Genomic DNA, 54,793 nt, shown 5'->3' on the forward strand with positions numbered 1-54,793 from the left:
GCCGCTTTTAAGCGGCCGCGACGAGGCTGGGGAGGCGTGAGGTGCGGTTGCTGTGGGGGGCGGGGTGGGACGCAAAGGGGCAGTTGGGAGGCGGACGCAGGCGACGTAAGTAGCGTGGCGCTACGCGCCACGGAAAGCCGGCGGCGGAGCCGCCGGCGACACCGCAGCGAGGGAGCGATAGCGACCGAGTGAGGCGCGTGGTTCGAAACGCCAGCGCCGTTTCGTCATCACGAGACGCCGAAGGCGTCTCGAACGACAGCGAGCGTGCGCCCGCCTCGCGACTGGGGCTTTGGCGGTGTTCTCCGCGATCCGTTAGCGACGACGTAGTGCCGAGCGATTGGAGCGTTGGAGGGATTCGCTGCCGATCCGTGGTCAATTATAAACGAGCGCCGGGGGATCTGAGAATATCACCGCGACCTCGGTGACATCGATCCGTCCCGGTTAACAGCAGAACATGAAGGGGTAGACGAGGGCGACGCGGTCGCCCTCCTCCAGTTCCGTGTCGAAGCCGTTCTCGTTCTCGTTGAAGTGGCCGTTCACGAGGATCCGAGCGTAGGCGATGGTCTGCTCGCCGACCGGGTTCTTCGACCACGTTCCGGGCAGTTCCTCCGGCGTCGGCGCCCAGCCGCTGTGGGTCGCGTCGGACTCCGACTCCGCGATCAGCATGTCCTGGAGCTGCGGGTAGTCCTCGAACAGCTCGTCGAGGAACGCCCGGAGCGTGTCGCCCTCGAAGGTGTACTCGAACTCGTACACGCCGAGCTCCGTGCGCACGTGACCGGTACACCGCACGGTGACGGTCGTCTCCGCCTCGGTCGCGGTCGCTTCCGGCCCCTCCGCTCGGCTCGCGTCCGCGTCGGTCGGGGGCGACTCCGCCATCTCGGTGGTCTGAGCCATACGCGTACGTACGCTGCCGCTCCGGGTAAGCCGGGTCACGAACATGTTCACGGGAGGACGGACCGAGACCGAGCGGGGTCGACCGGTCGCGGTCATCGACCGGTCGCGGTCGCTCCCGCGCGGCGCGCGTCGGGGCGCCCGCCACAGGAGCAGTGAGATCGCTCGAAACGGCCCGGCGACGACGGTTTCGGACGCCGGGAATCCGACCGAACATGTTGCCGCCAAACTCATAGGCCGTGTCGGCGGTACGCCCGCCCATGCGACTCACGCGCAAGACGATAGCGAAGGTCATCGTCGCGGCGTTCCTGTTGAACCTGGCCGTGATGGGCGCCGGGGCGTGGTTGGCGTACCAAGAGGCGCCGCCGATACCGGACGAGGTCGTCGGTCCCGACGGCGAGACGATCGTCACGGGGGCCGAGGTCCAAGACGGGAAGGAGGCGTTCCAGCAGTACGGGCTGATGAACCACGGGTCGATCCTCGGGAACGGCGCGTACTACGGCGAGGACTACACCGCCGACGCGCTCGAACTGAAGGTCGAACACATGCGCGAGTACTACGCCGACGCCGAGTACGGCGCGGCGTACGACGACCTCGCTTCCGGGGAGCAGTCGCGCGTCGACGCGCTCGTCCGCGACGAACTCGACGCGGCGCACGACGGGGGCGACGTCGTGGAGTACTCCGCCGCGGAGGTGTACGCCCACCGGCAGGTGCGCGAGACGTACGTCGAACGGTACCACGAGGGCGACCACGACCGCGGCGTCCCCGCGGGGATGATCGGCTCGGCGGAGGAGGCCCGGAACTTCGCGGACTTCGCGCTGTGGACCGCGTGGTTCTCGCACACCGACCGCCCGAACGCCGACCACTCGTACACCAACGAGTGGCCGTACGCGCCCGGCGTCGGTAACGACGCCACCGGCTCGGCGATGACGTGGAGCGTGATCGCCATGGTGCTGCTCGTCGGCGCCGCGGGCGCGGCGATCCTCCTCTACAAGTCGGTGAAGCTCCCCGAGCCGTCCTCGGAGGGCATCTCGGTTCCGAAGCCGGGCGACGTGAGCGTCTTCCCGAGCCAGCGCGCCGCGCTCCGCTTCATCCCCATCGCGGCGGGGCTGTTCCTGGCGCAGGTGCTCTTGGGCGGGCTGCTCGCCCACTTCTACATCGAGCGGGCCGGGTTCTTCGGGATCGAGCGGGTGTTCGGGATACACGTCCTCCAACTGCTCCCCTTCGCCATCGCGAAGACGTGGCACATCGACCTCGGAATCTTATGGATCGCGTCGACGTGGCTCGGCGCCGGCCTGTTCCTCCCGCCGCTGCTCACCGGCCACGAGCCGAAGCGACAGGGGACGTACGTGAGCGTCCTGCTCGGCGCGCTCGTCGTCGTCGTGGTCGGCGGGATGAGCGGCATCTGGCTCGGTGCGAACGGCTACCTCCCCGGCGAGCTCTGGTGGCTGCTCGGCAACGAGGGGCTCGAATACCTCGAGGTCGGGAAGGTGTGGCAGGCCGGCCTGCTCGGCGGGTTCATCCTCTGGGCGGTCCTCGCGATCCGCGGGCTCAAGCCCCTGCTCGACCGCGAGCCGGTGTACGGGCTCGCGCACATGATCCTCTACGCCGGCGGCTCGATCACCCTGCTGTTCGTCGCCGGCTTCATGTTCACGCCGTCGACGAACATCGCCGTCACGGAGTTCTGGCGCTGGTGGGTCGTCCACATGTGGGTCGAGGGCGCCTTCGAGTTCTTCATCGTCGCCATCATCGGGCTCACCCTGGTGTCGATGAACCTGCTCTCGCGGCGCAGCGCCGAGAAGGCGGTGATGCTCCAGGCGCTGCTCGTGATGGGAACCGGCGTCGTCGGCGTCTCGCACCACTACTGGTGGATCGGAATGCCGGACTACTGGGTGCCGATCGGCAGCGTCTTCTCGACGCTGGAGCTGCTCCCGCTGATCTTCATCCTCTACGAGGCCATCGGCCAGTACCGCGCGATGGCCGAGACCGGATTCCCATACAAGCTCCCGTTCATGTTCATCGTCGCCAGCGGCGTGTGGAACTTCGTCGGTGCCGGCGTCCTCGGCTTCTTCATCAATCTCCCGCTGATCAACTACTACGAGCACGGCACGTACCTCACCGTCGGCCACGCGCACGCGGCGATGTTCGGCGCGTTCGGCTTCCTCGCGCTCGGCATGGTGACGTACATGCTCCAGCTGTCGATCGACCCCGAGCGCTGGGACGGCTCGTGGCTCCGCGCGTCGTTCTGGTGTTGGAACGTCGGACTGGCGCTGATGGTGTTCGTCTCCGTCCTCCCGGTCGGCTTCCTCCAGCTCGACGTCGCGTTCACCGAGAGCTACGCCGCGGCCCGCAGCCTCGCGTTCTACGAGCGGGACATCGTCCAGACGCTGTTCTGGGCGCGGCTCCCCGGCGACACGCTGATCATCGCCGGGACCGCGATCTACGTCGCGGACCTGATCCGCAAGCGGTTCGTCCTCCGCGCGTCGGAGGACGACGCCACCGTCGACGACATGGCGGTCGCCGAGGGGATCGTCGGGGACGACGACTGACGGTCGTTCCCGGCCGCTCGCTGACCGGGGAGATCAGTAGTGCCAGGGGTACTCGCGGAACTGCGGCTCCCGGCCCTCCAGGAACGCGTCGCGGCCCTCCTGGGCCTCCTCGGTCATGTACGCGAGCCGGGTGGCCTCGCCGGCGAACACCTGCTGGCCGACCATCCCGTCGTCGGCCATGTTGAACGCGTACTTCAGCATGCGCATCGCGGTCGGCGACTTCCGGGTCATCTCGTCGGCCCACTCCAGCGCCACGTCCTCCAGCTCCTCGTGCGGGACGACCTCGTTGACCATCCCCATGTCCGCGGCCTCCTCGGCGGAGTAGGTCTTCCCGCGGAAGAACACCTCGCGGGCCTTCTTCTGGCCGATCTGTTTCGCGAGATACGCGGAGCCGAACCCGCCGTCGAACGAGCCCACGTCGGGGTCGGTCTGGAGGAACTTCCCGTGTTCCTCGCTGGCGAGCGTCATGTCGCAGACGACGTGCAGCGAGTGGCCGCCGCCGACCGCCCAGCCGGGGACGACCGCGACGACGGGCTTCGGCATGAACCGGATCAGCCGCTGGACTTCGAGGATGTGGAGCCGGCCCGCCCGCGCCGAGCGGACCAGGTCGTCGTCGTCGTCGCCCGCCTCGTCGTCGTCGCGGTACTCGTAGCCGGAGCCGCCGCGGACCGACTGGTCGCCGCCGGAACAGAACGCCCAGCCGCCGTCCTTCTCGGAGGGGCCGTTGCCGGTGAGGAGGACGCAGCCGACGTCGGCCTGCTTGCGCGCGTGGTCGAGCGCGGCGTACAGTTCGTCGACCGTGCCGGGCCGGAAGGCGTTGCGGACCGCGGGGCGGTCGAAGGCGATCCGGACCGCGGGGACGTCGACGGCGCGGTGGTAGGTGATGTCGTCGAACTCGTCGGTGACGCGATCCCACGCGTCGGGATCGAAGATGTCCGAGACCATGCGGGACCGTAGGCCCGGGGCGCGTATAAACGACGCCGGATCGAGCGACCGGGAGGACCCCGGCTCACGAGGAGCGGTCCTCGCCGCGCTGCGCGACGAGGACGGGGATCCGGGCCCAGCGCCGGGGACGGACGCCGGAGCGACGATTCGTCCGTCGGGGCCCGTCAGTCGTTCTGCGCGTGCGCACCCTTGGGGTGCCCCTTGTGCTGGAGGTTGCGGTTGTCACGTTTCCGCGTCGCGGTCGCGGGGATGACCTCGCGGGCGGGCCCGATCTCCGACCGCGGCATCCCGGTGTAGCCGTGGTCCGGATGCTCGGAGCAGTGCGCCATCGCGTCGTGCGAGCCCTCCCAGGGACCTTCGTCACAGCCGTCCGCCGTACAGACGAACACTATCTCCTCTGACATGCTAACCGGGGGTTTCCGGCCGGTGTATAAAAATCTCGCACCGAAATTATCAGAACTGATTCGATACGGGTAACCGTCGAGATCGACGGACTGCGCGGCCGGATCGTCAGTCGCTGACGGCGGGCGCGCCGAACAGCTCGACGCTCGTCCCGTCGTGGCGGCAGTCTTCGAGGGCGTGTTTGGCCGCGAAGCCGGCCTCGTGGGCGGAGGCACCGCGACCGACGCCGACCTGGAGTTCGATGTCGACGTCGTCCTCGACGTGCGCGACCGCCGACGAGAACGCCGTCTCGGGGAGGTCGGGACAGACCGCCACGATGTTGTCGCCGCCGACGAAAAAGGAGAGGGCGCCGTGCGCCTCGCGGAGGTGGCGCATCAGCGAGCCGTACGCCCGCTCGATGTTGATGAACGTGTCGAACTCGTTGAGTCGGTCGGTGTACTTGCCGGTCGCGTTGACCACGTCGAAGTGCGCGACCTGGAGGTCCGACCGGTCCGTCTCCGAGAGGTACTCGCCGGCGAGCACCTCGGTCCGGCTCTCGTCCTGCGCGCTACCCGCGGTCTGGAGCCGTCTGTTCGCCGCCTCGAGCGCGTCGACGGGGCGTTCGGCGACCGCGGTGCCGAGGCTCACGCTGACGGGGTAGCGGTTGCCGATCGACTCCTGAAGGGTCGCGTGGGCCGCGCCGTCGACGCCGTTCGTCACCGCAATCATGTTGTCGAACCTGGTGAAGAAGACGTAGGCGTCGCGGTGGCCCAGGAACTGGGCGACATCGGCGAAGAGCCGCGACTGGAGCGTCTGGAGGTCCATCTCGCGGCGCGGCTCCGGCGTCGTCGTCCACGGCCCATAGTTGTCGATCTGGACGAGGGTCACCTGAGTCGTCGTCACAGTGAACACCGATACGGAACGCTGCCGCTTTACCCTTCCGTTATCCCGAAGGTGGAACCGGTACCGAGTTCGTGATCCGAGGCGGTCCGTCGGCGTCGGCGGTCAGTTACCGTCCCCGTCCCGGGCGCAACCCCTACGGCCGTGGCGTCCCCACTCCGGGCATGGAGTTCAGCGGCGCCGTCCTCGACGTCGACGGCACGGTCGTGCGCGGCGACGATCCGATCCCGGGCGCCCCGGCGGGGTACCGGCGGCTCCGCGAGGCCGGGATCGAGACCCTGTTCGTCTCGAACAATCCGACGAAGGCGCCGCCGGCGTACGTCGACCGCCTCGGCGCGGCGGGGTACGACGTCGACGCCGAGAGGGTGTTCACCGCGGGCAGCGTGACGACGCGGTACCTCCGGGAACACCACGCGGACGACGACCTGCTCTGTATCGCCGACCCCGGACTGCGCGACCAGTTCGCGGCGGCCGGCCTCTCGACGACCGACGACGTCGCCGCCGCCGACGCCCTGGTCGCCTCCATCGACCGCGAGTTCGACTACGACGACCTCTGTACCGCGCTGTGGGCCCTCGAACGCGATATCCCCTTCATCGGCACCGACCCCGACGTGGTGATCCCGGCCCCCGAGCGCGACGTCCCCGGATCGGGCGCCGTGATCAACGCGATAGCGGGCGTCGCCGAGCGCGACCCCGACGCCGTCCTCGGCAAGCCCTCGGACACCGCGATCGAGATGGTCCGCGAGCGACTCTCCGCCCCCGCCGAGGAGTGTCTCGTCGTCGGCGACCGCCTCGACACGGACATCGCGCTCGGCGAGCGCGCCGGAATGACGACCGTCCTCGTCCGCTCGGGCGTCACCGACGACGACACCCTCGCGGCGTCGGAAACTGTCCCCGATCACGTGATCGATCACCTCGGCGAGATCGACCGCGTCATCGGCTGACGATCGGCTCTCCGCGAACTGTCACCGCCGCCACGTGGAGAACAGTTATATGGGCGGACGTGTACGGCTCTCTCATGGGAGTGGTTGACTCGCACGAGGATCGGATCGGTGACGACGAGGAGGACCCGGAAGAGTCCGTCCGCGTGCTGGAGGGACACGCGGTCCAGTTCAACGAGTACCGATACTGACATCGGCGTCGCGGTGACGGCGGTCAGCGGTCGACCGCCCGACGGCTGTCGGGACCGTTAAGTGGTCGTCGCGGGTAGCCGAGGACGTGCTACGGAGGGTCCGACGCGCGAGTGTGTTCGCCGCGGTGGCCGCCCTCGCGGTCCTCGCGCCGGCGCTCGACACCGCCGCCGCCGTCCCCTTCTTCGCCGTCGCCGGGGGCGCCTTCTTCGGCGTCCGCGACGGCGAGTGGTTCGAGACGCTCGCGTTACCCGGCGACCGGGAGGCCGAGCGCCTTTACGGACTCGTCTCCTTCGCGCTCGCCGGCGCCGGCCTCGCGCTGTTCGCGTCGCTGCCGCGCGCCCCGCTACCGTACGAGGCGTTCGCGGCGGCGACGCTCGCGGTCGGGGCCGGCCGCCTCGGTCGGACGCTCGTCTCCCGCCGGACGACCGACGAGTTCCCGCTGGTCGCCGGCTACGTCGTCGTCGGGACGGCCGCGGCCCTCGTCGGACAGATCGCGGTGCGACTCCAGACCGGCGCTCCCGTCGACGCCGAGACGGTCTCCCTGCTCGTCTTCCTCGCCGCGGCGGCCGCGCTGACGGCCGCGCTGATCCGCTCGCTCGTGTTCTCGCGGGACGCGCACATCACGACGGCCCTCGTCGCGTTCGTGACGTGGGGGTTCATCGCGCTGGAGCCGACCGTGGAGGCCCCCCTGATCGCCGCCGGCCTCGCGGTGACCGGCGCGCTCGGCTACGTCTCCTTCGCCATCGGCACCGCCTCGGTGGCCGGGATGCTCACCGGCGTCGTCTCGGCGCTGCTCGCGGTCGTGCTCGGCGGCGTCGGCTGGTTCCTCACGCTGATGTCCTTCTACGCGGTCGGCGGCCTCGCCTCGAAGTACCGGTTCGACGAGAAGGCGGACAGGGGAGTGGCCCAGGAGAACGAGGGCGCCCGCGGCACCGGCAACGTGTTAGCGAACTCCGCGATCGCGCTCGCCGCGGTGGTCGGCTACGCGGCCGCGCCGCACCTCGCCGTCCCGGCGGCGCCGTTCGGGTTCGTCTTCGCGGGCGCGACGGCGACCGCGATGGCAGACACGCTCTCCTCGGAGATCGGCGGCCTCTACGACGGCCCGCGGCTGGTGACGACGCTCCGACGCGTCGACCCCGGGACCGACGGCGCGGTCACCTGGCAGGGCGAACTCGCGGGCTTCTCCGGCGCGGTGCTCGTCGGCGCGCTCGCCGCCGGCGGGAGCCCGATCCTCGATCCGGTCGTCCCCGGCGGCGTCGCCGCGGGCGGAGCCGTCGCCGCCGCCGGCGTCGCCGGGATGACCGTCGACAGCCTCCTCGGCGCCCTGATCGAGGGCGACCGGGTCGGCAACCAGACCGTGAACTTCCTCGCGACGCTCGGCGGCGCGGTCGCCGCCGTCGCGCTCTGGACGGCGGTGTGAGATGGCTGACGAGGACCGAAACCCCCGCGTTCGCCCCGGACGACCCGCCGACGCCGCCCGGATCCGGGAACTCCAGTCGCACCTCCGACAGCCGAGCCCGGACCTGTTGGAGTACGGGCTCGCGGTGGGCGCCGCCCGCGTGAGCGTCGCCGACGGTCGGGTCGTCGGCTACCTGCTCCCGGTGGACGCGCCGAACCGCTCGGGCGTCCACGTCGCGGAGCTCGTCGTCGCGCCCGCGTTCCGGCGCGAGGGGCGCGCCCGAGCGCTGCTCGCCGCGACCATCGCCGACGCCGACGGACCGGTGACGCTTCAGGCCCACCCCGATAACGACGCCGCGCTCGCGCTGTACGAGTCGCTCGGCTTCGAGGTCGTCGAGCGGCGGCCGGGCGCGTACGCCGACGGCGACGCGCTCGCCCTGCGGCTCGCTCCGGACGGGTAGCGGGTCGGCCGTCTGGGAGCCGCCGTCTCCCGGCGTACCGGGGCTTCCGAGCGCCGCAGACACAAGGACTATTCGGGCGCCACGTCTCCGGACAGCCATGAGTGACGCCGACGCGGAGACCGGGGCGATCGACGTCGACTTCGGCGATGACGGGCTGGTGCCGGCGGTCGCCCAGGACGCCGACTCCGGCGAGGTATTGATGCTCGCGTACGTCTCGCCCGAGGCGCTGGCGCGCACCCGCGAGACCGGCGAGGCCCACTACTACTCCCGGTCCCGCGAGGAGATCTGGCACAAGGGCGCCACCTCCGGCCATACCCAGTCGGTCCGGGAGGTCCGGGTCGACTGCGACGCCGACACCCTGCTGTACCTCGTCGACCAGGCGGGCGGGGCCTGCCACACCGGCCACCGGTCGTGTTTCCACCGGACGATAGACGGCGAACACGTCGGGGAGCGCGTCTTCGACCCCGACGAGGTGTACTGACCGATGGCCGAGGGTGCCGGCGGGACGGCGCGGCGAGGCGACGAGGAGGGCGGAGCGGGCGACGACGACCCCGTCTCCGAGGCGGGGGAAGCGGCCGCCCGGCTCCGTGAGCGCTACGACGAGCTCCGGCGTATCGAGGAGCGGATCGACGGCTACGGGCGCGACCGCGTCGAGGCGGCCGCGGACGCCTACCGCCGCGCCCACCGGATCCTCGACCGGTACGAGGAGGACGCGGTCGGCTCCGGCGACTTCGAGTCGTACGTCCGGTTCCGCGGGGAGTTCGACGACGCGACCGACGTCGACGACGACCTCCCGGCCGCCGACGCCTTCGAGGCGGCCGACGAGGCGGTCGACAAGCGCCGGCTCTCGGAGTCGGACTTCGCGGCCGCCCGCGAGGCGCTGGAGCCGGCCGGGGAGTTCGTCGACCTCCTGGAGGCGTACGACGACGCGGTCGACGACTACCGGGGAGCCAGGAAGGCGGCCCGCGAGGCCCGCAAGCGTCTCGACGCGCGACTCGACGAGCTCCGCGAGGTCGCCGCCATGGCCGACGCCGACCTCGACGCCGACCTCGACCGCCTCCGCGACCCGATCGAGGCGTACGACGAGGGGATTCGGGCGGCGTTCCGGGAGTTCTTCGAGTCGGCGTCCGCCCGCGAGGTGTTCGACTTCCTCGACCGCGCGGACGCGACCCCGTTCGTCGACGTCGACGTGCCCCCGACGGACCTGGCGGAGTACGTCGAGACGCACGCGGCCGGCGAGGAGCCGCCCGCGACGCTGCTGGAGTACGCCGACTACACGAACTCCAAGCTGGAGCACTACGTCGACGACCCGGGGGCGCTGCGCACCGCGGTCGCGGTCCACCGGACGTACCTCGAACGCCTCGACGGCGAGCCGCTGACGGTGGACTGGCCGCCGAAGCCGGGCGACGAACTCGCCTACGAGATCGACGAGCTGGTGCCGCTGGTCGGCCGGATCGCGGACGACGAGGTCGTCGCGACGCTGCGCTCGGTCCGCGAACTCGCGCGGAGCGACGAGTACGAGCGACTCCGCCGCGCGGCCGAGGTAAGGCACGAACTCGACGACGACGCCCTGGCCCTGATCGACCGGGGGGAGGCGGACGAGCGCGTCGCCGAGGCGGAGCGGACCCTCTCGCTCGTCGACGACGTGCTGGCGGAGACGGAGCGGGAGTGAGGGGGGCGGGGGCCGAGAGGTCGGTCCGGGAGAGACCGGACGCCCGGCCGCCGCGGAGTGCGGATTTTAAGCCCCGTCGCGGCCGAGCGACCGTATGACCAGATTCGACGCCGCGACGGAGGACGAGCGGCTGAAGCTGTTCGCCGACGCCGCGGCCGCGCACCGCGCGCGCTCCGGCGACGTGATGACCGTCGACGTCGATCCCGACAGCGACGACACCGACGGCGGCGAGATCCCCCCGTGGATCCAGCTCGCGGGCACCGAGCTGATCATGGACTGCACCGACGACGAGCTGGACCGCCTGAAGGAACTGCTCTCCGAGTTCCCCGAGTTCCGGATCGACGAGCTCGTCAGCCCGGAGGAGGCGGAGGGGACGAACGCCGTCGTCACCGCCCGCTCGGACGCGAACCGAGTGGCGGGCTTCGTCGAGCGCGCCTTCCGCGAGGTGTACGAGCTCGACGAGGAGTACCGGGCGTGGGTGACGGCGATCTGACGCCGACCGCTCCGGTTCCCCCTCGCCGCTCGGCCGTCACTTCGCGAAGTAGCTCGTGAAGAAGCCCGAGAGGAAGGAGCTGATCGCGACCGCGACGAGGAGGTCCGCCGTGCTGTGGTCGCCGTCGGAGGCCGTGAGCCAGGTGACTGCGACGCCGATGCCGAGCGATATCAGGCCGTTCGCGGTGTCCGCTTTGAGTCCCATGTCCCGGTATTGCCGTCGGAGCGACAAAACCGATGCGCCGGATGTCTCCGCGGCCCGACCGCGGCGCTCCGGGGGAGTCGCGGCGGGCGTCAGTGGAAGCCGCGGTCGACGTCGTCGTCCTCGATCAGGTCGTCGAGCTCGCTGGTGAGCAGCTCCTCGGCCGCCTCGAAGGTGTCGGAGAGCTCGTCGAGCTCGTCCGGGCGCCCGTCGAACTCGTACTCCATCGGGCCGAACGCGGGCGACTCGACCGCCTCCATCATGTCCTCGAAGAGGTGGTCGGGCTCGGTCGGCGCCTCGGCGTGGACCCGCAGCGCCTCCGTGAGCCGCGTCGCCATCTCCTCGGCGTGCTCCTCGTCTTCGGGCGCCGACTGCACCGCGAACCGGCCGTCGCTGTCGGCGTCCGGGAGGAGCGGATCGAGCTCGTCGTCGACGCTGCGGGCGACTCGGGTCCCGACCCCGCGGAGGTCTCGGGGGTTCTTCGCGTACGTCTTCAGGTGGTAGAGCCCGACGCTCGGGTGACCGAAGTAGAGGTCCTCGCCGAGGCCGCCCTCGCGGGAGCCGGCGACCGCCCGCCAGCCCTCGGGGTCGGTCGAGTCGCTCGCGACGTCCGCGAGGATGTCGTCCCAGTCTCGTACGCGCATGTCGGTCGAGAGTTCGGGACGGCGAGCTCAAGAGCGTGTCGGTGCCGGCGGAGCGGTCGGGCGCGATCGATCCGACGGTCACGGCGACCGCCGACCACGACCACCGACAGCGTTTTTCGGTGCCGCCGCCGAGCGGGGACGTGAACGTTCGCGGGCCGATCGTCTCCGTCGGGGAGGCGCGGACGGTGTCGACGTCGTACGGCGAGCGCGACCTCCGGGAGGTGCGGATCCGGCCCGACCGCGGCGCGGGCGACCCGGTCGACGTGACGCTGTGGGGGAAGTGGACGGAGACCGCCGAGCACGCGGAGCCGGGGATGGAACTGCTCGTCACCGACCCCGAGGAGGACGAGTATCGCGGCGAGACGGGGTACGCGACGACCGACGAGTCGTGGGTCGTCCTCGAACCCGACTTCCTCGTCGACGTGACGGGGATCCGGTCGTGGGTCCAGTGCCCGCGGATGTACTACCTGAACAAGCTCTCCGGGATCCCGCTCAACTACCCGGTCGTCAAGGGGACCATCGTCCACGAGGTGTTCGGCGACCTGCTCCGCGGGATGGATCTGGAGGCGTCGGTCGAGGACCGCGTCGCGGAGGCCGGCCTCGAGCTCGGACTCCTCGGCTACGAGACCGCGGAGGTCGAAGACGAGGTGCGCCGCAACGCCGCCGCCGTCGAGGGGTGGCTGGCGCAGGGGACCCTGAGCGACGAGGACACGTGGCGCTCGGAGTTCACCCTCATCTCGCCCACGTTCGGGCTGAAGGGACGGGCCGACGCGCTCCGGCGCGGCACCCCGGTCGAGCTGAAGACCGGGAAGAACACGAAGCGCGAACCGCGGTTCCACGACAAGGTCCAGGCCGCCTGCTACGCGCTGATGCTCGACGAGCGCGGCGTCGACCCCGACATCGGGACGCTGCTGTACACCAAGAACACCGCCCTCGACCGCAACGAGGAGTCGGGCGACCTCGCGCCCGCCAAGGAGTTCACCGTCGGGCGGGGCTTCCTGGAGTTCGTCGTGCGCGAGCGCAACGCCCTCGCGGCGATGGAGTGGCGCGCGCTCAACGACCGCGGCGAGCGCCCCACCGTCCCGACGGGGTACGAGGCGGACGCGACCTGTAGCTACTGCTTCGAGCAGGACGCCTGTATGGTCGTCTCCGGCCGTCTCGACCAGGAGTCGAAGGCGGGCCAGATCGGCGAACCGATTCCGGACGAGGAGCGCGACTACTTCGACCGCTTCTACGTCGCCTTAGAGGAGGAGCGCCGCGAGACCCACGCCGAGTACCGGAAGCTGTGGGAGCAGACGCCGGCGGAGCGCGCCGCGGACGACCGCGCGCTGATCGGCCTCGAACCGACCGGCCGGACCGAGATCGACGACGCCCGGTGGGAGCTCCGCGCCCGGAAGCCGGGCGACGCCGTCTCGAAGCTCCGCGAGGGCGACGTGGCGCTCGCGAGCGACGGCGACCCCGTTTCCGGGCACGCGGAGCTCGGGCGCATCACCCGCCTCGGGAAAGACGAGGTCGTCGTCGAGGCGGACGAGCCGGTCGAGCTGCGCCGGCTCGACGTCTACCCCTCCGAGATCTCCGTCGACCGCTCGCTGACCGCGCTCCACGACGCGGTGCTGAAGGGCGACACGGACCGCAAGGACGTGCTGTTCGGTCGCCGGGAGCCGGAGTTCCGGGACGTAGCTGACCGCCCCGCAGAGACCCCCGACGCCTACATCGACAACAACGACGCGCAGAACGAGGCGGTCGAGCTCGCGGTGGACGCCGAGGACCTGGCGCTGATCCACGGCCCCCCGGGCACCGGGAAGACGTACACCATCGCCCGGGCGATCCGCGCGCTGGTCGAGGAGGGCAATCGCGTGCTGCTGTCGGCGTTCACCAACCGCGCGGTCGACAACGCGCTCGAGGCGCTTCGGGATCAGGGGTTCGACGACGTGTTGCGCGTCGGGACGGAAACGGGCGTCCGCGACGACATGCGGGACGTGCGGCTCGTCCAGCGCGGCGAGCCGAACGCGAAGGCGGCGGAGCTGCGGGACGCGCCGGTCGTCGCCGCCACCACCGCGGCCTGCGGCTCCCGCGTCATGCGCGAGTGCGAGTTCGACGTGGCCCTCGTCGACGAGGCCTCCCAGCTCACGGAGCCGGGGACCCACGCCGCGATCAACCTCGCGGACCGGTTCGTCCTCGTCGGCGACCACGAGCAGCTCCCCCCGGTCGTGCGCGCGGAGAACGACCTCCGGACCTCCCTCTTCGAGCGACTCATCGAGGCGTATCCGGACGCGAGCGTCATGCTCGACCGCCAGTACCGGATGAGCCAGCGGATCCAGGCGTTCGCCTCCGCGGAGTTCTACGACGGCGCGCTCCGCCCCGCGACTCCCGAGGTGGCCGGGCAGACGCTCGCGGACCTCGGCGTCGACGCCGGCGCGCTCGCGCCCGAACTGACCGGCGGCGTGGGGTTCGTCGACCCCGACGGCGAGCGCGACGGAAACCGGAACGTCCGCGAGGCCGAGCGCGTCGCCGGGGTCGTCGACGCCTACGTCGCGGCCGGCGTCGACCCGGGCGACATCGGCGTGATCGCCCCGTTCCGCGCGCAGGTCGCGGAGATCGGCCGCCGGACCGACGTGACCGTCGACACCGTCGACCGCTTTCAGGGCTCCTCGAAGGAGGTCGTCCTCGTCTCGTTCGTCGCGACCGGCGACCTCGACGGCCCCATCTTCGAGGACCACCGCCGCGTGAACGTCGCGCTCACCCGGGCGAAAAAGCAGCTGACGATCGTGGGCGACGCCGAGGCGCTCGGCTCCGACCCGTTCTACGCGCGGATGCTCGACTGGGCGCGTCGGTGAGGGGTGACGCCTCCCGCTACTCGTCGTCAGCGTCGGTGACGATCCCCGGCTCGCTGCTCGCGATCACGACGATCCGGTCGGTGAGGTCCTCGATCGTGTTGGCGAGCTCGTCCAGCAGGATCGCGAGTTCGCGGTAGACGAGCGGCTGATCGATCGCGCCGTCGCCGAAGGCGGTCTCGACGGCGTCGTTGCGGAGCTCGTCGCACTCGCTTTCGAGGGCGCGGATCGATTCGATCCCGCCGGCGAGCGTCTCCGTGGCGTCGGCGCGGGCGAGCCCCCTGACGAACCCCTCGACGACGTCGCCGAGGACCGCGACCATCTCGGCGATCCGCTCGGCCATCTCGCGCATGTCACCGAACGGTTCGGCGCCCGCGTCGGGACGCATCATCGCCACCTCCTGGACTATCCGCTCGGTGTGGTTCGCGACCACGTCGAGCTCGTTGTAGAAGTCGAGCAGCGCGGACTCGTTGAAGTTGATCCGCGTGTTCAGCAGTCCGATGTCGTCCGGACCGGCGTCGGTGATGAGCGCCGTGAGCCCGCGGACGAGGTCGTCGCATTCGCTTTCGATGGCGACTATCTCGTCGACCGTCTCGCCGTACGCGCCGTCAGCCGCGTACTCGTCGAGCGCTCGCGGGAGGAGCGCGGCGCAGTCGTCGATCCGGTCGAGATACGCGACGGTCCGAGTCTCGAGCCGTTCCCCGAAGTCGGCGTCGGTTGGCATGCGCCGATCCACGCGGGTCGGCGGTAAAGAGGTTCCCTCGCGTTTCGTCGATCGTGAGGGTTTGACGCTCGCTCCAGCGGATCCTCGACCGCGCCTCACGGCGCGTCGACCGCGTCGAGCGCGGACTCGATCCCCGGAACGTCGAACCACTCGCGGTCGGTGTACGCGTTCGTCCCGGCCGCGTACAGCTCCGAGACCGCGTCGACGACCGCCGGCGGGAGGGGGTCCGGATCGGGATCGCAGAGCTCGCGCCAGTCGTCCGTCTCGCGGCCCGCGACCGACTCCTTCGCCGCCTTCACGGCCGCGACCCAGTCGGGGTCGTTCGCCTTGTACCACTGCCGGACGACCTCCTTCGAGATCCCGCGTCCGTCGTAGGAGAACCGGTTCTCGTCGAAGGTGCCGACCACGTCCGCGACGCGGAGCTCGCCGTCGACGTAGAGGCACTCTATCTTCCCGTCCTCGTGGACGAACCCGGCCGCCTCGGCGCGCTCGGTGACGACGCGGTTCACCTCGCGTGCGAGGGATTCGAGGGCGTCGATATCGGCGGCGCCCGCGACCGCGTCGGCCTCGGCCCGAGCCAGGTAGCGGTCCTGCTGTTCGTACTTCGTGGAGAACTCCACGACGGGCTCGGAGAGGTCGACGGGCTCGTCCGGCCACTCGCCGTCAGCGAGGTCGTCGAGGCCGAAGTCTGCGGGCTCGGCCCGCCTTCGCAGACTCGACCCGACTGGAACCCGGTTGCGGAAGACCACTTCGAGCGGGACGAGGTAGTTCTCCCCGCCCGCCGCGTGGAAGGCGTCGTAGTCGTAGCCGGCGTGGGGCCCCTGGTACGGGAGGTCCGGTACCTGGGTCAGGTCGATCGCCATCTCGGTCGGCGGCGCGCTCGCCTCGTCGAGCGGGACGATCTCGTTCGAGTCCGCGACGCCCCGGTAGTGGGTCGGGACGCCCGCCGCCTCCAGCAGTTCGAAGTTGAACGCGCCCATCGTACAGAGGCTCGCGCCCTTCTTCGGGATCGCGTCGGGCATCCGCCCCCAGTCGAACACCGAGTAGGCGTCCGTGAAGACGAACCGCCCCCGCCCGAGTCCGTCGGCGGTCGCCGGCTCGTCGACGCGGAACTCCTTGACGCTCGTCATGGCACACACCGCGACCGCCTCCCACATGAAACTTTCAGTTACGTGGTCACCTCGAAGATTTTTGCCCTAATTCGATCCACGAGTGCGGATCGAATCGGGGAGGACGGGGCTCCTCGTCCGCGCGCTCGCATCGAAAGCGACACCCGGATCGGTCGCCCAGTCCGTGGCATGAACGATGCGCGCGAGGTCGTCGTGCTCCGGTACGGTCACCGGCCGGGGCGCGACGACCGCATGACGACGCACGTCGGGCTCACGGCCCGGGCGCTCGGTGCCGACCGGGTGATCTTCCCCGACAACGCCGGACAGTCGGCGGAGACGGTCCGCGGAGTCACCGACCGGTTCGGCGGCCCGTTCGCGGTCGAACTCCGCGACGACCAGAAGGCGATCGTCCGGAACTTCGAGGGGATCGTCGTCCACCTCACGATGTACGGTGAGCGCGTTCAGGAGGTGGAGGAAGCGGTTCGCGAGGCGGTCGGCCTCGCAACCGACGGCGAGGCGGGGGGCGCGACCGGGGCGGCCTCGACGCCCCGCGACCTCCTCGTCGTCGTCGGCGGCGAGAAGGTGCCGTGGGCGCTCTACGAGCGCGCCGACTTCAACGTGGGCGTGACGAACCAGCCGCACTCCGAGGTCGCGGGGCTCGCGGTGTTCCTCGACCGCCTGTTCGAGGGCGCGGAGCTGGACCGCGAGTGGGCCGACGCCGACCGCCGGGTGGTGCCCGAGGCGACCGGGAAGACGGTCGTCGACGCCGACGGAGACCCGAAGGAGAAGGGCGGGGACGGCGGCGACGGGAGCGAGGACGGGACCGCCGCGGGCGACGAGCCCGACGACCGCGACTGAGTCGCCTCCCTCGCTACTCGTCGCAGTCGCCGCGCGCGCCTCTCGGCCTCTCGTCGACGACCTCCGGCGTGCCGCTCAGGATGCCGCGGAGCCCGGACATCGGCTCGCCGACGGTGATCCCGTGTTCGGTGATCCGGAACTCGCGGATCGTCCGCTCGAAGTCGCTCGTCCGCTTCTTCAGGACGCCGATCGCCTTGCGGAGCTCGCCCCCGACCTCCAGGTGCCGGAGGAAGAGGATGTTGTCCGCGAGGTAGCTGACGTTCTCCATCGTCGCGCGGAACTCCCCCGTGACGTTCCGCGTCTCGTCGACGAAGATGCCGGTCACGCCCGCGTTCTTGAGGTACCGGCCGAGCGCGTGCATCTGCTGGAGCATCGTCTCGTCCTCGCCGCGCAGCGTCAGCCGGTACCCGGAGATACCGTCGACCATGACGATGTCGGCGCCCTCGCCCTCGACCTCGTCGCGGACCATCCGCGCGAACTCCTGTGGCGACCGCTCTAACGCCTCCACCTCGGTCACCTGGAGCGTCCCCTTCTCGATCATCTCGTCGACCGGGATGTTGACCGCCCGCGACCGCGCGAGGAACGTCTGTCGGTTCTCCTCGAACAGGTAGATGACCGAGCGCTCCCCCCGCCCCGCGGCCTCCTTCATGAACTGCGTGCTGAGGGTGGTCTTGCCCACGCCGGTCGGCCCGCTCACGATGGTGACGGTGCCCCGCTCGATCCCGCCGTGGAGCAGCTCGTCGACCTCCGGGATCCCGGAAGATATCTGCTCGAACGCGACGTCGTCGCCGCGGCGAGCGCCGGGCTGGAGCGCCGGGTACACCTCGATCCCCGAGTCGGTGACCCGGTAGGCGTGGTCCCCGCCCTGCGTCGACGAACCGCGGAACTTCGGCACCCGGACCGTCTTGCCGTACGAGGCCGCGTCCAGCCGGACCGTCCCGTCAGTGATGAACTCCAGGTCGTCCGTCGGCAGCGACTCGGTGTTCTGAACGGTGAACAGCACCGTCGCCCCCCGCTCTTTTAAGAATCGCATGAACCCGACGACCTGCTTCCGGAACTGGTAGTCGTCGGACAGCAGGAACCGGAGCTGCGTCAGCGGGTCGACGACGACGCGGTCCGGGTCGACCGCGGTGACGCCCTCGACGATCCGCTCGGTGAGGGGCTCTCGCTCGACCTCGGAGGGCGCGAACACCTCGTACGACTCGTCGCCGACGAACGCCTCCGCGCTCGGGCTCAGGTCGAGGAACTCGATGGCGTCGGTGTCGAAGCCGAGCGCGGCCGCGTTCGCCTTCAGGTCGCGGAGGTCCTCTTCGAGGTTGACGAAGAGCGCCGTCTCGCCCTCGTCGACCCCCTGCTGGAGGAAGTGGAAGCTCAGGATCGTCTTGCCGCTCCCGGCCTGCCCGCGGATCATGTAGCTTCGCGTGGGGATGAGCCCGCCGGACAGCACTTCGTCGAGCCCGGCGATGCCGGTCGACGCTCGCTCGGATAAGGGTGATACCATGTCTCGCCTCTCGCCCGCGAGCGTGATATAAATGGGGTAGTTCTTAGTGGCGGCCGCACCTCGTTCGAAGAGACATGGGCTCGGAGTCGGACCGGACACGCCATGCCGCCGGCGGCGACGAGTCCGCGGAAGGCGAGGCGTCGCGCGGCGCTTCGAAGGGCGACGACGGCGGGGCTCCGGAGGGCGACGACGGCGGGGCTCCGGAGGGCGACGACGGGGACGCGTTCGACGACGGAGACGGCGTCCCGACCGTCGACCCCGCCCGAGACGACGCCTCGCCCGCGGGCGACGAGGCGACGGTCCTCCTCCTGATGGACGACGGCCGCGACCGCGCCCTGCTCGCCGAGGCGCTCGGCGAGCGGTACCGGATCCGCACCGCCGACGCTCCGTCCGCGCTCGACGGCGCGTTCGACTGCTGCGTCCTCGACGCGAACGCCTTCCGCGCCGCCGGCGACGCGATCGACGCCCGGCGTGACCGCGCCGACCCAGCCTTCCTCCCGTTCGTGCTGCTGGTGAGCGAAGGGCCGCGGGGGCAGCCGGCCGACAGCGTGTGGGAACGCGTCGACGACGTCGTCGAACTGCCGGTCGGTCGGCGGGCGCTGCTCGCCCGGGTCTCGAACCTGATCGAGCGGCGGACGACCTCGCTCCGGCTCAGGCGGACCGTCGGGGAGCTGCGGCTCAAAGAGCAGGCGATGGACGAGGCGCCCGTCGGGATCACCCTCGCGCGGGCTGCGGACGGCGACGACGACCCGCTCGTGTACCTCAACCGGGAGTTCGAGGCGCTGACCGGCTACGGCGAGGAGATGCTGGGGGAGGACTGCCGCTTCCTTCAGGGACCGGACACGGCCGAGGAGACCACGGCGGAGATCCGGGCGGCGATCGAGGAGGAGCGGTCGGTGGACGTGGACGTCCTCAACTACCGGACGAACGGGCAGAAGTTCTGGAACCGGCTCCAGGTCGAACCGCTACGGGACGAGGACGGAGCGGTCACGCATTTCGTCGGGTTCCAGACCGACATCACCGAGCGCAAGATCCGCGAGCGGCGGCTGGAGGTGATGGCTCGGGTGCTCAACCACAACCTCCGGAACAAGATGAACCTCATCGAGGGGTACGCCGACCTCCTCCGAGACGACCCCGACGAGGCGTCGCGACAGCGGTCGCTCGACGTGATCACCGAGACGGCCGCGGACCTCACCGGGATCGCGACCGCCGTTCAGACCGTCGACGAGACGGTCTCCGCGTCCGCGCTAGACGCCTCTATCGACTTCCGGAAGGAGCTGATCGAGCTCCGCAACCGGATCCGGAGTCGCTACCCCGACGCGGAGGTGACGCTGTCGCTGCCCGGCGACGACCCGATCGAGGTGGCCGTGGTCGGGCTGACCGTCGCCGTCGCGGAGGCGGTCGAGAACGCCGTGAAGCACAACGACGCGGGGACGCCCTCGGTCGAGGTGCGCGTCGAACGCCGTCCGCGGGAGTGGATCGCGGTCGAGATCGAAGACGACGGTCCCGGGATCCCGGACCACGAGACGCAGGTGTTGGAGGCGGGCGAGACGTCGCTGACCCACGCCGACCGCCTCGGCATCTGGCTCATGTACTGGGTCGTGGCCAAGGCCGGCGGAGACTTCGACATCGACACCGGCGAGGACGGGACGACGATCCGGCTGGAGGTCCCGAGGCATCCCTGAGCATCCCTGTCCGGTGGCGGCCGCCCGGGCGACGCCCGTCCCGCCTACAACGCCCGTTTCGATCGGAGCCGCGCGAGCCGCGTCCGGGCCTCCTGTCGGCTCGTCCCGCGCACGCGACCCGTCTCGGCGTCGGCCATGGAGACCAACGAGAGGCGGTCGAGGAGGGGCGGCCAGTCGCCGGCGCCCGCGGCGTCGCTGGCGAACGCGACCGCGTTGCCGAGCCCCTCGCGCTCCGCGGTCCCGGCCCGCGCGACCAGCGCGTCGGCGGCGCGGCGTCCGCCCGCGACGGAGAGCCGGTCGCCGACGGTGGCGGGGATCCACGCCGGGAGGAGTACCAGCCAGCACAGGGTCCCCGCGACCGCGTACGCCCACGACGGGACGCGCTCGCGGTCCGGCTCGTATCCGTGGATCCGGTTGACGCGACGGTCCGCGGCGGTGCGGTCTCCCCGGCGCCCGACGAGCAGCGTCGCGAGCAGCGCCGCCGTCTCGACGGCCGCCAGCGCCGGGAGCGTCGCGGTCGTCAGCGTCGCCCCGCGCGTCCGGAGCCTGACGAGCGCGTGCCGCAGCGCGGCGTCGCGGTCCGCCTCCGGGAGCGCGAGCAGGCGCGTCGAGACCACGAGCCGCGAGCCGCGGTAGCCGTCCGTGACGGCGACGTTCGCCGCGTCGGCGCGGACCGCGGTTACCGCGGGCGCGTCGACGCCGACCTCGGCCGCGAGCGCCTCGACGCGGTCGGCGACGAAGTCGGCGCGGCGGTCGTCGAGGCCGGCGTCGGGGAGCCGCGAGACCCGTCTGTCGACGAGGACCGGACCGAGGAGCGCGGAGCCGGCGGGACCGACGACGACGGCCGCGAGGAGTCCTCCCGGCGCTCCGAGGGGGATCACCCCGAGTCCGGCGGGGCCGAGGAGCGCGGCGACCGGGACCAGCGGAACCGCCGCCAGCACGACCGGAACCGCGAGGAGCGCGAGGGCGCCGAGCGCGCGTCGCCCTCGCCCGTCGACCGAGTCCGTCATACGGCCGAGTGTGAGCCACGGCGCGTAAAGCTCTGCCGGACCCGCGGGTCGCTCGCCGCGGTTCGGGAGGTCAGTCCGGCGGGGCGGTTCGAGAGGCCGACTTCCCCGGCTCGACGGGGCGGTCGCGACCGCGCCTTTCGGAGCTTTTAACCCGGTTCCTCCACCAAATTCTCGTAATGGCTTTTGAGGATCTACTGAACGACCCCGTCATCCAGAAGTACCTCCACGAGCTGGTGGGGCCGACGGGGATGCCGGTCGCGGCCGCGCCGCCGGACGGCGAGGTCACCGACGAGGAGCTGGCCGAGGAGCTCGGCCTGGAGCTCAACGACGTGCGTCGCGCGCTGTTCATCCTGTACGAGAACGACCTCGCGACGTACCGCCGCGTCCGCGACGAGGACTCCGGGTGGCTCACGTACCTGTGGACGTTCCACTACGACAACATCCCGGAGAACCTCCAGGAGGAGATGTACCGGCTGCTCGACGCCTTGGAGGAGCGCGAGGAGTACGAGCGCACCCACGAGTTCTACCTCTGTGAGGTGTGTTCGATGCGGTTCGAGTTCGGCGAGGCGATGGACTTCGGGTTCGAGTGTCCCGAGTGCGGCTCGCCGCTGGACGCGATGGACAACGACCGGCTCCGCGACGCGATGGACCGGCGGATCGACGAGCTTCGCGACGAGCTCAACGTGGACGTGACCGGCTGATGGTCGTCCTCGCAACCAAGTGCTACGTCGAGGGCGACGCCCGCGACCGCGCGCTCGACGGGATGAACTCGCTCGTCGCCAACGACGTGGGCGAGCTCGACGTCGACTGGCGGGTGGGCGTCCGCGACGACGACTTCGTCCAGGTCGACGTGACGGGCGAGGACGCCCCGGTCGCGCGCAACGTCCTCGCGGAGACGTGGGGAGAGGTCACCGCCCACGACGGCGGACTGGAGGCCGGCGAGGCGTACGTCGGGACCCTCGAGTCGTGGGACGACGTGGGAATCACGCTCGACGCCGGCGTCGACGTGTTCGTCCCCGCGGACGAACTCGGCCTCGGCGTCGGTTCGCCACAGCAGGTCGTCGAGCGGTTCGGCCTCGTCCAGCACCTCCCGATGCGGTTCGTCTACGGCGGCGGCCCGGACGCCGACGGCGACGAGGCGGGACCGTCCCGGCTCGCGGACGCCGAGCGCGACCGCCTGTACGACTGGCGGCGCGGTGACGGGCGCGTGAACGTCAACTCCGCGACCCGCGGCGAGACGCGGGCGACGGTGAACCGCGCGGGCCACGCGCAGGACATCGTCACGGTCGAGCGACTGGGGCTCCTCGAACAGAGCATCGTCTGCGCGGAAGGCACCGACCCGCCGGGGTTACTCGCCGCCATCGGCTCGTACCTCCCGGCGGAGATGCGGTGCGTCGTCTAACCCGAATCAATCGTGAACCGACGCTTCGCGCTCGCGGCGGCGGCGATCGCCCTCCTCGCGGTCAGCGCCGGCTGTCTCGGCTACGCGACCGGCGGCGGCGAGGTGACGAACGAGACGCTCGACGCCGAGCCCCCTCGCGAGTACGACTTCGACACGGACCGCGACGCCGCGTTCGACCTCTCCACCGACGGGCGGTACACAGTCGTGTACGCGGTCGGTGACCGGGAGGAGATCCGGCTGTATCAGCAGACGCCGTACGCGGGCGATCAGCCGCTACAGTTCGAGGCGCTCCGGTACCGGTACCCCGACGGCGAGGTGATCAACGGAAGCGAGTTCCGCGCCCGCGGCGGCGAGGTCGAGCGGACCACCGACGAGACGTGGATCCGGTTCGCGGACGAGATGGCCGGCGGGAAAATCGCGTTCTCGGGCGCCGGATCGCCGCGCCGGTTCACCATGCGGGCGTACGTCGACGGGTCGTACGCGGTGACGCTTCCGCCCGGGTTCAGCACCGACGCGCCGATCGTCGGCCACGTCTCGCCGCGCGACCACTCGGTCGTGACGGTCGACGGCCGCGACCGGATCGTGTGGGACGAGGTGACGGGCGGATCGATCGTCGTCCAGTCGTACCGCGAGGGCGACCTGGTGGTGTTCGGCGTCATCCTCGTCGTCGCCGCGATCGCCGCGGTCGTCGGGACGCTCTACTTCCGACGCCAGCTGGAGGCGCTCCGCGAGCGCCGCCGCGACCTCGGACTCGGCGTCGACGACGACCGGGACGACGACGGCTGGCTCTAGCGGGCGCGTCCGTCCGTGACCCGCCCGGCGCCCTCCGACTCGCCGCGCCCGTCCGCGTCGCGGTCCTTTTCTACCGCGCGCCGCTTGAGACGGGTATGAACGCCGCCGTCGTCACCGTCGGGGACGAACTCCTCGTCGGGGACACCGAGAACACGAACGCCACCTGGCTCTGCGACCGGCTCGACGCCCGGGGCGTCAGGGTGCGACGGGTGACCGTCGTGCCGGACGAGGTGAGCGAGATCGCGCGCGTCGTCAACGAGTACCGCGCCGAGTACGACGCCGTGATCGTCACCGGCGGGCTCGGGCCGACCCACGACGACGTGACGATGGAGGGGGTCGCGGCCGCGTTCGGGCGCGGCCTCGTCGAGAACGAAGCGGCGGCAGCGTGGCTCGCAGAGCGCGGGTACAGCGGGGACGACCTCGCGGCGGAGACGACGCACCTCCCCGCCGACTGCCGGCCGCTCCCGAACGAGGCCGGGGTCGCGCCCGGCGCGGTCGTCGAGTCCGTCTACGTCCTGCCGGGGGTTCCGGCGGAGATGAAGGCGATGTTCGAGCTGGTCGAAGACGAGTTCGCGGGGACGCTCACCCACGTGCTCACGGTCGACGTCGACGAGCCGGAGAGCGAACTGCTCGACCGGATCGCGTCGCTGCGGGAGCGGTTCGACGTGCGCGTCGGCTCGTACCCGGGCGAGGTCGTGACCGTGAAGATAACCGCCGAAAGCGAGGCGGAGGCCGAGCGCGCGGCGGCGTGGGTCCGGGAACGCGCGGACGCGGTCGAGGACGAGTCCGCCTGAGCGGTCGGCGGGCGAGGCGGCGAGGCGGTCGGAGGAGAGGCTTCTAGCGGTACAGGTACGCGACCCACACGGCGACGAGCGCGAGGCTCGCGAGCAGGACCGCGCCCGCGGTCGCGCTGATCGGCAGCGGCTCCGTCACGGCGGCTTCGAGGATCATGTCTCGGCGTTATCTTGGGGGCGTCTTAAGCGTTGATTCTCGGACGGGGCGAGCGTCGCCGGACGGACGGACGCCGCCGCGCGGACGCGAAAACGGGACCGGACGGCGCGGGCGCGTGGCAGCTACCGAGGGAGGGATCCAGTCCCGGTGAGACGAGCGGCTCGCGTCGCCGATGGCGGGCTCGTTCCATCGGCGCTCGGAGCTACGAGCCGACGCCTGTTGGGTCCCGTGTCTCGTTGTCGGGGGATTTTATCAGCCGATCGGACGGGCGGGGGCCGCCCGCGTCGGCCGGACGCGGCTCGCTTAAGAGGCCGGCGCGGTGAACGTCGGGCATGCACGTGGGGATCGCGGTGAACCCGGTCGCCGGAATGGGCGGCCGCGTCGGGTTGAAGGGGACCGACGGGAAGGTGGCCGAGGCGGTCGAGCGCGGCGCCGAGCCGCGGGCGCCGGACCGGGCGCGGCGGACGCTCGACCGGCTGGCCGCGGTCGCCCCCGACGCGGCCGTCTCGGTGGCCGCGGACCCGATGGGGGAGTCGGTCGTCCGCGAGGCGGGCTTCGACCCGGTCCGCGTCGTCGACCCGTTCGGGGGCGAGACGCCGGAGCCGACGGGGACGACCGCGGCGCACACCGCCGCGGTCGTGCGGGCGTTCGCGGGGGTCGGCGGGGAGGACGGGGTCGAAGCGAGCGACGGCGACCCCGTCGACCTCGTCTTATTCGTCGGGGGCGACGGGACCGCCGCGGACGTCGCGGAGGCGTTGGAGGGGACCGACGTACCGATGCTCGGCGTCCCGGCCGGCGTGAAGGTGTACTCGTCGGTGTTCGCGGTGTCGCCGGAGGACGCCGCTGAGGTCGCGGCCTCGTTCTCGCGGACCGAGCGCCGCGAGGTGATGGACATCGACGAGGACGCCTACCGCGAGGGCGAGGTCAACCCCACGCTGCGCGGCGTCGCCCACGTCCCCGTCGCGGACGACCTCCAGTCGTCGAAACAGACCGCGAGCGGGACCGTCGAGTCGCTGGCGGAGGGCGTCGCGGCCGACGTCCGCGAGCGCGACGGCGAGGGCGTCACCTTCGTTCTCGGCCCGGGGTCGACGGTGGGAGCGATCAAGGACGAGCTCGGCTTCGAGCCGTCGCCGATCGGCGTCGACGTCTGGCGCGACGGCGAGGTGATCGTCCGGGACGCGACGGAGGCGGCGATCCTCGACGCGCTCGGCGAGGAGAACGTCGTCGTCGTCTCGCCCATCGGCGGGCAGGGGTTCGTCTTCGGCCGCGGCAACCCCCAGATCTCGCCGGCCGTGATCCGGCGCTGCGACCTCCGAATCGTCGCGTCGCGGGCGAAACTCGACGGCGTACGCGCGCTCCGCGTCGACACCGACGACCCCGACCTCGACGCGGAGCTGGCGGGGTGGGTCCGCGTCCGCGTCGGCAAGTTCGAGACGCGGATGATGAAGATCGTCTGACGCGGCCGCGCGGGTTCCGGAACGGGGACGACGCCGCTCGCCGCGACGGACAGCCCTTTGTCGCTCGCCGCGTCGGGAGCCGTATGGGACGTGAGAAGGAGCGGATGCTGGCCGGCGAGGCGTACGACCCGACGGATCCGGAACTCGCCGCCGACCGACGGCGAGCCCGCGACCGCTGTCGCCGGTACAACGCCACTGCCCCGACGGAGACAGACCGCCGAGAGCGACTCCTCGGCGAGCTGTTCGGCGAGGTCCGCGGCGACGCGACGGTCATGCCGCCCGTCCGGTGCGACTACGGGTACAACGTCGGCGTCGGCGACGGCTTCTTCGCGAACTACGGCTGCGTTTTCTTGGACGCCGCGCCGATCGCGTTCGGCGGGAACTGCCTGCTCGGCCCCGGCGTCCACGTCTACACCGCGACGCACCCGATCGATCCCGACGAGCGCGCGGCCGGCCGAGAGTTCGGCGAGCCGGTGACGGTCGGCGACGACGTCTGGATCGGCGGGCGGGCGGTGATCACGCCGGGCGTCGAGATCGGGGACGGGGCGGTCGTCGCGGCCGGGGCCGTCGTGGTCGACGACGTGCCGGCGCGCACGGTGGTCGGCGGCAACCCGGCCGAGGCGATCCGAGAGATCGACGGCGAGTGATCTCGGTTACGGCTCGTCGAGCGCGTCGGCCACGACGGGCGCGACGCTGACGACGCTACAGCCCCGTTCGACGGTGTCGCTGCCGACGATCCGGTCGACGCCGGCGGCGCGGAGCTTCGTCACCGCGTTGGCCGCGAGGACCGGGTGGACGCAGGCCGTCAGCACCCGCGCGGCGCCGCGGTCGGTGAGGACCCCGACCGATTCGCTCATCGTCGACCCGGTGGCGATGATGTCGTCGACGACGACCACGTCCCGGTCCGAAACGGGGGCGTCGGAGGGCGACACCGCGACGGCGCCCGTCTCGCGGTCGCGGTGCTTCTCGAAGTAGTCCGTCTCGCCGGCGCCGTAGGCGTCGCGGACGGTGGCGGCCGCGTCGATCGCGCCCTCGTCGGGCGCGAGGAAGAGCGGGTCGTCGAGGTCGGCCGGGAGCGGGTCCGCGAGGACGCCCGCGGCGTCGACCGTCTCGACCGGAACGTCGAAGAAGCCGGCGACCGTCGCCTCGTGAGGGTTGACGAGGCGGACGCGGTCGGTCCCGGTCGAGATCGCCCTCGCCATCGCGCGGGCCGAGACCGGTTCGCCGTCGCCGAACGAGGCGTCCTGGCGCGCGTAGCCCATGTACGGGATCACTGTCGTCACGTCCGTCGCGCCGGCCTCGCGGACGGCGTCCTGGAGCTGGAGCAGTTCCACCCACGCCTCGTCGGAGTCGGTCGCGGCGACGATCACGGCCTCGTCGGCGTCGAAGTTGGGCACCGCGGCGAGCCCCTCCCCGTCGGGGAACCGGTCGTATGTCGGGGTCGCGAGCGCCCGGCCCGTCTCCGCGGCGAGCGCGGCCGCGAGCTGCTGCGAGCTGGACCCGGGTACGATCATGGGCGACCGTTCCGCGGACTCCGGTAAACCAGTTTCCTTACCGCGCGGCTCCGACGGGACGCTCCCCCCGCCGGAACCGCGCCGGCGGGACGCTCCGGCCGCCGAGCGCCACGCGAGCGCGACCCACACCGGCCCCACAGGGGCGGATATTTACGGGCGGGGCGGGTACGAGCCCCAATGACCGAAACCGAAGCCGGCGCGCGCGTCGGGCTCCCCTGTCCGTCGTGTTCGCCCGCCGAGCCGACCGTCCACGAGGTCCTCAGTCCGGGCGGGCAGGCCACCGTGCGCTGTACCGAGTGCGACCACACCCACAAGACCGAGATCCCCGAGGAGGAGACGGTCTCCGTGTCGATCGTCGTCTCACAGGACGGCGACTCGTTCACGACGACGATGGACGTGCCCGCCGAGGGCGACGTGGCCGCCGGCGAGGAGTTCGTCGTCGACACCGACGAGGCGCTGATGCAGGTGCGGATCACGGGGATCGAACTCGGCCCCGAAGAGCGCGTCGAGGAGGCGGACATCACCGACGTGGAGACGCTGTGGACCCGCGCGGTCGACAACGTCGCGGTCCCCGTCACGCTCCATCCGAAGGACGGCGACGCGGACCAGACGCGCTCGCTGCGGGTGAACGTCCCCGGGGACTACGAGTTCACCGTCGACGAGACGGTGGAGTTCGGTGAGGAGGAGTTCACCGTCGAGGGGCTTCAGATCCGCGAGGACGCGCCGGAGTACCGCCACGAGAAGCTCGATCATCCCGGCGACCTCGCCTACGCGAAGGACCTCAAACGCGTGTACGCCCGCGACGAGACGCTCACCGCGTGGTCGGCCTGGTAGGACCGACCGGCCCGCGCCGCCCCCGCCGCACGATCCGCCGCGGCGGCGAGGCTCGTACTAACATAAACAATTATGAAGGATACGCCCCTTTCCCGAGTCGTGCCGCCCGTAGTACACGACTGACGCACGCTCGACGGCGGGGACGGCGACCGGTCCCGCCGGTCCGAGCACGCGCGAGGCGACCGAGACCGAACCGACGACCGACCGATCGGGTCCATCGACGAACTCGGCTGACGACGGTGCGACCGACGCCGACGACGGGACCGACGGCCTGCCGACCGCCGCCGAGGCGGTCGCGCAGGCGGCGGGGACGTTCGACCCGTCCGACACCCGGCGGATCGCGAACGGCACCGACCGCTGGAACGAGTACGCCGGCTCGTCGCACTGACGCCGCGGCCGGATCCTTTTATTCGGCGGCGCGACTACCGGCGAGCGGCCGATGACGAACCACCGCTCCGAGCCGGACTCGGCACCCGGCGACGACGAGCCCTATGAGTACCGAGGCCGGCTTTTCACCGCCGAGCGCCGCGGTCGGGCCGTCACGGCACGAACGAGGCGATAGCGAGGAACACGAAGACGACGAGCCACTTGGCGACGGTCACGCTCAGCCCGCCGACCCCGCGGGCCCCGGCGATCGCCACGGACCAACCGTTTTCACGCCGCCGGGCGACGCCACAGACATGGACCACCGCTGTCCCGACTGCGGTGTCACGATGGAGGAAGTGGAGTTCAGCATGGGTGACGCGTGGAACGCCCACGTCAGGACCGGCGAGAAGCGGTCCGGGCTGCTCGGCAAGCTGGGAATGAACGAGCGTAAGGAGCTGACGACGGTGATGTGCCCCGAGTGCGGGTTAGTGCGGCACTACGCCGAGTTCGAGGACTGAGGCGGGCCGCCGCTCGTGGCGGTCGATTCGGATTGACCGGATCCCCGGTGTCACGGGGGTTAAACCGTTCGCAGCCCTCCGATCTAACGGAATGTCCGACTCCGAGTACGCGCTTCAGGCACGGCTCGAAGCCAAGCCCGAGAAGGCGGACGAAGTGGCCGAGTTCCTCGAGTCCGCGCTCCCCGCGGCCGAGGCCGAGGAGCAGACGACGACGTGGTTCGCGCTGCGGCTCGACGAGACCACGTTCGGCATCTTCGACACGTTCCCCGACGAGGAAGGCCGACAGGCGCACCTCGACGGCGAGATCGCCGCGGAGCTGTTCGAGCGGGCCGACGAGCTGTTCGTCGAGGACCCGCAGGTCGACGAGATCGAGGTCCTCGCCGCGAAACACTCCTGAGCCGCCCGATCCGGACGGTAGACACCGGATAGATCCGGTCGGTGGTTTATTCTCCCGCGCGCCGGACGGGTTCGTATGGAGCCAGACTTAGACCGATTCACGTCGCGCCGGTCCACCGTGTACGGTCAACGCGGCGTGGTGGCGACCAGTCAGCCGCTCGCGAGCGAGGCGGGGATCGAGGTCCTCCGCGAGGGCGGTAACGCGTTCGACGCCGCGGTCGCGACCGCGGCCGCGCTCAACGTCGTCGAGCCGACCTCGACGGGCCTCGGCGGCGACGTGTTCGCGCTGTACCGGACCGCCGACGGCGAGGTCGGCGCGATGCGATCGTGCGGCGGGGCGCCCGCGGAGGCGACGATCGAGAACGTCAAGGCGGCGCTCGCGGAGGACGACGACGCGGACTCCTACTACCCGGACGACGGCGGTTACGCGGTCGACGACGCCGGCGAGGCCGGGATGCCGTTCTACGGCCCGCACGCGGTCACGGTCCCGGGGACGGCCCGCGGCTGGGAGGCGACCGTCGAGGAGCTGGGCCGGCTCAGTCTCGCCGACGCGCTCGATCCGGCCATCCGCTACGCGACCGAGGGGTACCCGGTGTCCGAGGTGATCGCCTCCTACTGGGCGAGCGCCGACGCGCTGTTCACCGAGGACCACGCCCGCGAGGCGTTCCTGTTCGACGACGAACCGCCGGCCGTCGGGCAGACGGTGACGATGCCGCGGCTCGGCGAGTCCATGCGGAAGATCGCCGAGGAGGGCGCAGACGTCGTCTACGAGGGCGAGATCGGCGAGGCCATTGCCGACGAGGTCCGGTCGCGGGGCGGGTTCATGACCGTCGACGACCTCGCCGGCTTCGAGGTCGAATGGCCCGATCCGGTGTCGACGACCTACAACGGTGCCGAGGTGTACGAGCTCCCGCCGAACAACCAGGGGCTGATCGCCCTGGAGGCGCTCAACGTCGCCGCGGAGCTCGGCGCGGGCGAGTACGACTACGACTCGCCGGAGCGCGTCCACTACTTCGCGGAGGCCATGAAGCGGGCGTTCCACGACGGCCACCGCTACATCACCGACCCCGACTACGAGGAGGTCCCGCCGCTCGCGTCGGGCGAGTGGGCGAGCGAGCGCGCCGCGGGCGTCGGAGCGACCGCCTCCCACGACGTCTCCTTCGGCGTCCCGAACGCGAACGCCGAGGACGCCGACACCGTCCTCCTCACCGTCGCCGACGACGCCGGCAACGTCGTCTCGTACATCAACTCGCGGTTCGCCGGCTTCGGCTCCGGGCTCGTTGCCGGCGACACGGGTATCGCGCTCCAGAACCGCGGCGCGTCGTTCTCGCTCGACCCGGACCACCCGAACGCGCTGGAACCGGGCAAGCGCCCGTTCCACACGCTCATCCCGGGCGTCGTCCGGTTCGACGAGGACGACTGGGCGGCGTTCGGCGTGATGGGCGGATACATGCAGCCACAGGGTCACGTCCAGGTGATCTCGAACCTCGTCGACTACGACATGCCGCTCCAGCGCGCGCTCGACGAACCGCGCTGGCGCTACCGCGAGAGCGGCGAGCTGGCGCTCGAACCCCACTTCGACGACGACGCCGCGGCCAAGCTCGTTCGTAAGAATCACGACGTGCGGACGCTCTCGCCCGTCATGTTCGGCGGCGCGCAGATCGTCCGGAACGAAGACGGGGTCCTGTCGGCCGCCACGGAACCCCGGAAGGACGGGAACGCGCAGGGGTACTGAGGCGAGGCGCCCGCGTTCGCGGCGCCGGCCGAGTTGCTATCGGCGCGAAAAAATGAGGCCGGTTCGGGCTCGGGAGCCGATCGACGAACCGTCGGTAGAGCGCATCGATACGCGACGGGAGCCGTCCGATCCGGTCGAATTCGACCGGTGTCGTATTTGTGGTCGTGGATACGCTTATAACGGCTCGTATGGTATACGATCACAGGATGAAGCGAAGAATCCAGCGACGCGACGTACTCAGGGGTGCCGGCGCGGTCGGTATCGCGGGGCTCGCCGGCTGTTCGACGGAGAGCGGTGACGGCGGCAACGGAACCGGTGGTGGCAACGGATCTGGCGGCGGCAACGGATCCGACGGCGGCGGGGGCGACGCCAGCAGCATCCCCGACGCCGTGATGGTCGTCGGGTTCCCGCAGTCCGGCATTCAGCTGTTCCGCGACTTCTACTCGGAGTTCGCCGACAGCGCGCCCGATCTGGACATCATCGTCCCCGACGGCCTGATCGACAGGGACCTCCCGAGCGAGGTCGACAACGACATGAACAACGTGATCGGCACCGCGCCCTCCGCGGGCGGTCCGGGCGCGGAGTTCTTCACGTCGTCGTACGAGGAGGCGTACGGCGAGGCGCCGGGCGTGTTCACCGCGCAGGCGTACGACGCGATGGCGGTCCAGATCCTCGCGGCCACCGCCGCGGGCGAGAACGACGGCGAGGCGATCCGCGACCGGGTTCGGACCGTCGCCAACCCCGGCGGCGAGGAGTTCGGACCCGCGGACCTCCCGGACGCGGTCGAGACCGTTGCGGGCGGCGACCCCGTCCAGTACGTCGGCGCGTCCTCGAGGGTCAACTTCGACATCAACGGCGACATCGCGACGGCCGCCTACGACATCATCGACTTCCAGGACGGCGAACTGGAGACCATCGACACCGTCGAGTTCGGGAACGACCTCACCGAGGAGGACCTGAACGCGACGGCCGAACCCCCCGTCGGCGTCGACTCGTTCACCGCTCGGGTCGGCGTGTTGATGCCGGAGACGGGTGACCTCGGTCCGCTCGGCGTCCCGATCCGCGACGGCGCGCTGCTCGCGGCGACGCAGGTCAACGACGCCGGTATCAACGTCGACGTCGAGACCCGCGTGGAGGACACCCAGACCAACCCCCAGGCCGGTATCTCGGGCGCGAACGCCATCGTCAACGCCGGCTACGGCGCCGTCGTCGGTCCGGCGTCCTCGAACGTCAACCTCCAGGTCGCAGACCAGGTGTTCATCCCGAACGGCGTCGTGGGCATCTCGCCGTCGTCGACCGACCCGAACGTGACGGACTTAGAGGACAACGGCTACATCTTCCGGACGGCGCCCTCCGACCTGCTCCAGGGGCCCGCGATGGCGGACCTCGCCGTCGGCGACAACGTCGGCGCTGAGAGCTCCGGCACGCTGTACCTCAACGACGCCTACGGACAGTCGTTAGAGGAGGCGTACGTGAACGCCTTCCGGGAGCGCGACGGGACGATCACGCAGCGCGTCTCCTTCGAGCCGAACCAGCCGACGTACACCAGCCAGTGGTCGAGCGTGCTGAACCAGTAGGGAGTTTCGAGTCCTTCTCCGTTTTTTCGACGCGCGTGAGCCGTGGCGCCGGTCGGCGGCGTGACTCGTAAACGACCGACCCCAAACCGTAGTCCGATTATCCGCCCAGGAAGTCGCGCCGCACGTCCTCGTCGGCGAGCAGCACGTCGCCGCGGTCGGTGTAGCGGTTCTCGCCGTTCACCAGCACGTAGCCGCGGTCGCAGCGGCGCAGCGCCTCCTTCGCGTTCTGCTCGACCATCAGCACCGCGGTCCCCGAGTCGTTGATCCGGTCGATGCGGTCGAACATGTCGGAGACGAGGTCGGGGGCGAGCCCGGCCGAGGGCTCGTCGAGCAGCAGGAGGTCCGGATCGAGCATGAGCGCCCGCCCCATCGCGACCATCTGCCGCTGCCCGCCGGAGAGCGTCCCGGCCTTCTGGTCGCTGCGCTCCCGGAGGATCGGGAACCGGTCGTATATCGTCTCGATCTGGTCTTCCGGCACCTCGTCGAGGATGTACGCGCCCATCTCGAGGTTCTCGCGGACGCTGAGCCCGGGGAACACGTTGTCGTTCTGGGGGACGAACCCGATCCCCTCGCGGATGATCTGCTCCGGCGCGAGCCCGTGGATCGGCTCTCCCTCGAACTCGACGGTGCCGGCCATGTGCGTCGTGAGCCCGAAGACGGTCTTCATCACCGTCGACTTCCCGGCCCCGTTGGGCCCGACGATGGTGACGAACTCCTCGTCCGCGACGTCTAAGACCACGTCCGAGAGGATCTGGAGGTCGCCGTAGCCGGCGTCGAGGTCGCGGATCCGCAGGATCGCGTCGCCGTCGATCGCGTGGGCGGTTCCGGCGTCCGCGTCGGCCTCGACCGCCTCCCGGTCGACTTCGACCGCGTCGTTCGCGTCGACCGCGTCGTTCGCGTCGACCGCGTCGTTCGTCTCGTCGGCGCTCATAGGTCCTCACCCAGGTACGCCTCGATGACCCGCTCGTCGTTCCGTATCTCGTCGCCGGTCCCCTCGGCGAGCACGCTGCCCTGGTACATGACGATGACGCGTTCGCAGTTGCTCATGATGACGTCCATGTCGTGTTCGACGAGCAGGAAGGTGTAACCGTCAGCCCGCAGGTCGTGGATCCGGTCCAAGAGCTTCTCCTGAAGGGTCGGGTTGACCCCGGCGAGCGGCTCGTCGAGCAGCACCATCTCGGGGTCGGTCATCAGCGCGCGGGCCATCTCCAGCAGCTTCCGCTGGCCGCCGGAGAGGTTCCCCGCGGGTTCGTGCGCGAGGTGGTCGATCTCGAAGAACTCCAGCGTCTCCCAGGCCCGCTCGCGGAGCTCGGTCTCCTCCGCGACGACCGCACCGCGGAGCCCGGGCGTCACCGCCCGGATCGCGGACTCGCCGAGCTGGCCCTGCGGCGCGAGCATGAGGTTCTCCAAGACGGTCATCTCGGAGAGCTCCCGGGCGATCTGGAACGTCCGCACCAGCCCCTTCCGGGCGATCTCGTGGGGCCTGAGCCCGGTGACGTCCTCGCCCTCGAAGTACACCCGCCCGGCGGTCGGCTCGTGGACGCCGGTGATACAGTTGAACGTCGTCGACTTCCCGGCGCCGTTCGGGCCGATGAGTCCCGTCAGCGACCCGGACTCCACCTCGAAGGAGGCGCCGTCGACGGCGGTGACGCCGCCGAACCGCTTGACCAGCCCCTCCACGCGGAGCGGGGGCGCCCCGGAGGGGACGTGTTTCGCCGCCTCCTCGACCGCGCTGTCGTTCGCCTCGGGTTCGTCGACCGTCGCGTCCGTCGCGTCGACCGTGTCGGCGACGTCCTCCGCGTCGGCCACGTCGCCAGCCTCCGGAACGTCGCTACTCATCGGTCTCACCTCCGGCGGGCCGCTCCGAGAGGTCGACGGCCGCGGCCGTCTCGATCCGGTCGCCGAGGATCCCCTCGGGCCGCCGGTGAATGATGAACACGAGGACGAGCCCGAGGAAGACGAACTGGAGCGGCGCGATGTTCTCGGTCGCGTACGCGAGGAACGTCACCGGGTCCAGCGTGGCGACCGCGTCTGCGAACGACGGCGGCGTCTCCGCGTCGATGAGCCCCCGGACCGTCCCGCCGACGCGCCGCGGCCCCTCGAACAGCACCGCGGCGAAGACGATGCCGCCGAGGACCGAGCCGGTGTTCGACCCGGATCCGCCGATGATCACCGCGATGAACACGTAGAACGTCAAGAGCGGGCGGAACTGCGGGGTCGGGGAGACGTTCCCCTGGCTGCCGAACCAGAGGATGCCCGCGAGCCCCATCAGCGCGCAGCCGATGACGAACACCTTGATCTTCACGAGGTTCACGTCCTTGCCGAGCGAGTCGGCGACGAGTTCGTCTTCCCGGATCGCCTTCATCGTCCGGCCGAACGGCGAGCGGCCGAGGCGCTCCAAGACGAGGTAGAAGCCGACGAGGAAGACGGCGAGGACGGCGATGTACCCCCACCCGATGAGGATCGGCTGCGAGATGCCGAGCCCGTCGGGGCCGAAGACGCCGAAGACGAGGTCGCCGAGCGCGGTCGGATCCCCCGCCTGCCCGTCGACTAAGAACAGGTCGCGGACCGGGTTGTCCGGCATTCCCATCCCGCGACCGCCGCCCGTTCCGGCCCCGATCGTGTCGCGCAGGAAGCTGTCGAAGGCGCTCGACTGGAGCGACAGCCGGACGATCTCCGAGAGGCCGAGGGTCACGATCGCGAGGTAGTCGGCCTTGAGCCGGAGGGCCGGCAGGGCGGCGACGGCGCCGAGCAGCGCCGCCATCCCCGTGCCGGCGACGATCCCGACCGGGAGCGGCAGCCCGAGTCCGGGGGGGCCGAACGCGGGGTCGGGCGACCGGACGACCATCCCCATCGTGTACACGCCGACGGCCATGAAGCCGGCGACGCCGATGTTGAAGAGGCCGGTGTACCCCCACTGGAGGTTCAAGGCGAGCGCGGTGAGCGCGTAGACGATTCCCAGGAACGTCAGCGTCTCCATGAGCCCGACGACGCTGTTGAGCCCGTTGGTGAACGTCAGCAGCGTCGCGGCCGCGTAGATCGCGAGCAGCGTCCCGATCACGAGTCCGAGGTCGCTCTCCCGGGCCGCCTCGACCACCGCCGCCGTCGCGCTCTCCGGCGCGTCGGCGTCGCCCTCGGGACCGCCCGGCGCGTCGGCAGCGTCGCCGCCGGACGCGTCGCCGTCGGGGGAGTCGGCGGCGCTCATGTGGTCGTCACCCCGCCGAACAGCCCTTCGGGACGCAACAGCAGCATGAGGATCATCACGCCGAACGCCGCGGCCTGGTTGAAGTCCGAGGGGATCCAGATCGTCGACGTGGTGAACACGACGCCGATGACGAGACCGCCCGCGATGGCGCCGTAGACGGAACCGATCCCGCCTAAGATTACGGCCGCGAAGATGAGCAGCAGGAGGAGCCAGCCGAAGTCGAACTGGATCGTCCCGCGGAGCAGCACGTAGAGGTAGCCGGACGCGCCCGCGAGCCCGCCGCCGATGATCCACGTGGCGGTGACGACGCGCTCGGCCGGGATCCCCGTGATGAGCGCGAGGTCCTTGTTGTCGGCCATCGCCCGCATCGCCGTGCCGAGTTTCGTGTGCTGAAGCATGGCGTGCATCGCGAGCATCAGCCCCACCGCGGCCACGAGGATGGTGAGTTCGTGGGCGTCCACCGAGACCCCGATCGGGTCGAACGCCAGGTTCGACGCCTCGACGCTGGCGGTCACGCCGCGCCGGTCGGAGCCGTAGACGAACTGGAGCAGGTAGCGGACGATGAGCGCCGCGCCGATGGAGGCGATCAGCAGCGAGATGCCGTCGCGGTCCCGCATCGGCTTGTAGAACGCCCGGTCGAGCGCCACCGCGAGCAGCGCGGTGACGACGAACGCCGCGACCAGCCCCACGAGGATCGCCACGGGCGTCGTGAGGACGTGCGCGCCGATGTCGCCCGGCGAGGCGTTCCCGGCGTCGCGGACGGTCAGCAGCGCCCGGACCGGTATCTCGCCGAACCCGGCGATGAGGAAGGCGATCCCCCAGCCGGAGAACGCCCCGACGCTGACGAGGTCCCCGTGCGAGAAGTTCGCGAACGAGAGGATGCTGTACGTCATCGAGAGCCCGATGCCCGCGAGTCCGATCACCAGTCCGATTACGATTCCGCTCCAGAGGTTCGAGCCGAGCCGATCGACCGAGAGCGACCCCCCGATCGGGCCGAGGCCCACCCCCGCGAGCTTCGCCGCGAGGTCGACGAGCAGCAGGCCGCCGAGAAGGGCGACGAAGAGAAGCCCCGGCCTGGCCCGCGCCGAGTCGACGATCGACGAGTCAGTCGTTCCCATGTGTACGTCTCACTGACACAGGGTGGGACACCGAGAGGTAAATAATTCGCTGTTTGAACAAAAGTCGATACCTCGAAAGCGCCTGACAGCTGTCGAGGGAGACGCGTTCCGAAATCCGCCCCCAGACGCGTTCCGAAATCCGCCCCCAGACGCGTTCCGAAATCCGCGTCTCAGTCGCCGCCCGCGGCCCGGGCGTGTCGCCGGGCGTCCTCGGGCGTCCGGCCCTCGCGCAACAGCGCCTCGACGAACAGCTCGCCCGCCTTGTACGACGAGCGGACCATGGCGCCCGACGCGCAGTAGAGGAAGTCGAACTCCGCCTCGGCGACCCGGCGCCACGTCTCGAACACGTCGGGGTGGACGTACTCGAACACGTCGAGGTGCGAGCGCGACGGCCGGAGGTACTGGCCGAAGGTGACCACGTCGACGCCGACCTCGCGGAGGTCGCCGAGCGTCCGGTACACCTCGTGGTCGTACTCGCCGACGCCGAGCATCAGGCTCGTCTTCGTGTGGATGTCGGACTCGCGGTCGACCTGATCGAGCACCGCGAGCGACTGCTCGTAGTTCGCGCGGCGGTCCCGGACCGGCCACTGGAGCCGTTCGACCGTCTCGACGTTGTGCGCGATCACGTCGGGTTCCGCGTCGATAATCCGGTCGATCGCCGCCGGGTCCCCCTGGAAGTCCGGGATGAGCGTCTCGACGAGAATCTCCGGGTCGCGGCGCTTGATCTCGCGGATCGTCTCGGCGAAGTGCGCCGACCCCCCGTCCGCGAGGTCGTCGCGGTCGACGGAGGTCAAGACGACGTAGTCTAAGCCGATCTCCGCGACCGCGTCCGCGACGTTCGCGGGCTCGTCGGTGTCGAGCGCCTCCATCCCGCCCGTCTCGACGTCGCAGAAGTTACAGCCGCGCGAGCAGCGGTCGCCCATGAGCATGAACGTCGCCGTGCCGCCGCCCTCGGCGGCGTCCGCCGCCTCGCCGTCCGGGGGCGCGCTCGCGCCCCCTGACCAGCACTCGCCCATGTTCGGGCAGTTCGCCTCCTCGCAGACCGTGTGGAGGTCGTGGTCGCGGAGGGTAGACTTGATCTCGGTGAACCGACTCCCGGACGGCGGGCGCGACTTCAGCCAGTCCGGCTTCCGGCGGCCGCGTTGCATGGTCGACCCTTGGCGTCCGAGCGCAAAAGGGTGCGGGTCGCCCCCGGCTCGGGCCGGGGCGGTGCGGCGGGCCCCCCGGCTTACGCCTCGGGGACGAAGACGTTCATCGACGGCGTCTGGATCCCCTGGAACTTGTTCTTCCAGTTGTACGCGATGTTCAGGACGCGTCGCCGGTCGTCCGGCGGCCCCGTCACCACGCTCACCGAGGTCCCGTCCTCGGGGATCTCGACCCGCGTGTCCGCCCACTCGAAGCCCGCGAGCAGCTCCGAGGGGTTCTCGACCGTCACCGTCCCGCTGTTTCTGTTCACCTCGTACAGTCGGTAGGAGTTCGTCTCGATCAGCCGCTTGATCTCGTCGAGGTCGTCGTCGAAGTGCGCTTCGAGCGCGTCGGCGGTGTGGTAGCCGCAGACGATGAGGTGCGCGAACGTCTCGACGTTCCGCGGATTCTGCTCGGCGTCGCGGAGATGGTCGAAGTACGCCAGCTTCTCCTCGCGGTCGAGGTCGAGGATCGCGTTGATTATCCGGGCCGCCTCCCGCTGCGGCTCCGTCGCGTCCGGGTCCGCGAGCACCTCGTCGGCCCGCGATCCGGTGTGCTGCCCCCGCGACACGTCGAGGACGTTCTTGAGGTGTTTCGCGCGGTCGTACACCGCCGACTTGTACGACCAGTCGCGGACGTCGTCCGGGTAGTCGTCGAACTCCCGCAGCAGCGCCTCGCGGTCCTCGGGGAAGCCGATCTCCTCGCGGAAGTCGCTCCACGCGGTGGCGCCCTCGAACAGTTCGAACTGGGTCAGGGTGTCCTGCCCGAGGTTCGCCCGCGTCCCGCCGCTCGCGACGAACTTGGCCTCGACGAACGTCTCGCCGCCCGGCGTCTCGACGATCAGGTCGCCCAGCGAGTCGTAGGAGTTGCCGGCGTGGCGCACCGCGGTCAGCCTCGGGAAGTCGCTCCGGAGGCGCTCCGCGAGCGACTCCGCGAGGTCGAGCCGGCCCCGATCTCCGAGGTCGGCGTCCGGCTCCGCGCCGTTCGCGAGCCGCGCCGTCAGCTTCTCCGTGGCCTCGACCCAGCCGCGCTCGTGTTTGCCCATGTGTCGTGTCGGTGTGGGTGTGTGAGGTAAAAAAGCGCCCACTCCGGGAGACGCACTCCCTCGTGGAGCCATCCGACGGCCGGTGACGTTTACCCGAAGGGAACCGTACGGCGGTCCGAGAGCGTGTTTCGGAATGGATGAGGTCGGGGCCGGAATCTTCGTCGGGACGCGGTCGGACGCCGAGGACGAGTCGCTGCTTCGGGACCGCGGCGTCGACGCCGTCGTCTCCCTCACGCACGACGATCCGGACACCGGATCCGTCGCCCGCGTCGATACCCCGATGACGGACGGACCGCAGAACGAGTATTCGGCGTTCGTCGACGCCGTGGAGACGGTCGTGGCGCGTCGCGAAGCCGGGCAGCGCGTCCTCGTCCACTGTTCGGCCGGCGCCTCGCGCAGCCCGGCGGTCGCCGCGGCCGCGATGACGCGTCTGACCGACCGGGGACTCGACGAGGCGTTCGAGCAGGTGCTGGCGCGGCGGCCGGAGGTCGATCCGCACGACGCGCTGGTCCGGCGAGCGGTGACGTTCGTCGCTCGGGATCGGGAGTGAGCGGCGGCGTCGTAGAAAGAGCCTAGGCCGAGATGTCAACCGTCCCGCGAATGATGACGCGAAACTTGTCAGTGAACTCTGCCTCCATCGACGGTCAGTCGCTCGGGACGAATCCCCGATTCGGCGTCACGGTTCCTGACTTCAGGGCGAGTTGACTGTCGTCCGTCCGCCGAGACGACTGTAGGCCCCGACGGACGTACCTCCATCCGACGTTCTTCGCGCCGACGTAGTCCGCGTTCCCCGTCTCACCACACGATTGGCACTCGAACTCCGAGCGCGCGATTCGGTTCCCTTCGCTCGTGTGACCGCACTCCGGGCACCGCCGACTCGTGTTCTCCGGTGACACGTACACGACACGGAGCCCCTCCGCGTCCGCTTTGGACTCTACCATGTCCACGAGCTGTCGATGCGCCCACTGGTGGAACTCCTTCACCCGAGGCGCACGGTCTCGGATGTGCCGGAGGTTCTCGAAGGCGATGTACTCGCAGTCGCATTCAAGGGCCTCGTCGATGATGTCGTTGGCGACCTCGTGAAGCGTGTTCCGGACGTGTCGCGATTCCCGCCCACTCATCTGTTGAATCGTTCGGTGCGCGGACTGTGTACCCGTCCGTTGGAGCCGACCGCGGATCCGCTCGAACCCTCGGTGTCGGTGCCGGAGTTCGTCACCGGATGCGAAGTACGCTGTCGAGGTGGTCGCGATGTTTGCGATACCGAGATCGACCCCGAGAACTGTCCTGTCCTCGGTGTCATCCCGTATCTCGGCTCGTTTCTTGGGCTTGGGTTTCCGGAACCCCAAGTGAATGTAGTACCCACCATCGCGCCGTGAGAGTGTGGATTCGGTGATCTCCCACGCCTCGCTGTCGAGGTACTGGTATTGGTATCCGTTCTCGTCGTCCGGCAGCACGAGTTCACATCGGATACGGTCTCCGACTGTAGAAAGAGAGACGGTTCCGTCGTCGAACAACGTCATCGTGCGCGTGTCGTACTTCACCGTGTCTGCCGTGAATTCCGGCCGAGAGGTGGCGTAATCCTCTTCGAGAGCTTCGATATCGTCGATGCCGCTGAGTGCCGCTGCGGCTTGATGAGTTGCGAGTATCGTGTGTTGGCTCCCGAGACGTGTCTCTTCTCGCACCTCGTCGTATGCGAGCTTTTGAAGACGTGTTTTCCGCGCTTCATCTGCTCTCCATCCGATACGACTGCTGATGTTACAGGCGCGTTTCCACTCAGAGATGGTGGCGTCGAGCAGCGTTCTCTGCTCGCTGGTGAGAGTTAGGCGAGTAATTGCGGTACGTCTCAGGTACTCGTCCGCCACGTCTCTCGATACCGCAGTATGGTACTTAGTGATTATCTCGTGTCACGGGAACTTCACTGCCCTCACCGAGTTCGCTGATCAGAACTCTTCGCGAAACGTACTCTCGAGGACGTGAAAGTGAGGAGAATAAGAAAAGCCTGAGGGGGGATTTGAACCCCCGGTCTCGTCCTTACCAAGGACGCGCTTTACCGCTAAGCTACCCAGGCACGCAACCAGTCGTTGACCGGATTCGACTTTATGGGTTTCGATTCCCGGGCGCAGCGTCGGGGGATCACGGAGCCTCCCCCGGGGGGTCTCTCCCCGATCAGCGGTCGGTCGCGCTGACGGCGCGGTCGGAGATGTCGGCGATGCGGTCGGCGGTCGCGTCCGGCAGCGCCCGGCCCGCGGGCGGGAACTCGCCGTCGCAGTCGGCGGCGAGGTCGCGGGCGTACGCGAGCAGCTCCTCGGGCGTGTCGCCGCCGACCGCGGTGGTACCGGCGACGACCGCGAGTTCGAGCGCATCCACCTCCAGGTTCCGGTCGAGCCCGACCGCCGTCTCTGCGTCCGTCTCCTCGCGGTCGCGCAGCGTCTGGTCGCGGCCGAACGCGCGCACCACGTCGACCGCGGGGCGGGCGGCGTCGGTACACGCCAGAAGCGAGAACCCGCGGGAGACGAGCACGTCGGCCGCGAGGATCTCCATGTCCGCGTCGATGTCGGCGGCGGTCGGCGCCGTCACCCACGGCTCCTCGCGGGCCACCGTCCGGGTGAGTCGCAGCCCCTCGTAGATGAGCTGCACGCCCGCGGCGCGGTCGGCCACGTCGTCGAGGTCGACCTCCGGCTCCAGCGCGCGAGCGGTGACCAGCGCCAGCACGCCGGGGGTCACCGCGGCGTCGACGAGTCGAGAGTCGAGGGCCTCGCGGAGCTGTTCGGGTTCGACGTCCGCGAGCGCCTCGCGCGCGGCGTCACGCGCTCGCGCGGCATCGTCCATTGCCGACAGGTAGATGAGCGAAGGGCAAAGACCTTTGGAAACGAACGGGATTCAGTCCCGTGATCCGCACCCGAACCGACGGCGACGTGCGCATCGTCACGCTCGACCGCTCCGAGGCGCGCAACGCGATCCGTCCGGAGGATCTGACCGCCCTGAGCGAGGTGTTCGAACGGTCGGAAACCGACGGGAGTCCACCGGTGACGTACCTCCACGGCGCGGGCGACGCCTTCTGTGCCGGCGCCGACCTCGACGCGGTCGCCGCGCTCGACGACCCGGCGGCGTTCGCGCGGCGGGGCCAGCGCGTGGCGACCGCCGTCGAGGAGTCCCCGACGGTCGTCGTCTGCGGCGTCGACGGGGCGGCTCGCGGCGGCGGCGTCGAGCTGGCGCTGGCGGCCGACGTCCGTGTCGCGACCCCGCGAGCGACGTTCGCCGAGCCCGGCGTCTCGCTCGGGCTGTTCGGCGCGTGGGGCGGGACGGGCCGGCTCCCGCGCGTCATGCGCGAGGGCGACGCGCTCGACTTCGCGCTGTCGGGGCGCGTCCTCGACGCGGAAGCGGCCCTTCGGACCGGACTCGTCTCTCGCGTCGTCGACGATCCCCGAACGGTGGCCGACGAGATCGCCGGGGGAGCGTCGGACGCGCTCGCGGCGATCAAACGCCGGATCCGCGACCGCCGCGACGTCGAGGCGCAAGAGCGCGCGGAGGCGGAAGCGTTCGCCCGGCTTCACGACGCGCACGCCGACGAGATCACGCGACGGCGAGGGGAGTGAGCGCGGGAGCGTCCGCGGAGACCATACCGTCCCGTCGCCCCGATGTGACAGACTTAAGTGAGTCTCCGACCAACTGCGGAACGCGAAGCACGCACCGGTAGTGTAGTGGTATCACGCAACCTTGCCATGGTTGCAACCCGAGTTCAAATCTCGGCCGGTGCATTTTTCGAACGGAGCGAGCCGTGAGCGAGCACGTCTGATTCTGAGTTCGAATCTCGGCCGGTACACTCCTTTCAGTCGTGCCCCGGCGGCTACCGTCCGAACCGGCGTTGACGGTCCTGAAAGTCCAAGACAGCGCGGAGGTACTCGCGCCTGCGGAAGTCGCGCCAGTTCACGTCGGTGAAGTAGAGTTCGGCGTACACCGACTGCCAGATGGCGAAGTCGGAGAGCCGCTCGGCGCCGGTCTTGATGACCAGATCGGGCTCTTCGGGGAATAAGAGCCGCTCTGCGACGTCGGTCTCGTCGATGGCTTCGGGCGCCAGGTCGCCGTCCGCGACGTCGCTCGCCAGTTCGCGAACGGCACCGGCGAACTCCGCCTTCCCGCCGAGACCGACCAGGATACGGACCGGCGCGTCCGCCTCGTCGTCGGCGTCCCACGCGGGGGCGCCGTCGGAGTCGGTACGCGCCTCCGTCGACCCGTCGGCCTCCGGGCCGCGAACCACGGTCTCGGCGGGGACGTCGAGGCGACGTAGCTCCCGGATCAGCGTCGGGGCGACCGCGCGGTCGAGGACGGAGACGGAGACGGTGACGCGGTCCGCGCCGTACTCGAACGCCCAGCCGATCGCCGACGAGAGCGTGTCGAACGCGCCGTCCGCGAGGAGGTCGCGCTCGGTGAGAACTAGGGCGACGTGCGCCGGAGGCTCGGCGTCGTGGAGGCGGTGGCGCGTCGCGAGGTACGCGTCGTAGAGACCCACGTGAGGAGGATCCGCTCGCGCATATAAATGGTTTCCCGCCGACGAGGGGTTTAATTCTCCGACGCGCCTACCACGGTCGATGACAGACAGCTACCGCGGGGTGTTCGGGGCGATTCCCTACGCGTTCCGCGCGACGGAGTCGCGGACGATGCGCGCGTACGCCGCGATCGGTGCGCTCGCGGCCGGATTCGTCGCGCTCGTCGTCACCCTCGCCCTGATCGTCTGGATGGGAGAGACCGCGTCGGCCCGCGGGGGGACGTTCCTCTTTTCGCGGTCGCTGTTCGTGGTCGCCGGCCTCGGTGCCGTCGGGCCGCTGCTCGCGCCGATCCTGTTCGTCGCCCGTCACCACCGCCGCGGGGATCCGGTAGCGGCCACGTACGACCGATGGATGGGAGTCGCCGGCTTCCTGTTCCTGCTCTCGCTGTACCTCGGGATGATCGTCTCAGCGCCCGAAGGCCTCCGCGAGCCGAGCGGCTCCGTCGTGGTCAACGCGCTGTACGCGCTCCCGCGGCCTGCGGGATTCGTCCCCCCCGTCGCGGCCGCGCTCGCGGTCTTCGCGACCCACTTCCGACTCCGCGGCGGGGCGGACGGCGACGCGGCGGTGGCGGGCGAGCCGTCGGCCGACGCCGACCCCTCGGTCGACGCCGACGAGTCGACGTGAACGGAGCGCCGTCGGCCGCGGCTCGAAAGCTCGAAGTCGCTCGGCCGACTATCCGGGCGCAATGACCGACGAGAAGGAGAGCACGTTCCTCGTCACGCACGTCGAGAGCGAGTCGGCCGTGCTGAAAGACGTCCGCGACGGACAGGTCCACACGCTGAGTTCCAACCCCGGCCTCGACGTCGACGACGCCGTCGAGGCGACCGTCGCCCCCGATCCGCCGCTGGAGGTCACTTATCAGGTGATCGAGGTCGCGGAGCGGCGGTCCCTGTCGATCGAGGAGAGCCCGGAGCCGCCGACCGTCCACGAGCGCGAACTCGCCGCGGAGACCCCGACGGGGGAACTGGCCCGGGAGCCGCGTGCGGGCGTCGGCGAGGTCCACGTGTTGACGCCGCCGAAATCGGAGACCGACGAGGCGGTCGCCGACGTCATCGACGACCGCGAGGGAACGCTCTCGCGCGCGGCCCGCCTCGGCGTGAACCGCGTCGAAATTCGGTCGGAACCGGGGGTCGTCGCGGTTCGATACCTCCCGTAGCGGCGGGGAGTTCGCCGTCGCTCAATCGCTCCCCGCGAGGTTGACGATGTGGCCGCAGTCGGCACACTGGTAGCGGCCCGGGCCGAGCTCGGAGAACTGCGGCGACAGCAGGGTGTCCCTCTCGCCGCACTCCGGACAGCGGTCCGGCTCGGTGAACGCGTCGTCGGAGCCGGAACTCGTGTCTCCGGAGCCGAAGAACGCGTCCATCACCTCGAACGGAGACGGACCCGGCTCCGCGCGGCGCTTCGCGTCGGCCTCGTGACGCGCCTCCGCGCCCCGGGCCGAGACGCGTCGGTCCAGGACGTCGTCGAAGTCCCCCGCCTCGTAGTCGCGGTTCGACATCACCACGCCGCCGTCCGTGTCGACGGTAACCGTCGCGTACTCCGTTGGCGCCATCCCGCGATACAGGACGTACGCGCCTCCCGCGACCCCGGCGACGACGAGGACCGGGATGAGCTGGGGGAGAACGAAGACGAGGATGAGGCTCAGGAGGACCCCGACGAACGCCCCCACGAGCGCTCCGAGGAAGGCGCCGAAGAGGCTGCCGTCCTTCAGCTGGACTTCGAGGCCGACGCGGGTTCCCTTCGGCGCGTCCGCCATCCCGACGAACGTGACTTCGACGGCGTCGTCGTACAGTTCGCGCTCCGCGTACGCGATCGCGGTCTCCCTCACTGTCGACTCGACGACCATACGTTGGCGGAACACGCACTTCGGCATAATTGTTGCCGCCAGACCGAGAGAGCGACCGCGTAGTCGACGCGGGGGCCCCGGACGAGACGCGGTATCCTACCAGATAAGAAGGCTTATTCGCGCCCGCGGAGGAAGCGGTATTTATGGTAGCGATCGAGGTGCCGGCGATCAACTACACCGACTACTCGAACCGGCAGCTCGCGGCGGTGCCGCTCGCCTTTCTGGTCCTCGCGCTGGCGATCATCGGCGGCTGGTTCGTCGCCACCGGTGCGCCGGCGAATCTCGGACTGGAGTTCACCGGCGGCGTCGAACTGCGAGTCACGGACGACGGGGACAACGTCGAACAGCGCATCCGGACGGCCTTCGACCGCGAGCCCGACGCGATCCAGACGATCCCGGCCCAGACGCTCCCGGGCGACGACGACGTCGTCGTCGTCACGTTCCAGGCGTCCCAGAACGATCCCGAGGGGCTGGCCAACGATCTCCAAGGACAGGCGGAGGCGGCGGGGTTTAACACGACCGCAGTCGATCAGGTGTCGCCGAGCTTCGCGAGCGACACCGCGCGGACCGCCCTCTTCGGCGTGGCGCTCGCGTTCTTCGGGATGAGCGTGCTCGTGTTCGCGCTGTTCCGGACGTTCATCCCCTCGCTAGCGGTCATCGCGTCCGCGTTCTCCGATCTGGTAATACCGATCGCGGCGATGAACCTGCTCGGCATCGAGATGACGCTGGGGACGATCGCCGCGCTCCTGATGATCATCGGGTACAGCGTCGACTCGGACATCCTGTTGAACGACTCGGTGCTGCGCCGCACCGGCGGGTTCTACGAATCGGTCAGCCGCGCGATGCGGACCGGGGTGACGATGACGCTCACCTCCATCGCGGCGATGGTCGTGATGGCGGTCGTCGCCTGGGTGTTCGGGATCGGGCTCCTCCGCGACATCGGGATCATCCTCTCGGTCGGGCTGTGCGCCGACCTGATGAACACGTATCTGATGAACGTCTCGCTGCTTCGCTGGTACAAGTTCGAGGAGGGAGGACGCTAATGCTGGAACCGATCAAAAAGAACTGGCGGATCCTGCTGCTCGTCGTCGTCGTGATCGGGTCGTCGGTGGCGCTTTTCGCGCCCGGATTCGGTCCGGAGCCGGCGCCCGGCGAGAACGCGAGCGAGGCCAAACAGGGAATCACGAACCTCCAGTACGGGCTCGATCTCGCGGGCGGGACCCGCGTCCGCGCGCCGCTGTCGGGATACACCGCCACCGGCGTCGCGTTCGGCGGCGACAGCCCCGGAGCGGTCGCGGAGGCGGTCGCCGCCGAACTCGACAACGCGTCGACGCGGAACGTCGGGGTCGTCCCCGAGGAGAGCGCGGTGGAGGTCACCGAGCCGTCGGTGACGGAAGCCCAGTTCCGAGCGGCCATGGACGCCGCCGGCTACGAGTACGAGCAGATCCGGTCGGGCGTCACCAGCGAGACGCGCCAGGAGACGATAAACGTCATCCAAGGGAAGATCAACGAGGCGGGGCTCTCCGGCGGGACCGTCCAGCAGGTCCAGTCGATCACGGGCGAGTACTTCATCCTCGTCGAAGTCCCCGGACAGGGCCGACAGGAGGTGATCGACCTCCTCGAGGAGCGCGGGACCGTCCGGATCGACATCGCGTACCCCGAGGGCAACGGCACCGCCGTTCAGGAGGGCGTGTTGATCCAAGACGACTTCGAGGAGATCGGCACCGCGACACAGCGGGATCGGGGCACGGGCGCGTACGTTCCGGTCACCGTTCGGAACACCGCTCCGGACGGCGAGCAGTCGCCGGCGCACGCCTTCCAAGCGGCCGTGGTTCAGCGCGGCTTCCCGCAGGCGTACGAATCGCGGGGCGATACGTGCCGGTACAACCCGGAGACGGGCGAGACGACGACCCCGTGCCTCCTGCTCGTCGTCGACGGCGATGTCGTCAACTCCTTCGGGATGGCCCCCGACCTCGCGGACAGCATGGCGCGCGGTTCGTGGGCCGAAACCGGCAACTTCCGGCTCACCACCGGAAACTTCTCCGAGGCCCGGTCCATCTCGCTGAACCTCCGCGCCGGCGCGCTGCCCGCCGAACTCGACATCAGCGGCAGGGGGACGTCGTCGTCCATCTCGGCCGCGCAGGGAGAGAACTTCCGGACGTACTCGCTGGTCATCGGCGTCCTCTCGGTGTTCGCCGTCGCCGGGATGGTGTTCCTGCGCTACCGCGAGCCCAGAGTCGCGCTGCCGATGATCGTCACGGCGCTGGTGGAGGTGTACGCCCTGCTCGGATTCGCGGCGCTGCTCGGCTACCCGCTCGAACTCGCGGTGATCGCCGGCTTCATCGCGGTCGTCGGGACCGGCGTCGACGACCTCGTCATCATCGCCGACGAGGTGATGAGCGAAGGCGAGGTGAACTCTCGGACGGTGTTCGACTCGCGGTTCCGCCGCGCCTTCTGGGTCATCGGCGCGGCCGCGGCCACGACGATCATCGCGATGTCGCCGCTGATGGTGCTCTCGCTCGGCGACCTCTCCGGGTTCGCCATCTTCACCGTCCTCGGCGTGCTGATCGGCGTGCTGATCACCCGTCCCGCGTACGGTGACATCCTTCGCCGGCTGTTGACCGTGAAGTAAGCCGGCCCCGGACCGCCCGCCGCCGACACCCGGGTCGAGTCGATACCACGAACGGTCAGTTCCCTCGGATTCTGAGTGTCATTTCGTGCGTTCGTCGACCCGATCGAATCGGCGTTGAGCGTTACTCGGAAACGAGGGATCAACCCGACAAACTATTAATTTAGACCGGTCAAAAACAAGTATGCCCACCGACGCCGTCGAGGATTATCTCAAGGCGATCTATCGGATCGAGTCGCGGGCGGGGCCGCCCGTCTCGACCTCGCAGATCGCGGAGGCGCTCGAGAAGACCCCCGCAACGGTGACGAGCATGGTCGAAACGCTCTCGGAGCGGGGACTGCTCTCCCGCGAGAAGTACACGGGCGTCGAACTCACGCCCGCCGGCGAGGTCGCCGCGCTGGAGGTCGTCCGCCGGCACCGGCTCATCGAGGCGTTCCTCGCCGACCAGTTGGACTACGAGCCGACCGAGGTCCACGACGAGGCCGACGCGCTCGAACACCACGTCAGCGAGGAGTTCACGCGGCGCGTCGAGCGCGTGCTCGACTACCCCGCCGCCGACCCGCACGGCGATCCGATCCCGCCCGCGGACCTGTCGACGCCGGAGGACGCCGGAACGGCGCTCGTCGCGGCGTTGGATCCCGGCGAGCGGGGAACGGTCGTTCGCGTCAGCGACCGCGACCCCGACGTGTTGGAGTTCCTCGTCGACGCCGGGATCACTCCGGGCAGGACCGTCGAGGTCGTCGACGTCACGTCCTTCGGCCTCGTCACCGTGCGGACGAGCGACGGGAGCGAACACGGGCTGCCGGAGGCGGTCGCGGACCGCGTGTCCGTCCGCCGCGCCGCGGAGTCGACCGCCGCGACCGACGGCCAGGAGGCGGGAGACGCATGATCGGCTACGTCGAGATCGTCGCGGTCGCGTTCGCCGCTCAGCTCGTCGTGCTGCCGGGCGAGAAGGTCCAGCTGATGATCGCCGGGCTCTCGACGCGGTACGACCCGAAGATCGTCGTCGCCGCCGCCGGGTCCGCGTTCGCCGGCTGGACCGCCGTCGAGATAGCGTTCGGCCAAGCGCTCCAGTCGGCGCTGCCGCCGCTCGCGCTCAACGCCGTGACCGCAGCCCTGTTCTTCACCTTCGCGGTGCTCCTGTACCGCTCTGCGCCGCCCCGCGGAACGAGCGCCGAGGCAGAGCGCACGGACGGCGGGATGGCCGCGTTCGACGACCTCTCGCTACCGGGGCGACTCGACCGGTACTCGGGGTCGCTCGGCGGTTTCCTCCCCATCTTCGCGCTCACCGCGACGGGCGAGTTCGGCGATAAGACCCAGCTCGTCACCATCGGTCTGGCGGTCCAGTACGGCGCCACCTCCGCCATCTGGGCCGGCGAGATGCTCGCGATCATCCCGGTGAGCATCGCGAACGCGTACTTCTTCCACACCTTCGCCGGACGGGTCGACATGCGGCTCGCGCACCTCGGCTCCGCGCTGCTTTTCGCCTTCTTCGGCGCGGACACCGTGTTAGCGATCGCCACCGGCTTCTCGGTGTGGGAGGCGTTCGTCGGCGCGGTCGGCGGCCTCGCGGCCGGGCTGTTCTAGCCGGTGTCACGCCGGGCCGTCGGATCGGTCAGAACTCGTCGAGCGCGGACTGCTCGGCGGCCGCGAGCACGTCGTCGCAGGTCGCCCACGATCGACGGGCGCAGTCGGGGAGACCGCCCGTCTCGGCGACGTACTCGCGGAGGAACGCCCGGGTGACCGGGTCGCTCGGGTAGCCGCTCCCGAGGTCGTCGTACTCGGCGTACGCCGCGTCGATCGCGGCCATTCGCCGGTCGCGGGCCACCTTGGCGACGACGCTCGCGGCGCCGACGACGGGGTCGTCCCCGTCGGCGCCGTGGGCGGCCGTCACGTCGACCGACGGGAAGGGTTCGCCGGCTTCTGGGACCTCGTTCTCGTCGGTGTCCTCGACGAACTCCCGGAGGCGGCGCGCGAACCGCGCCTCGCTGGTGTCCCCGGCGTCCGCGACGACGCGGACCGGTTCTCCGAGACCGGCCGCGACGCTCCCGGAGAGCGCTATTCGCGCCGCCCGCGCCTGTCCACGGACGGTGAGCGTGTTCATGTCGGTGTCCGGTCGGTCGATCTCGGCGGGCTCGACGCGAGCGACGCCGACGGCGATATCGGGGTCGTTCCGGAGGGCCGCGGCCATTCCCTCGCGCCTGGACGGCGCTATCCGCTTCGAGTCGTCCACGTCGGCCGGGAGGCTCGCCGGGTCGGCGAGCACCGCCGCCGCGACCATCGGTCCGAGAACGGGACCCTTGCCGGCCTCGTCGACGCCGAGGTACACGCGTCGGTGGTGGACGAGCGAGGGGAAATACCTTCAGAAAGGCGTCGACCGGAGACGCCGGGCGACGGAGCGCGCGTCGGCGTCAGTCGATCAGGACCGCGTTGACCTGGCCGGTCTGCCCGGGACGGGAGGTGACGCGGGCGCGGCCGGCGGACGTCTCGATGATCGCGCCCTTCGTGACGATGTTCCGGCGGGCGTAGTTGACGTTCGCGGGGTTGTCGACGACGTTCTCGATGTCGGCCTCGCTGACGTCGCCGTCGGCGGCGACCTGCGCGACGTTCGTCGAGAGCGCGCGGACCTTCTTGTCCGTGCCGCGGGCGTCGATGTACTGGAGTCGCGTTTCGCCGACCGTCGTCTCGGCGGGCTCGCGGCCGAGCTGGTGGCGCTTCTTGTTCGAGGCGTGCTTGAGTCGGCCGCCGGTCCGCTTGCGCGCGGAGCGTCCCTGGTCTTTCATACGGGTACGAACAGCCAGCGAATACTTGAAGCGTTCGACTCGTCCCGGCGGGGAACGGCGGCGCGAGCGGGACCGGCGTCGGGGGCCGGCTCAGGCGAACGCGCGCTCGAACGCGCGGACCCCATCGTCGGTGCCGGCGACGACGAGTTCGTCGCCGCGCTCGATCCGCGTCTCGGGGCCGACGTCCGTAACGAGGTCGTCGCCGCGCTCGATCGCGATGACGGTACAGCCGGTGACCTCGCGGACGGACGCCTCGCCGACGGTCCGACCGGCCAGCGACGGCGCCTCGCTCCTGACGACCTCGACGTGCGTGTCGAGCGAGAGCACGTCTCTGTCCGCGAGCACGGCCGACGCGGACATCCGACCGGTCACCGTCGCGAGCGAGAGCACGTAGTCGGCGCCGGCGCGGTGCATCTTCGGGACGCTCTCGGGGTCTTCGACCCGCGCGAGGACCTCCACGTTCGGCGCTAGGTCGCGGACCACGAGCGTCGCGAACTCCGCGGTCGTGTCGTCGGGGAGCGCGAGGACGACGGTCCGCGCGTCCGCGACGCCGGCGTCCCGCAGCGTCTCCGGGTCGGTCGCGTCCCCGACCACGTCGATCGCGTCGCCGCCGTCTCGGTCGACGACGACCACCGGGAGACCGGCGTCTTCGAGGGCGTTCGCGACGGTCTCTCCGACCTGGCCGTGACCGATGACGACCGTTTCGCCCGCGCCGAACCGACGGGCCGCCGAGTTCGTCAGATCGACGAGTCGCTCCACCTGGCTTTCGGTCCCCGAGACGAGGAGCACGGTGCCGGCCGAAAGCGTCGCGTCCGGCGGCGGCGCCGCCTCGAACGACCCGTTGAACCACGCGCCGATCACGTCGACCCCGGTCCGCTCGCCGATTCGACTCCCGGCGAGCGTCGACCCGGCGAGCCCGCTTCCGTGGTGGATCGACACCTCCGCGATCCGCAGCGAGTCGCCGATCGCGACCGCCTCGTCGAGGTCGGTCCGCACCGCGGTGGTCACCTTCGAGGCGAGGCTCTCGCCGAGCAGCGACCGCGGGGAGAACACCTCGTCCGCGCCGGCGAGGCGGTGGTAGCGCTCGCGGCTCGGATCCTCGACGACGCTGATCGCGCGGACGTCCGTCGAGAGCTCCTTCGAGGCGAGGACGATGCTCGCGTCCACCCGGTCCGAGACGTCGGTCAGGAGGGCGCGGGCGGCCGGCAGGCGCGCGTTCGAGAGCCCCTCGGTCGTTTCCGGGTCGGCGCGGATCACCGTGTGTCCCGCCTCGTACAGCGCCGACGCCCGATCGGGGTCGGGCTCGACGACCACGTACGGAACGTCCTCCGACTCGAACTCGTCGAGGAGCGCGTCGGAGCGCGTGGTGTCGGACGCGACCACGACGTGCCCCGCCATCTCCCGTTCCAGCGACCGGGGAACGGTCGTCGCGAACGCGGACTCGAGGAGGGGAGTCGCGACGACGGGGAGCGCGCCGATGAGCAGTACCATCCCGACGAGGTCCATCACGGCGACGAACGCGTGCATCTGCTGGCTCTGCCACGACGACGCGTCGCCGCCGAACCCGGTCGTCGTGAACATCTCGATCGCGAACTGGAAGGACTCGATCAGCGTTCGGGGGTCCTCCTCGAAGACGCGCATGCCCCACCGATAGACGACGGCGGTGAACGTGAGCATGGCGCCGAGAAAGACCGCGTACAGCACGACTCGCCGCTTCCACGTGTCCATCGGACCGCGATACGCCGCGACCGTACAAAAACGGGCGGACTCGCGCGGCGGCGGACCGAAGTTCGATGGTTTAAGTTCCGGGGGCCGAAGCGTCACGCATGGTGCGGGACCCGTCGCGAGAGCCGGAGCCGCCGTCGGTCGACGAGGTGCTCGACGCGCTGGCCGACGACGCGGCCCGTCGGATCGTCGCGGCGCTCACCGAGCCGAAGACCGCGAGCGAACTCTCCGAGGAGTGCGACATCCCCCTGTCGACGACCTACCGGAAACTGGAGAAGCTCACCGACGCCTCCCTGCTGTCGGAGTCGACCGACATCCGGCGAGACGGACAGCACACGACGCGGTACTCGGTGTCGTTCGACACCGTCACCGTCTCGGTCGACGACGGCGCCGACGGCGACGCGGACCGTCGCGAGTTCGACGTGGAGTTCTCTCGGCCCGAGCGGACCCGAGACGAGCGTCTGGCCGACCTGTGGTCGGAGCTACGAGAGGAAACATGAACCCCTACATCGACCTGACGATCATCGTCGCAAAGACCGCCATCCTGGTGCTCGGTGGCAGCATCACCTACTACGCGCTCCGCGCGTACGACCGGACCGGCGACCGGTCGCTGCGCGAGCTCGGCGTCGGCTTCGGCATCGTCACCGTCGGGGCGCTGCTGGGTGGTGTCTCCCATCAGATAATCGGCGCTGACCTGGCGGTCGGCATCGCCATCGACGGCCTCCTCACGGCGGTCGGGTTCGCGGTCATCGTCTACTCGCTGTACCTTGAGTAGGCTGCGCGGCTTTCGACGCGCGACGAACGGTACCCTTTTGCGGCGTTCGGCCGTCCGTTCACGGCATGAGCGACGCACGCGAGGAGCTCTCTCGCCGGATCGCCGGCGAGATAACGTTGAGCGACGACCCGGGCGCGACCCTCCGGAAGTGGCGGACGGACTTCGACGTCTCGCAGACGGAGCTGGCCGACCAGCTCGGCGTCTCTTCCTCCGTCGTCTCCGACTACGAGAGCGGTCGCCGCGAGAGCCCCGGCATCGGCGTGGTCCGCCGTACCGTCGAGGGGCTGCTCGACATCGACGAGCGCCGCGGCGGCGGCCGGCTCCGCCAGCACGCCCGCGTGCTCTCGGCCGGGTTCGAGAGCGACATCGTCCACGACCTCCGCGAGTACTCGACGGCGGTGCCCCTCGAGGAGTTCTACGAGGCGATGGGCGCGACGGAGATCGTGCGCGGCGACCACGACCACGTGAACGGCCACACCGTCATCGACTCGATCCAGGCGATCACGCGCCTCTCCAGCGAGGAGTTCTACCGGCTGTACGGCCAGTCGACGAACCGGGCGCTCGTGTTCACGCGGGTGACGCGCGGCGAGTCGCCGCTCGTCGCGCTGCGGGTCGTGAGCCCCACCCCGAACGCGGTCGTGCTCCACGGGATCGAGGACGGCGCCCTGTGGGACCACGCCGCCGACCTCGCCCGCGTCGACGGCGTGTCGCTGGCGACGTCGAACCGCGACCTCGACGACTGCCTGGCGGACCTCCAGAAGCTCTGAGATCGCGGGCGGACCCGGTGCCGTCGCCGGCTTCGCGTCGCCGTCCGGCCGCGTCGCCGGCTCCGCGTCGCCGTCCGGCCGCGTCGCCGACCGAACCGCGGGCCTGAAACCGCCGGCGCCCGTCGGGCCGGGCATGAGCGAGGATTACGCCGAGCGGCTCCGCGCGAACCGCCGGGAGAAGGACGAGTTCTTCGCCGACCACCCGCAGTCACCGATCCCGCCGGAGCAGCGCGACGA

The 54,793-nt window shown here is 70.3% G+C and carries 57 protein-coding genes and 2 tRNA genes (1 of these 59 cut by a window edge); 34 read left to right on the forward strand and 25 right to left on the reverse strand.

From position 1 onward, the window contains the following. Nucleotides 1-441: 441 nt before the first annotated feature. Nucleotides 442-894, reverse strand: coding sequence for a MoaD/ThiS family protein (locus EXE42_RS07055; protein ID WP_137706202.1), 453 nt, complete (start codon nt 892-894; stop codon nt 442-444). 257 nt (nt 895-1,151) lie between these two features. On the opposite strand from EXE42_RS07055, the gene EXE42_RS07060 reads away from it, so the two are divergent. Continuing rightward, entirely contained in the window at nt 1,152-3,440 is a 2,289-nt protein-coding gene (locus EXE42_RS07060; RefSeq protein WP_137706203.1) for a nitric-oxide reductase large subunit, read from the forward strand. A gap of 33 nt (nt 3,441-3,473) precedes the next feature. Here the strand turns inward: EXE42_RS07060 and EXE42_RS07065 are convergent, their stop codons facing one another. From EXE42_RS07065 to EXE42_RS07075, 3 genes are all read right to left on the reverse strand, one after another. Beyond that, entirely contained in the window at nt 3,474-4,385 is a 912-nt protein-coding gene (locus tag EXE42_RS07065; RefSeq protein ID WP_137694474.1) for a 1,4-dihydroxy-2-naphthoyl-CoA synthase, read from the reverse strand. A 164-nt stretch (nt 4,386-4,549) separates the two neighbouring features. Continuing rightward, nucleotides 4,550-4,789, reverse strand: a complete 240-nt coding sequence (locus EXE42_RS07070; protein WP_092920249.1) for a hypothetical protein — start codon at nt 4,787-4,789, stop codon at nt 4,550-4,552. Between the two features lie 106 nt (nt 4,790-4,895). Next, nucleotides 4,896-5,669 carry a GTP cyclohydrolase III gene (locus tag EXE42_RS07075; RefSeq protein ID WP_092920493.1) on the reverse strand — a complete coding sequence of 258 codons (774 nt, stop codon included), beginning with the start codon at nt 5,667-5,669 and terminating at the stop codon, nt 4,896-4,898. A gap of 161 nt (nt 5,670-5,830) precedes the next feature. Between EXE42_RS07075 and EXE42_RS07080 the strand changes: the two genes are divergently transcribed. The 6 genes from EXE42_RS07080 to EXE42_RS07105 all read left to right on the forward strand — a co-directional run bounded on the left by EXE42_RS07080 (nt 5,831) and on the right by EXE42_RS07105 (nt 10,823). Continuing rightward, nucleotides 5,831-6,610: an HAD-IIA family hydrolase gene (locus tag EXE42_RS07080; RefSeq protein WP_092920248.1), complete on the forward strand. Its 780-nt coding sequence runs from the start codon at nt 5,831-5,833 to the stop codon at nt 6,608-6,610. Nucleotides 6,611-6,884: 274 nt separating this feature from the next. Further along, a complete protein-coding gene (locus tag EXE42_RS07085) occupies nt 6,885-8,219 on the forward strand; it encodes a DUF92 domain-containing protein (RefSeq protein WP_137706204.1) in 1,335 nt (444 codons plus the stop codon). 1 nt (nt 8,220) lies between these two features. Then, nucleotides 8,221-8,658 (forward strand): GNAT family N-acetyltransferase, encoded by a 438-nt coding sequence (locus EXE42_RS07090; RefSeq protein ID WP_092920246.1) that lies wholly within the window; start codon nt 8,221-8,223, stop codon nt 8,656-8,658. Nucleotides 8,659-8,755: 97 nt separating this feature from the next. Next, nucleotides 8,756-9,139 (forward strand): phosphoribosyl-AMP cyclohydrolase, encoded by a 384-nt coding sequence (gene hisI / locus EXE42_RS07095; RefSeq protein WP_092920245.1) that lies wholly within the window; start codon nt 8,756-8,758, stop codon nt 9,137-9,139. A 3-nt stretch (nt 9,140-9,142) separates the two neighbouring features. Next, on the forward strand, nt 9,143-10,330 hold the full coding sequence (locus EXE42_RS07100) for a hypothetical protein (RefSeq protein ID WP_092920244.1): 1,188 nt from the start codon (nt 9,143-9,145) through the stop codon (nt 10,328-10,330). 94 nt (nt 10,331-10,424) lie between these two features. Continuing rightward, nucleotides 10,425-10,823 (forward strand): hypothetical protein, encoded by a 399-nt coding sequence (locus EXE42_RS07105; RefSeq protein WP_092920243.1) that lies wholly within the window; start codon nt 10,425-10,427, stop codon nt 10,821-10,823. Nucleotides 10,824-10,859: 36 nt separating this feature from the next. Here EXE42_RS07105 and EXE42_RS19250 read toward each other — a convergent pair whose 3' ends face one another. Together EXE42_RS19250 and EXE42_RS07110 are read right to left on the reverse strand one after the other, a co-directional pair. Further along, nucleotides 10,860-11,027, reverse strand: a complete 168-nt coding sequence (locus EXE42_RS19250; protein ID WP_167603303.1) for a hypothetical protein — start codon at nt 11,025-11,027, stop codon at nt 10,860-10,862. An 89-nt stretch (nt 11,028-11,116) separates the two neighbouring features. Next, nucleotides 11,117-11,668, reverse strand: a complete 552-nt coding sequence (locus tag EXE42_RS07110) for a hypothetical protein (protein ID WP_137706205.1) — start codon at nt 11,666-11,668, stop codon at nt 11,117-11,119. A 140-nt stretch (nt 11,669-11,808) separates the two neighbouring features. Between EXE42_RS07110 and EXE42_RS07115 the strand changes: the two genes are divergently transcribed. Then, nucleotides 11,809-14,505: an AAA domain-containing protein gene (locus EXE42_RS07115; RefSeq protein ID WP_092920492.1), complete on the forward strand. Its 2,697-nt coding sequence runs from the start codon at nt 11,809-11,811 to the stop codon at nt 14,503-14,505. 16 nt (nt 14,506-14,521) lie between these two features. On the opposite strand, the gene EXE42_RS07120 is transcribed toward EXE42_RS07115, so the two are convergent. Both EXE42_RS07120 and EXE42_RS07125 read right to left on the reverse strand, forming a co-directional pair. Then, nucleotides 14,522-15,226, reverse strand: a complete 705-nt coding sequence (locus tag EXE42_RS07120) for a DUF47 domain-containing protein (RefSeq protein ID WP_092920241.1) — start codon at nt 15,224-15,226, stop codon at nt 14,522-14,524. 95 nt (nt 15,227-15,321) lie between these two features. After that, nucleotides 15,322-16,356 carry a phosphoribosylaminoimidazolesuccinocarboxamide synthase gene (locus EXE42_RS07125; protein WP_137706206.1) on the reverse strand — a complete coding sequence of 345 codons (1,035 nt, stop codon included), beginning with the start codon at nt 16,354-16,356 and terminating at the stop codon, nt 15,322-15,324. Nucleotides 16,357-16,524: 168 nt separating this feature from the next. On the opposite strand from EXE42_RS07125, the gene EXE42_RS07130 reads away from it, so the two are divergent. Next, a complete protein-coding gene (locus EXE42_RS07130) occupies nt 16,525-17,193 on the forward strand; it encodes a tRNA (cytidine(56)-2'-O)-methyltransferase (protein WP_137706207.1) in 669 nt (222 codons plus the stop codon). A gap of 13 nt (nt 17,194-17,206) precedes the next feature. Here the strand turns inward: EXE42_RS07130 and EXE42_RS07135 are convergent, their stop codons facing one another. Continuing rightward, nucleotides 17,207-18,694, reverse strand: coding sequence for an ATPase domain-containing protein (locus EXE42_RS07135; protein WP_137706208.1), 1,488 nt, complete (start codon nt 18,692-18,694; stop codon nt 17,207-17,209). Nucleotides 18,695-18,768: 74 nt separating this feature from the next. Here EXE42_RS07135 and EXE42_RS07140 point away from each other — a divergent pair, with 74 nt between their 5' ends. After that, the gene (locus tag EXE42_RS07140; protein ID WP_241988349.1) at nt 18,769-20,379 is read left to right on the forward strand and encodes a PAS domain-containing protein; all 1,611 of its coding nucleotides are present in this window, start codon (nt 18,769-18,771) and stop codon (nt 20,377-20,379) included. A 44-nt stretch (nt 20,380-20,423) separates the two neighbouring features. Here the strand turns inward: EXE42_RS07140 and EXE42_RS07145 are convergent, their stop codons facing one another. Then, nucleotides 20,424-21,389 (reverse strand): hypothetical protein, encoded by a 966-nt coding sequence (locus EXE42_RS07145; protein ID WP_092920237.1) that lies wholly within the window; start codon nt 21,387-21,389, stop codon nt 20,424-20,426. Between the two features lie 176 nt (nt 21,390-21,565). Here EXE42_RS07145 and EXE42_RS07150 point away from each other — a divergent pair, with 176 nt between their 5' ends. The 6 genes from EXE42_RS07150 to EXE42_RS07175 all read left to right on the forward strand — a co-directional run bounded on the left by EXE42_RS07150 (nt 21,566) and on the right by EXE42_RS07175 (nt 26,638). After that, on the forward strand, nt 21,566-22,090 hold the full coding sequence (locus EXE42_RS07150; protein ID WP_092920236.1) for a transcription factor: 525 nt from the start codon (nt 21,566-21,568) through the stop codon (nt 22,088-22,090). Beyond that, on the forward strand, nt 22,090-22,791 hold the full coding sequence (locus EXE42_RS07155; protein WP_092920235.1) for a DUF2110 family protein: 702 nt from the start codon (nt 22,090-22,092) through the stop codon (nt 22,789-22,791). Before EXE42_RS07150 ends, EXE42_RS07155 begins: the two co-directional genes overlap by 1 nt. A gap of 12 nt (nt 22,792-22,803) precedes the next feature. Further along, a complete protein-coding gene (locus EXE42_RS07160) occupies nt 22,804-23,583 on the forward strand; it encodes a DUF5803 family protein (RefSeq protein WP_092920234.1) in 780 nt (259 codons plus the stop codon). Nucleotides 23,584-23,678: 95 nt separating this feature from the next. After that, nucleotides 23,679-24,377: a molybdopterin-binding protein gene (locus tag EXE42_RS07165; protein ID WP_137706209.1), complete on the forward strand. Its 699-nt coding sequence runs from the start codon at nt 23,679-23,681 to the stop codon at nt 24,375-24,377. A 489-nt stretch (nt 24,378-24,866) separates the two neighbouring features. Next, nucleotides 24,867-25,991, forward strand: coding sequence for an ATP-NAD kinase family protein (locus EXE42_RS07170; RefSeq protein ID WP_137694771.1), 1,125 nt, complete (start codon nt 24,867-24,869; stop codon nt 25,989-25,991). A gap of 83 nt (nt 25,992-26,074) precedes the next feature. Then, nucleotides 26,075-26,638 (forward strand): maltose acetyltransferase domain-containing protein, encoded by a 564-nt coding sequence (locus EXE42_RS07175; protein ID WP_137706210.1) that lies wholly within the window; start codon nt 26,075-26,077, stop codon nt 26,636-26,638. Between the two features lie 6 nt (nt 26,639-26,644). Here EXE42_RS07175 and prs read toward each other — a convergent pair whose 3' ends face one another. After that, nucleotides 26,645-27,505, reverse strand: coding sequence for a ribose-phosphate diphosphokinase (prs, locus tag EXE42_RS07180; RefSeq protein WP_137706211.1), 861 nt, complete (start codon nt 27,503-27,505; stop codon nt 26,645-26,647). 177 nt (nt 27,506-27,682) lie between these two features. Here prs and EXE42_RS07185 point away from each other — a divergent pair, with 177 nt between their 5' ends. The 5 genes from EXE42_RS07185 (at nt 27,683) to EXE42_RS07205 (ending at nt 32,931) form a co-directional block, all read left to right on the forward strand. Next, nucleotides 27,683-28,339, forward strand: coding sequence for an HVO_0476 family zinc finger protein (locus tag EXE42_RS07185; protein ID WP_092920228.1), 657 nt, complete (start codon nt 27,683-27,685; stop codon nt 28,337-28,339). Between the two features lie 680 nt (nt 28,340-29,019). After that, nucleotides 29,020-29,223 carry a hypothetical protein gene (locus EXE42_RS07190; protein WP_092920227.1) on the forward strand — a complete coding sequence of 68 codons (204 nt, stop codon included), beginning with the start codon at nt 29,020-29,022 and terminating at the stop codon, nt 29,221-29,223. A gap of 91 nt (nt 29,224-29,314) precedes the next feature. Beyond that, nucleotides 29,315-29,620, forward strand: a complete 306-nt coding sequence (locus tag EXE42_RS07195) for a putative quinol monooxygenase (RefSeq protein ID WP_137694768.1) — start codon at nt 29,315-29,317, stop codon at nt 29,618-29,620. Between the two features lie 75 nt (nt 29,621-29,695). After that, a complete protein-coding gene (locus EXE42_RS07200) occupies nt 29,696-31,354 on the forward strand; it encodes a gamma-glutamyltransferase family protein (protein WP_092920225.1) in 1,659 nt (552 codons plus the stop codon). Nucleotides 31,355-31,560: 206 nt separating this feature from the next. Beyond that, complete coding sequence (locus EXE42_RS07205; protein WP_092920224.1) at nt 31,561-32,931, forward strand: ABC transporter substrate-binding protein; 1,371 nt, start codon at nt 31,561-31,563, stop codon at nt 32,929-32,931. Nucleotides 32,932-33,028: 97 nt separating this feature from the next. Here the strand turns inward: EXE42_RS07205 and EXE42_RS07210 are convergent, their stop codons facing one another. The 6 genes from EXE42_RS07210 to EXE42_RS07235 form a co-directional block, all read right to left on the reverse strand. Then, nucleotides 33,029-33,862: an ABC transporter ATP-binding protein gene (locus EXE42_RS07210; RefSeq protein WP_241988350.1), complete on the reverse strand. Its 834-nt coding sequence runs from the start codon at nt 33,860-33,862 to the stop codon at nt 33,029-33,031. Beyond that, the gene (locus tag EXE42_RS07215) at nt 33,859-34,770 is read right to left on the reverse strand and encodes an ABC transporter ATP-binding protein (RefSeq protein ID WP_092920223.1); all 912 of its coding nucleotides are present in this window, start codon (nt 34,768-34,770) and stop codon (nt 33,859-33,861) included. Before EXE42_RS07215 ends, EXE42_RS07210 begins: the two co-directional genes overlap by 4 nt. Beyond that, complete coding sequence (locus EXE42_RS07220) at nt 34,763-36,136, reverse strand: branched-chain amino acid ABC transporter permease (protein WP_092920222.1); 1,374 nt, start codon at nt 36,134-36,136, stop codon at nt 34,763-34,765. Before EXE42_RS07220 ends, EXE42_RS07215 begins: the two co-directional genes overlap by 8 nt. Continuing rightward, the gene (locus EXE42_RS07225) at nt 36,133-37,254 is read right to left on the reverse strand and encodes a branched-chain amino acid ABC transporter permease (protein ID WP_137694766.1); all 1,122 of its coding nucleotides are present in this window, start codon (nt 37,252-37,254) and stop codon (nt 36,133-36,135) included. The genes EXE42_RS07220 and EXE42_RS07225 overlap by 4 nt, the downstream gene beginning before the upstream one ends. A 170-nt stretch (nt 37,255-37,424) precedes the next feature. After that, the gene (lipA, locus tag EXE42_RS07230; protein ID WP_092920220.1) at nt 37,425-38,402 is read right to left on the reverse strand and encodes a lipoyl synthase; all 978 of its coding nucleotides are present in this window, start codon (nt 38,400-38,402) and stop codon (nt 37,425-37,427) included. 80 nt (nt 38,403-38,482) lie between these two features. Continuing rightward, nucleotides 38,483-39,484, reverse strand: a complete 1,002-nt coding sequence (locus tag EXE42_RS07235) for a hypothetical protein (protein ID WP_092920219.1) — start codon at nt 39,482-39,484, stop codon at nt 38,483-38,485. Nucleotides 39,485-39,617: 133 nt separating this feature from the next. Between EXE42_RS07235 and EXE42_RS07240 the strand changes: the two genes are divergently transcribed. Next, nucleotides 39,618-40,034: a dual specificity protein phosphatase family protein gene (locus tag EXE42_RS07240; RefSeq protein WP_092920218.1), complete on the forward strand. Its 417-nt coding sequence runs from the start codon at nt 39,618-39,620 to the stop codon at nt 40,032-40,034. Nucleotides 40,035-40,128: 94 nt separating this feature from the next. Here EXE42_RS07240 and EXE42_RS07245 read toward each other — a convergent pair whose 3' ends face one another. The 3 genes from EXE42_RS07245 to EXE42_RS07255 form a co-directional block, all read right to left on the reverse strand. Then, a complete protein-coding gene (locus EXE42_RS07245; RefSeq protein ID WP_241988351.1) occupies nt 40,129-41,346 on the reverse strand; it encodes a transposase in 1,218 nt (405 codons plus the stop codon). A gap of 134 nt (nt 41,347-41,480) precedes the next feature. Next, nucleotides 41,481-41,552, reverse strand: a tRNA-Thr gene (locus tag EXE42_RS07250). A gap of 98 nt (nt 41,553-41,650) precedes the next feature. Then, complete coding sequence (locus EXE42_RS07255; RefSeq protein ID WP_092920216.1) at nt 41,651-42,313, reverse strand: hypothetical protein; 663 nt, start codon at nt 42,311-42,313, stop codon at nt 41,651-41,653. Between the two features lie 59 nt (nt 42,314-42,372). Here EXE42_RS07255 and EXE42_RS07260 point away from each other — a divergent pair, with 59 nt between their 5' ends. Further along, a complete protein-coding gene (locus EXE42_RS07260) occupies nt 42,373-43,080 on the forward strand; it encodes an enoyl-CoA hydratase/isomerase family protein (protein WP_137706212.1) in 708 nt (235 codons plus the stop codon). Between the two features lie 91 nt (nt 43,081-43,171). Beyond that, nucleotides 43,172-43,242 (forward strand) — tRNA-Gly (locus tag EXE42_RS07265). Nucleotides 43,243-43,331: 89 nt separating this feature from the next. Here the strand turns inward: EXE42_RS07265 and EXE42_RS07270 are convergent. Next, nucleotides 43,332-43,994 (reverse strand): undecaprenyl diphosphate synthase family protein, encoded by a 663-nt coding sequence (locus EXE42_RS07270; RefSeq protein ID WP_137706213.1) that lies wholly within the window; start codon nt 43,992-43,994, stop codon nt 43,332-43,334. Nucleotides 43,995-44,073: 79 nt separating this feature from the next. On the opposite strand from EXE42_RS07270, the gene EXE42_RS07275 reads away from it, so the two are divergent. Then, entirely contained in the window at nt 44,074-44,655 is a 582-nt protein-coding gene (locus tag EXE42_RS07275; RefSeq protein ID WP_092920213.1) for a hypothetical protein, read from the forward strand. Nucleotides 44,656-44,716: 61 nt separating this feature from the next. Further along, nucleotides 44,717-45,187, forward strand: a complete 471-nt coding sequence (locus tag EXE42_RS07280; protein WP_137694574.1) for a DUF5812 family protein — start codon at nt 44,717-44,719, stop codon at nt 45,185-45,187. Between the two features lie 21 nt (nt 45,188-45,208). Here the strand turns inward: EXE42_RS07280 and EXE42_RS07285 are convergent, their stop codons facing one another. Beyond that, nucleotides 45,209-45,877, reverse strand: a complete 669-nt coding sequence (locus tag EXE42_RS07285; protein WP_137706214.1) for a hypothetical protein — start codon at nt 45,875-45,877, stop codon at nt 45,209-45,211. Between the two features lie 143 nt (nt 45,878-46,020). Here EXE42_RS07285 and secF point away from each other — a divergent pair, with 143 nt between their 5' ends. The 4 genes from secF (at nt 46,021) to EXE42_RS07305 (ending at nt 50,093) form a co-directional block, all read left to right on the forward strand. Continuing rightward, on the forward strand, nt 46,021-46,920 hold the full coding sequence (gene secF / locus EXE42_RS07290) for a protein translocase subunit SecF (RefSeq protein WP_092920210.1): 900 nt from the start codon (nt 46,021-46,023) through the stop codon (nt 46,918-46,920). Then, on the forward strand, nt 46,920-48,509 hold the full coding sequence (locus tag EXE42_RS07295; RefSeq protein ID WP_092920209.1) for a preprotein translocase subunit SecD: 1,590 nt from the start codon (nt 46,920-46,922) through the stop codon (nt 48,507-48,509). The genes secF and EXE42_RS07295 overlap by 1 nt, the downstream gene beginning before the upstream one ends. Before the next feature lie 181 nt (nt 48,510-48,690). Continuing rightward, nucleotides 48,691-49,395 carry a metal-dependent transcriptional regulator gene (locus tag EXE42_RS07300; protein ID WP_092920208.1) on the forward strand — a complete coding sequence of 235 codons (705 nt, stop codon included), beginning with the start codon at nt 48,691-48,693 and terminating at the stop codon, nt 49,393-49,395. Continuing rightward, a complete protein-coding gene (locus EXE42_RS07305; RefSeq protein ID WP_137694576.1) occupies nt 49,392-50,093 on the forward strand; it encodes a TMEM165/GDT1 family protein in 702 nt (233 codons plus the stop codon). The genes EXE42_RS07300 and EXE42_RS07305 overlap by 4 nt, the downstream gene beginning before the upstream one ends. 28 nt (nt 50,094-50,121) lie before the next feature. On the opposite strand, the gene rnhB is transcribed toward EXE42_RS07305, so the two are convergent. The 3 genes from rnhB to EXE42_RS07320 form a co-directional block, all read right to left on the reverse strand. Beyond that, nucleotides 50,122-50,835 (reverse strand): ribonuclease HII, encoded by a 714-nt coding sequence (gene rnhB, locus EXE42_RS07310; RefSeq protein WP_092920206.1) that lies wholly within the window; start codon nt 50,833-50,835, stop codon nt 50,122-50,124. 82 nt (nt 50,836-50,917) lie between these two features. After that, on the reverse strand, nt 50,918-51,289 hold the full coding sequence (locus EXE42_RS07315; protein ID WP_092920205.1) for a 30S ribosomal protein S8e: 372 nt from the start codon (nt 51,287-51,289) through the stop codon (nt 50,918-50,920). A gap of 90 nt (nt 51,290-51,379) precedes the next feature. Beyond that, nucleotides 51,380-53,017: a TrkA family potassium uptake protein gene (locus EXE42_RS07320; protein WP_092920204.1), complete on the reverse strand. Its 1,638-nt coding sequence runs from the start codon at nt 53,015-53,017 to the stop codon at nt 51,380-51,382. Nucleotides 53,018-53,115: 98 nt separating this feature from the next. On the opposite strand from EXE42_RS07320, the gene EXE42_RS07325 reads away from it, so the two are divergent. From EXE42_RS07325 to EXE42_RS07340, 4 genes are all read left to right on the forward strand, one after another. Further along, on the forward strand, nt 53,116-53,514 hold the full coding sequence (locus tag EXE42_RS07325) for a helix-turn-helix domain-containing protein (RefSeq protein WP_092920203.1): 399 nt from the start codon (nt 53,116-53,118) through the stop codon (nt 53,512-53,514). Next, nucleotides 53,511-53,789, forward strand: coding sequence for a hypothetical protein (locus EXE42_RS07330; RefSeq protein WP_092920202.1), 279 nt, complete (start codon nt 53,511-53,513; stop codon nt 53,787-53,789). Before EXE42_RS07325 ends, EXE42_RS07330 begins: the two co-directional genes overlap by 4 nt. A gap of 65 nt (nt 53,790-53,854) precedes the next feature. Continuing rightward, nucleotides 53,855-54,556, forward strand: coding sequence for a helix-turn-helix domain-containing protein (locus EXE42_RS07335; protein ID WP_092920201.1), 702 nt, complete (start codon nt 53,855-53,857; stop codon nt 54,554-54,556). 133 nt (nt 54,557-54,689) lie between these two features. Continuing rightward, on the forward strand, nt 54,690-54,793 hold the start of the coding sequence (locus EXE42_RS07340) for a DUF1684 domain-containing protein (protein ID WP_137706215.1). Its footprint extends 442 nt past the window's final position; the window shows 104 of its 546 coding nt (coding positions 1-104); the start codon lies at nt 54,690-54,692; its stop codon lies off the right edge, out of view.

This window comes from Halorubrum sp. SP3 (assembly GCF_005435195.1).
Classification (GTDB): domain Archaea; phylum Halobacteriota; class Halobacteria; order Halobacteriales; family Haloferacaceae; genus Halorubrum; species Halorubrum sodomense.

Coding starts and splice junctions, on each gene's coding strand:
- EXE42_RS07055 (WP_137706202.1), bottom strand. CDS start 894: ATGGCTCAGACCACCGAGATGGCGGAGTCGCCCCCGACCGACGCGGAC.
- EXE42_RS07060 (WP_137706203.1), top strand. CDS start 1,152: ATGCGACTCACGCGCAAGACGATAGCGAAGGTCATCGTCGCGGCGTTC.
- EXE42_RS07065 (WP_137694474.1), bottom strand. CDS start 4,385: ATGGTCTCGGACATCTTCGATCCCGACGCGTGGGATCGCGTCACCGAC.
- EXE42_RS07070 (WP_092920249.1), bottom strand. CDS start 4,789: ATGTCAGAGGAGATAGTGTTCGTCTGTACGGCGGACGGCTGTGACGAA.
- EXE42_RS07080 (WP_092920248.1), top strand. CDS start 5,831: ATGGAGTTCAGCGGCGCCGTCCTCGACGTCGACGGCACGGTCGTGCGC.
- EXE42_RS07090 (WP_092920246.1), top strand. CDS start 8,221: ATGGCTGACGAGGACCGAAACCCCCGCGTTCGCCCCGGACGACCCGCC.
- hisI (WP_092920245.1), top strand. CDS start 8,756: ATGAGTGACGCCGACGCGGAGACCGGGGCGATCGACGTCGACTTCGGC.
- EXE42_RS07100 (WP_092920244.1), top strand. CDS start 9,143: ATGGCCGAGGGTGCCGGCGGGACGGCGCGGCGAGGCGACGAGGAGGGC.
- EXE42_RS07105 (WP_092920243.1), top strand. CDS start 10,425: ATGACCAGATTCGACGCCGCGACGGAGGACGAGCGGCTGAAGCTGTTC.
- EXE42_RS19250 (WP_167603303.1), bottom strand. CDS start 11,027: ATGGGACTCAAAGCGGACACCGCGAACGGCCTGATATCGCTCGGCATC.
- EXE42_RS07110 (WP_137706205.1), bottom strand. CDS start 11,668: ATGCGCGTACGAGACTGGGACGACATCCTCGCGGACGTCGCGAGCGAC.
- EXE42_RS07120 (WP_092920241.1), bottom strand. CDS start 15,226: ATGCCAACCGACGCCGACTTCGGGGAACGGCTCGAGACTCGGACCGTC.
- EXE42_RS07125 (WP_137706206.1), bottom strand. CDS start 16,356: ATGACGAGCGTCAAGGAGTTCCGCGTCGACGAGCCGGCGACCGCCGAC.
- EXE42_RS07130 (WP_137706207.1), top strand. CDS start 16,525: ATGAACGATGCGCGCGAGGTCGTCGTGCTCCGGTACGGTCACCGGCCG.
- EXE42_RS07135 (WP_137706208.1), bottom strand. CDS start 18,694: ATGGTATCACCCTTATCCGAGCGAGCGTCGACCGGCATCGCCGGGCTC.
- EXE42_RS07140 (WP_241988349.1), top strand. CDS start 18,769: ATGGGCTCGGAGTCGGACCGGACACGCCATGCCGCCGGCGGCGACGAG.
- EXE42_RS07145 (WP_092920237.1), bottom strand. CDS start 21,389: ATGACGGACTCGGTCGACGGGCGAGGGCGACGCGCGCTCGGCGCCCTC.
- EXE42_RS07150 (WP_092920236.1), top strand. CDS start 21,566: ATGGCTTTTGAGGATCTACTGAACGACCCCGTCATCCAGAAGTACCTC.
- EXE42_RS07155 (WP_092920235.1), top strand. CDS start 22,090: ATGGTCGTCCTCGCAACCAAGTGCTACGTCGAGGGCGACGCCCGCGAC.
- EXE42_RS07165 (WP_137706209.1), top strand. CDS start 23,679: ATGAACGCCGCCGTCGTCACCGTCGGGGACGAACTCCTCGTCGGGGAC.
- EXE42_RS07170 (WP_137694771.1), top strand. CDS start 24,867: ATGCACGTGGGGATCGCGGTGAACCCGGTCGCCGGAATGGGCGGCCGC.
- EXE42_RS07175 (WP_137706210.1), top strand. CDS start 26,075: ATGGGACGTGAGAAGGAGCGGATGCTGGCCGGCGAGGCGTACGACCCG.
- prs (WP_137706211.1), bottom strand. CDS start 27,505: ATGATCGTACCCGGGTCCAGCTCGCAGCAGCTCGCGGCCGCGCTCGCC.
- EXE42_RS07185 (WP_092920228.1), top strand. CDS start 27,683: ATGACCGAAACCGAAGCCGGCGCGCGCGTCGGGCTCCCCTGTCCGTCG.
- EXE42_RS07190 (WP_092920227.1), top strand. CDS start 29,020: ATGGACCACCGCTGTCCCGACTGCGGTGTCACGATGGAGGAAGTGGAG.
- EXE42_RS07195 (WP_137694768.1), top strand. CDS start 29,315: ATGTCCGACTCCGAGTACGCGCTTCAGGCACGGCTCGAAGCCAAGCCC.
- EXE42_RS07200 (WP_092920225.1), top strand. CDS start 29,696: ATGGAGCCAGACTTAGACCGATTCACGTCGCGCCGGTCCACCGTGTAC.
- EXE42_RS07205 (WP_092920224.1), top strand. CDS start 31,561: ATGAAGCGAAGAATCCAGCGACGCGACGTACTCAGGGGTGCCGGCGCG.
- EXE42_RS07210 (WP_241988350.1), bottom strand. CDS start 33,862: ATGAGCGCCGACGAGACGAACGACGCGGTCGACGCGAACGACGCGGTC.
- EXE42_RS07215 (WP_092920223.1), bottom strand. CDS start 34,770: ATGAGTAGCGACGTTCCGGAGGCTGGCGACGTGGCCGACGCGGAGGAC.
- EXE42_RS07220 (WP_092920222.1), bottom strand. CDS start 36,136: ATGAGCGCCGCCGACTCCCCCGACGGCGACGCGTCCGGCGGCGACGCT.
- EXE42_RS07225 (WP_137694766.1), bottom strand. CDS start 37,254: ATGGGAACGACTGACTCGTCGATCGTCGACTCGGCGCGGGCCAGGCCG.
- lipA (WP_092920220.1), bottom strand. CDS start 38,402: ATGCAACGCGGCCGCCGGAAGCCGGACTGGCTGAAGTCGCGCCCGCCG.
- EXE42_RS07235 (WP_092920219.1), bottom strand. CDS start 39,484: ATGGGCAAACACGAGCGCGGCTGGGTCGAGGCCACGGAGAAGCTGACG.
- EXE42_RS07240 (WP_092920218.1), top strand. CDS start 39,618: ATGGATGAGGTCGGGGCCGGAATCTTCGTCGGGACGCGGTCGGACGCC.
- EXE42_RS07255 (WP_092920216.1), bottom strand. CDS start 42,313: ATGGACGATGCCGCGCGAGCGCGTGACGCCGCGCGCGAGGCGCTCGCG.
- EXE42_RS07275 (WP_092920213.1), top strand. CDS start 44,074: ATGACAGACAGCTACCGCGGGGTGTTCGGGGCGATTCCCTACGCGTTC.
- EXE42_RS07280 (WP_137694574.1), top strand. CDS start 44,717: ATGACCGACGAGAAGGAGAGCACGTTCCTCGTCACGCACGTCGAGAGC.
- EXE42_RS07285 (WP_137706214.1), bottom strand. CDS start 45,877: ATGGTCGTCGAGTCGACAGTGAGGGAGACCGCGATCGCGTACGCGGAG.
- secF (WP_092920210.1), top strand. CDS start 46,021: ATGGTAGCGATCGAGGTGCCGGCGATCAACTACACCGACTACTCGAAC.
- EXE42_RS07295 (WP_092920209.1), top strand. CDS start 46,920: ATGCTGGAACCGATCAAAAAGAACTGGCGGATCCTGCTGCTCGTCGTC.
- EXE42_RS07300 (WP_092920208.1), top strand. CDS start 48,691: ATGCCCACCGACGCCGTCGAGGATTATCTCAAGGCGATCTATCGGATC.
- EXE42_RS07305 (WP_137694576.1), top strand. CDS start 49,392: ATGATCGGCTACGTCGAGATCGTCGCGGTCGCGTTCGCCGCTCAGCTC.
- EXE42_RS07315 (WP_092920205.1), bottom strand. CDS start 51,289: ATGAAAGACCAGGGACGCTCCGCGCGCAAGCGGACCGGCGGCCGACTC.
- EXE42_RS07320 (WP_092920204.1), bottom strand. CDS start 53,017: ATGGACACGTGGAAGCGGCGAGTCGTGCTGTACGCGGTCTTTCTCGGC.
- EXE42_RS07325 (WP_092920203.1), top strand. CDS start 53,116: ATGGTGCGGGACCCGTCGCGAGAGCCGGAGCCGCCGTCGGTCGACGAG.
- EXE42_RS07330 (WP_092920202.1), top strand. CDS start 53,511: ATGAACCCCTACATCGACCTGACGATCATCGTCGCAAAGACCGCCATC.
- EXE42_RS07335 (WP_092920201.1), top strand. CDS start 53,855: ATGAGCGACGCACGCGAGGAGCTCTCTCGCCGGATCGCCGGCGAGATA.